The following is a 52,319-nucleotide window of genomic DNA, read 5'->3' on the forward strand; positions in this document are numbered from 1 at the left end:
AACCTGGTCTACGACCGATAATTTAAAGGCTAGCGTGTAATCGCGTTGGCTGCGCCTTTTACCCGAATCCATTAAGTCCTCCTGAGGAAAGGTCAGAAGGTGTAAACCTTATTCAGGACGGGACACACGCATGAAAAAGGCCAATGCTGCGAACATTGGCCTAAGTCATTGAATTATATGGTCGGGACGGAGTGATTCGAACACTCGACCCCTAGCACCCTATGCCGGGGACCATACAACTCTAAGTCATTGAATTGTAAATAAAAAAACACCCTAAAAGCTGCTGCAAAAATCGGCCTTTTTTGTGGTTTCGCACACGTAAACACAAGGCCTACAGCCTCAGTTTTGCGCGTCAAACTCCAGGCTCAGTCAGAGCAAAACGCGACCTTCCCCGCCTCCCCCGGCGTCCTGCCGACAAACACCACTCCCCAAATCCGAAACACTCAACCACTGTATGCCCATACAGAAATTGAGAATCACCCCCATGAACGAGAGCAATAGCTCAGAAGCCTTGGCCGAATGGCACAAGCGGCTCAACGACAGGAGGCAATGGACAAACCCTGCAGTCACCTACCGGTTTCTGGCACGCATGGCCGAAGACATGCAGGCTGGCGGGCTGGTCGATCCACTGGAGCGCTTTGAGCTCTTCGAGCTGGCCAGCGCTGCTTTCTGCCACTTCACCGAGGAAGGCAACCACGAATGGCGGCATCAGGCGTCGGACTATCTGGCCTACAACAAGGGCGGCATTGTAGTTGGAAGCCTGCTGAACTCCCGATACGTGCTTCATGAGGCCGACCAGTCGCTCTATCACGCCGCCCACTTCGCTTTTCTCGATGAGAAAAACGACCTCATCATGAGGGACTACAAGAAGTACGGCGTGCTCGAGGGTCGTTACATCTATACCGAAACCGGGCAGACGCTGACGCTGGTTGAGCAATCCAGGCAGATCAACGGCGTGAGCTATCAACGCCTGAGCGATGAGGATCAATATCGAGCGCTCGTCGACGCCTCAGCGATAGCTCTCGACCAAGGCGACTTCAAGGCTTACGTTTCGCTATGGGAGCGTCATAGCTACTCAATATTTATCAGATGCCTTCACTGCCTGGATGGATTCGCAGTGCGTGACGATTGCACACACTGCGATGGACGAGGCTTTACCGAAGACCCGCAGTGCGCGAATAAGCTGCCACAGTCGCTCAACAGCCAGCGAAGCGCGCCGAAAAAATAGTAGAACGCCCCCCCTCCGACAGGCGATCACGGCTCAGGAAGCCGACAGCGGATGTCTATTGATCTCATAAAAAATAGCCATCCTGAGTCAGCCAGCTATTCACGTCCGTTCGGCTGTGCCAGACTTACCGCCGTTGATGGTAAGGGAGAGATCCTTTGAAAGCACTTATTCTATTCGGTGCTCTGTTGCTGAGCGGGCAGCTTTCCGCGGCTCAACTGGACATGCAGTTGGGGCAGATCAGTCGCACTTGGCAAACAGAAGATTTACTAACTCATCCTCAACTGCAAGTCATTACAGTTAAAAGTGATGTGGCCTACAAGAAGGACATGACTTATTACGCCGTGCCCTTGAGTGCGCTACTGACAGGCATAAAGCCCAGTGACCACCTGCAGGCAGTCGCTCTGGACGGGTTTGCCGCAGAGCTGGCCGCGGCGCCATTACTCAACGACAAAGGCGCACGGGCTTGGTTGGCGATTGAAGATCCTGCCCATCCATGGCCACCGCTGGGCGCTGGCAAACCCAGTGCAGGGCCTTTCTACCTAGTATGGACAGACCCTCAGGTTGGAAATATCAGCCCAGAGCAATGGCCTTTTCAAGTGGCCAGCATTAAGAGCACGACTTCGGTTGCCGAGCGTTTTCCCGCTCTGCTACCAGACCCTGCGCTCAAGACTGATGACCCTGTCAATAAAGGCTTCGCGGTATTTCAGAAAAACTGTGTGGCTTGTCATCGATTGAACGGGGCGGGCGATGCGCAGTTTGGGCCGGATCTAAACATTCCCTACAACCCGACCGAATATTTGGGAATGGATTTACTCAAGCTCTACATTCGAAACCCTCAGGATTTGCGTCAGTGGCCTCAGGCGAAGATGCCCGGGTTTTCGGAAGCGGTATTGCCGGAAGCTGACTTGCAGATGCTGATGGCGTATTTGCACCATATGGCTGGGCGCAAGATAAAGCCTTGATCCTATTCAACGGTGGCGCGACAGCACGAGCTGAAATACCTTTTGATAAATGTAGTGCGTATCAGGCAGAGCAGATGCCACCCTTCACACCTTGCGTCCTGCCGACGAGCACCACTCACAAATCTGATACGCCTCGACTACTGTATGCACATACATAACTTGAGCGCATCACCCTGAACATCGATGAAGGCACTTACAACTACCCATTGAGCGACGCCGAGGCGCAATTGATTCTGCTGGGGCTTGCCCCCCACGGACGCGATTGACGCCCAACAAAAATCCGCGACAGGGCGCGGCTTGATGTGCGTTTTTCGATCCTACCTTAGAACTTCCAACTGACAGACGCAGTAAAGTTACGCGGGTCGCCATAATTGCTCTGGCCATACCGCACAGCTTGCAGGTACTTCTGGTTGGTAAGGTTGTCGAGATTGAACTGGGTGCTCCAGTGTGGGTCTATATCATAGTGCGCCATCAAGCCCACTAGCGCGTAACCACTCTGGTTCGCGGCTGGCGTATCGTCGTTCTGGATCTCGCTTTGCCATTTAACCGTGCCGCCGACCTTGACCTTCGGTGCCATCGGCAGTTTGTAGCTCATGGAGGAGGTTAAGGCATGGCGCGGGATGAATTTGCGTCCACGGTCGTTATCCGCATCCGTGATGTACACGTAGGTGTAACCGCCACTGACTTGCAGACCCGGAGCCAGCTCACCAGAGGCTTCCAGTTCTATACCGTTACTCTTGTAGGACATGCCCTCATACAAGTAACCGCCTAGGCTGGCGTCGTATCCTGAGTAAGTGGCGACGTTGTCCTGCTTGGTATGGAACACAGCAGCCGAGACGTCCAGCTTGTTGTCCAGCAGATGCCCTTTAATCCCGGCCTCGTAGCTCTTGCCTTCCAGCGGGTCGAGCACCTTGCCCTGAGGGTCTAGGTAGTACTGCGGATTGAAGATCTCGGTATAGCTGGCATACAGCGAGTACTGCGGCGTCAGATCGTAGACCAGGCCGGCATAAGGCGTCACCTTGCCGTGGACACGCACATCCCGGCCTGACCCGTAGTTTTCTCCATCGCTGTCGGCACTGAGCATGCGCGCCCCGGTGATCAAGTGCAGATCGTCGGTGAGGCTGAAGCGCGCCCCGGCATACACACTCTTCTGCCGGTCGGTATAGCTGGAGGTATCGGCAGCGTTGGCGATGTCGTAAGTAGTGGGCTTGGCAATGGAGCCATTGAGTGCATCCTGCAACGCTACCGATGTGTAGTACGACGACGTTCCGTATAGCGAGGATTCGTTGTTGCGCGAGCGGGCCACGTTGGCGCCCACCGTCAATTGGTGTTCACGTCCCCCTAGGGAAAAAGGCCCACTGAAGGACAGATCACCGTCCAGTTCACGGTTCTTGTCCTTGTACTTGGAAGCCAGGCCGGTATAGCCCGTAGAAGAAGTGCTGTCAGCGTAGATGTAGAACATCTCGGTGTCTTCCCTATGCTCCATGGCGGTAAGGGTCAGGCGCGACTTCCAGTCGTTGGCAAAACTGTGCTCCCACTCCGCAAAAGCACGAGTGGTGTGAACATCCCAATACACCCAAGGCTGGGCGATGTTGGCGCTTGTACTGCTGTAATGCAGCGACTTGCCACTGGCGTCGGTCAGCGGCAACGCGCCCCAACTGGCACCGTTGGAGTTGCTCTTCTGGTCTTCGTAACCAACAGTCAAGGTATCGCTGTCCGTCAGGTCGAATGCCAGCATGCCGCTGAAAATGTTCTTTTCCCGGGAGTAACGATCCAAGTAGGAGTTACCCACCTCGTTGGCATAGATCAACCTCCCACGAACATTGCCCGTTTCGGTCAACGGGCCCGACAAGTCGATATCGACCCGACGCTTGTCCCAGGAACCAGCGCTTAGATCAACCTTGGCCTGAGTCTCGTAAGTCGGACGCTTGCGCACGAAGTTGACCGTTGCCGAGGGGTTGCCGCTGCCTGTCATCAGGCCATTGGCCCCGTGCAGGATATCCACCTGCTCGTAGGTAGCCATGTCGACATCGCCCACCAGCAGCCCGCCGGTCATCTGCATTCCCACGCCGTCATACTGAAAATTGGTGATATCGAAGCCACGGGCCGTGAAGTAGGTGCGGTCGGTTTCTACTTTCTGGACGTTCACACCCGGCGTGCTGTCGAGCACATCGCGGACACTGTCGAGTTTGAAATCGTCCATTTGCTCGCGCTTTATGCTGGTCACGCCTTGCGGGGTTTCCCGGGCCGTGAGGTTCAACCGTGTGGTGCTACTGTCGGGCTTGGCCTGATAGCCCGGCGGCGCGCTTTCCTGATCTTCGGCTGAAGTGCTGATGGTAGTGGACGGCAGATTCAGAGTGCTGTCATCCGCAAAGGCACTGTTAAGAATACCCAAGGCGATCAAAGTGAGGGCTGACGTGGGCAAGGAGGACATTTTGCGCATGAATGGTTGAAACTCCGAAAAGCAATAATGCGAATGATGTTTATTTACAATTCTCACATTCAGAGATAACGAAAATCAATGCCATTTAGGTATCAGCTTTGTAGCGAGCAGGATGACGACTCTGCCATCATCTAGTAATGGCCCTAACGTAAGTCTGGCAGGCCCGCAGCGCGATCAGTCCTTGGTCGCCGGCGTCGGTGATGGCGATAATTCTTTGAGCATGCGCTGGGTCAAGCTGGGCTCGACGGGTTGCATGAACCACGCCGACGGTGCCGGGGGCGGAAGGCACGTTGCAGTCACTGGCTGGATCCTCGAGGAGGACTGACAGCCGGACATCAGCAGTAGCAAGCTGGTCACGCAGGCGAGCCTGGTTGCGCTGGGCATCGGATAATTCCTTGGTGCGTTGTTGGTCCTGGCCGGCGAGCTTTTGCTCCAGGGTCAGCCGTTTGTCTTGCTCGGCACGGGCCTGGGCGGAGGCGGCATTGCTGATCGCCGCCAAATCATCCTTGTACAGCCCGGCCTGCTCGGCGAGCTTCTTTCCCATTCGCCAGTCCTGCACCTGCCAGGTGACGCCTGATGCCGTAGCCATCAGCACCAGGATCAGCACCACCAGACCGGCCAGCTTCTGCACCGGCGTCATGCCAGCACCTTCAGCGCCTTCAGCGCCTTTTCGTACAGCGCCTGGCGGTCGGCCAACCCGTTAAAGCCGCCGTTGATGCGCCGGGTGATGGTCACGAACTCGCTCTTGTCTGCCAGCGTGTTGAGCGCGGCCCGGTGCCAGAACCACCCCGCCGACATCGCGGCGTGCTGCGCCAGCTCGAGCAATTCGGGATGGTTGATCAGATCCAGGCCCAGCGCTTCGGCGCACTCGGCATAGTTCGCCCGACCAGTGATCTGGATCAGGCCACGCCCACGGTATTTGGAGCCATCGCCCGGCACGGTATTGCCCAGGTCTTTGCGCCCCTCGTACCCCAACTGCTGCGGAGTCGGCCCCCATATCTCGCGGACATAACGCAGCTGACCGGACTCATGGCCGACCTGGGCGATGAACGCCGCGATGCGCAGCGGGGTCACGATCTGGTACTTGCTCATCGCCGTATTGAGGACGGGTGCAAAAACGCCGGCTTTCTGGCCGGCGTTCGGGAGTATCTGCAGTAGTTGCTGCGTGGTGATCGGCATCGGTGTTTCTCCAGGCAAAGAAATACCCGCTCGATGGCGGGGTGCGGGTGTCGCTGTTCAGGTTTTACGCGGCGGCAGGTTCGGCTGCTGGCTGTGCAGCAGCCTTGAGCGCGGCCAGTTCGGCACGCAGCTCTACCGATTCTGAATGCAGCTCTTTGACAGCGCCCATCAGATCGGTGATCAAGGCCATCGGGTCCAACTGCTGAATGCGTGCGTTGCCGTTTTCGTCGACGCCGTCCTTCTCGCCAGTCACGGCCAGGGGATTTACCTCCTGCGCCTCATGTGCAATCAGGCCTTGATAGGTGGTGCCGTCGCCACGAAACACTGCGCCGAACACCTTGCGCTGGTAGGTGACGATTCTGTAAGCGTTGATGCGATCACGGTACGACGGCACTTTCGCATCGGTGATGTACTTCTTGAACCGGTAGTCAGACCCGAACAGCGTCATGGTCCCGACATAGGTGTTGTCGATCCAGACGTCAACGTTCGATCCGGTCCAGTTGTAGTTGTATACCGTGCCGCCACGGCCTGCGTTCAGGCCTGCCCTGCACCAGATGCCTGCTGACTCAAGCCTCCCTGTGATCTGCATCGCCCCCTGCAAGGTCAATATGCCTCCGGCAGAGTTTATAAGCCTGACGTCATAGTCCGCTGCGGTGTTGTTGTAATGGAAGTCGATATAGGGGGCGTTGTTGCTGAGTTCCAAACCTGCAAAAGTAGGAGCAGAGGCAGGGCCGATACCTAGAGAATTCCGCGCTATAGTCTGGCTGTTGCCGCCAGTGCCGCCTGATGCGATGCCGATCGGGGCAGCAGTCACAGAAAGCGACGACACCGTAAGCAACCCTTCGTAGCTGTAAGTCATCGAAGGGCCGGTAGCATTATTGGCGGCGTTGACAGATCGCCAGGTGAAACCGCCAGCGCCGCCGCCACGATTTACAACGAAGTGGCCCTCACCCTGTGAGCCAGAGTTCCAGCCCATGTACATGCCTTGCACGTTGTAGAGTGCAGCCGCCTGCTGAACCCCAAGCTCCGAGAAGACAATGCGCCCATCGGTTCGGCCCGTACCGCCCTTCGCGACCGGAACTGTGCTCTCTACGGCCACCGAGCCCAAGCCTAGCCCAGTACGCGCCTCCGCTTGGTTAACTCCGCCAGTGCCGCCCTTGGCCACCGGAAGCGTGTCATAGTTGCCGGTGGTGCCGAGCGCGGCCATCTTGTCGCCAAACTGTACCCGCAGCTGGTTGAAAGCGTCGCGCAGCATTTTATCGTAGCCTTGCACAGGCATGATTGCGTATGCGGCTCCGCTGACTGTCGCGCCCTTGTAGGGTGGCAGAATGGAGATAACCGTGGGACTGGCCACGTTGGCGATCTCGTAATTAAGTCCGTCCGGACCTACGAATGCATCACCCACTCGCGAGTTAGCGTCAAACGCTACGTTTACGCCAGTTACAGCTGTTGATCCGTTTGTCACGGATACAGTACCGTTTCTAAGCCAAGGCATATTTGTTACTCACTAAATGAATTTCAGACATTCGTCTTTGCGAAGACTGCTGGGAGGAAGAATGCTGTTGGGTTGGCGGACGCAATAGTGATCGCGTAAAGCTTGCTGTTCGGAAAGTCCCACCAGCAATACAGTGCCCGAGATATGGCACTACCCGAGTTCAGTCCCATGCCGAACGAGTTAATCAATAGATATTCGTTCTCAGGAAAGTTAAACGGTACTGAGTAATAACACCTAACAAGATTCTGGCTGGTGTAATCAAACCTCTCATAGGTCCACGATTGGAACGAGCGAGTGAAGTTTGCACTTGAAGTACCAGAATCAAACAGCAAGTTGGTTGCGCCATCCCATAGCCGCATCCCAAAATCAGCCACCGGTTGAGCGGCAAATTGAGCGACGAAATAGCGGCCGTTGGGTTGAGCGGTGTTCGCGTCATACGCCCTTACGTAGAAACCTGTCCAGTTACCGGCCGACCCCACAAGGCGCATCATGCAAAGCCCCGCAACCGCATTCACAGTGTCGGGCCGCACAAACACCAAGGGCGGCTCCTGTGATGTAACAGGCCGAGGAAAGTAGGTGGTTGAGCCAAGCCCGCTTTCCTCCGTGGGCTGATAGCGCCCCGAAGCAATCACCATCAGACGCGCATATTGCGAATCGAGAACTACCACATTGCTATTGTTGGAAAACTCCAGGCCATAAGCTTCCGCCATTATGAAAACCTCATGACAAGCAGCCGCATGGTGCCGGTTGAAACCGTGCTTGAGCCGTAAGTTCTGGTGTGGTTGTAAACCCTTGCTATACCGTCAACGAGTTCCGTTTCGTGCTGCCTCTGATTGCTGTCGTAAGCGCCAGCCGGTATCACGATTGCAACACCGTTACCCGGACCGACACCCGGCACAGCAAAGTCCTGGCTGGTCTTTGTTGTGCCGGAGAAGGTAACGAGCGTCGACAACACAACCCGGATCGTGAACGAATTCTCGTCCAGCTGAAGCGCAGCATCTGCGCCCCATACCCTCATCCCGTTGCTCATTCGCTGAGGTCTCCGAGCTGCACTCTCTTAACGCCGTTCTGGTCATACACGCGGACAGAGCGGTTTGTAATAACCAATCTTCCGCCCCCTGCGACCAGACCGTTGATTTCGAGCGTGCCGTTTTTGTTGAGAATCCAGCCGCTCTGCCCGGCCAAGTAATTGGTCGAACTGATGTAGCTACCAATTTTTGCGTTGGTAATTGTTCCGTCTTGAATGAACGCCGACTGAATGAATGTCTGCCCGCCAGTAATGCCGAAAAACGACTGCGGCGATTGCGAGCTGGTATTCATCACCAAGAACGTGTCGGCCCTCACTACGAACTGCGAGGTCGTGCCTGCCGCCCCGCTTTCAAGTCCAAGACCGAACCCGGCCGCGTAAGGGATGTTGTTTTGCGTGAGCTCCATTCTCACCGACCAGATTCCGGCCAGCTTGTTGTTGGTGGTGGCCAAGGCGCTGGTTGTCTGCTGAACCGCAACAGTCGCGTCGTTTGCCTTGGCCTGCGCCGTCTCAATCCGGGTAGACAACGCACCGTCAGCGTTAGACCTCGTGACCGCTTCGGACTGAAGGGCCGCCTGAACCGTTGTTTGGTTCGTGGTAACCGTCGCCGTCAGGTTCGTAATTTGCTGGGTGGTAGCCTCCCTGTCCGTAGCTTGAGCAGTTTCAACGATGCTGATTTTCGACTCGGTGCCTCCCACCCGAGCATCCAGCAACGTAGTGCGCTGCGCCTGGGCAAAGTCCTGCTCTGTCCTGACCTTTACTTCCTGCGCGTAACTGGCCGTGCTGTCCCACCCTTTCAATGCTTCGAGCAGATCGCCTTCCACGCTGTCTGATCGGTACTGAGCTTGAACCGCTTGCAGCTGGGTAGCTGTCGCGGTGGTCTTGCCGTCAACCGTCGAGATATCGGCGGTGTTCTTGCTGACCTGCGCCGCTTGGGCATTGGCCGAGCGAATCGACTGCCCGGTATTGACCCAGTACGCCGGGTTCGGCGGACCGTTGGACCCATCAGACGCCGCTGGCACCGCCGCAATGGCCGTCCAGAGGTTGTCACCCACGCGCACGGTGTTGTCCCGCACATAGGCATCAGTGGGCACATAGACCAGCGCGTCGGTGATTTCCCCGATATTGGCTTTGAGCTCTTCCAGTCGCTCGTTCACCGAGCCAGGGCCGTCGCCGTCGATGAGGTCGAGCCTGCCAAGCAGGTGTTCACCGAACTGGCTTTCGGTCAGCTGCTTGTCCAGCAGACCCAGAACAGGTCCTGCGTCACTGCTGGTCTGCCCCATCACGCCAACGCCGGTCGGGTACCACGGCCCGATATTCCCTGTCCGGTCCACTAGTCGCGCCCAGAAGAAGAACGTCACGCCTGCTTTCAAGTGCTGCATGACGTGTTCAGACTGCGGGTAGGCCAGGTCGCTGAGCTTCGTGGCCTTGGCCAGGTCAGTCGTCGGCCCGTACCAGATTTCCGTGCGCTGCGTATCCTCTGCACCCGGTGGGAAAGTCCACTTGAGCGCGATCCCGAATATCAGCGACGCGGCAGTAAGCGACGTAACGGCAGGTGGCAAGCTGGTCTTGCCCTGCAAGTTCGTCAGCAGCGACGTGGCCGGCAAGGACGAGACGTTCAAGGCGCTGACAGCGCGCACCCTGGCCATGTACTGACCGGAGTAGATACCCGGCACATCCACCGACTGCTCGCCAGTGCGCGGCACCTTGACCCACTCGCGCGAGCCCCAGCGCCATTCCACGTCGTATGCAACCGCGCCTGGCGCAGCGTCCCAGCTGATGGTCATGTTGGTAACCGCGATGCCCTGCTCAATCACAACGTGCTGGGTCACGAACACTGCGCCCGGCGCAGCTTGCACGCCCACTGGAATGCCGCTGATTGGGCGGATGTCCACGACGGCACCGAAGTCGATAGCGTCAAACTTGCTCGGTTCGTGCTGGATGCACTCAAGCTGGTACTGGTGCCATTCCGGGCGCGTGATGTTGCGCACCAGAAACTGCATGGTTTTCAGGTCGTCGTATTCGAGTATCCAACCACATTCGGCTTCTGGCACTTCGCTGAAGCTGGCTGCAACAGTCACCCGCCGACCGGTAAGCGAGGTGATAACCCGTGCCTCCGTCTTCCCGCTCGGCAAGTTCACCCGCAGCTTGGCACCGGTGGAAAGATCGATGTCGCGATCAACGGTGATGACGCGCCCCGCCACCGCGCTGATCCGACCGCCGTTAGCACGACCGGCCAGCATGGGGTCAGCCACGGCAATGATCTGCCCTGTCTTCGGAATGCCGCCGTCCAGGCCGACGCGGAAGGTCGCGGGCCTTGTCTGCGTCTGTTCGGTGATCAGCGCGTACTGGCCAGCGCGCTGCGCCTGCCCGAGTGAAGTGCAGCCGTAAGCGTCCACCGACAGTTCGTTGACCGATCCAGATTCGGCCATCGCCACGTCATCAAAAACGGGCTCTTTGTCCGTCGCAAAACTCTGGTCCGGGTTGTCCCACGTCACCATTGCCAGGTTGTGTCGGTCGCGCGCCCGGGTGCCCGAATACTGGATTTCACCATTGTTCAGGATCTGCGACGGGTTGTAGGTGTAGACCGGGTCGCCTGGCATGTCGGCGTTGAACGTGATCTGGCTGCCATCCCAGGTGCTCATGCCGTGGAAGATGGCCGACAGGTCCTGCAGCACCGCGTAAGCATCCGCCTGCTTTTGCAGGTAAATGTTGCAAGTCATCCGGGGGTGCATACCGCCCATGCCGTTTGGCACCATCTGGTCGCAATACTGCGCAATGCGGTACAGGTTCCAGCGGTCCACCATCGTGGCATCGATCCGGTGCCCGAGGCCGTAGTAAGGGTTTAGCGCCAGGTCGTAGCAAACCCAGGCCGGGTTGTTTGTGTAGGCCTCTTTGAACGTACCGTCCCAAATCCCGTTGCTGGTACCCGCGCCGGACGTTGCATAGGTCCGCGTCTCCGTGTCGTAGTTGGTCGGCACGCGCACGATGCGCCCACGCATCAACACCGCGATCTTGGCGATATCGCCGCCGAACTGCTGGGCGTCATATTCCACGCAGCCCACGGCGGTGAGCGGAAACTCCTGATCGCTATCTACGACCTCGGCGACCGCCTCGATAAACATGCTGTCCTGAATCAGCGAGCTGTTGGCCTCGGCTGTGATCCGGCGCACGCGCATAGTCCAGCGGCTGCCCGCAGGCAGGTTGATGCGGTGACTGCGTTCGTACTTGGTGACGTTCTTGCGGTCTACGTAGTCCGCCAGGATCTGAACGAACGGCCCGCCATCAGTGGCCAGGTCGATCGCGTAATCGATTCGCACGCCGTTGATGTTGCCGCTCTGGTCCTGCGACTGGAGTTGTGGCCAGCTGAGCCGGATGCGCAGCGCATCCAGCACCGGGTTATTCACGGTGCGCAGGTAGGGCGTGGTGCTGAGCAGCTGCTGGTTTACGTCGACTTCGTTGCTGGACTCGGCAATGCCCTCAAGACGCTGCTGGTTCAGCTCGCCATTGCGGAACTGCCATTTCACGCCTGGGAAGTTGACCGTCCCGTCCTCGGCCACCAACGGAGTACCGTCGAGCTTCACCGAGCGCAGGCCGTCCACTGGGCCAACGATCGGCCCCCAGCTCCACAGGTAGACGATGCGCGCGGTGGCAATGGAAGCTGTGCTGTTTAACGCAATCGTCGGCTGCTTCTGCGTGGCCTCGCCGCCCTTGCTCCCGCGAATGCTTCGCGCTGCTACCGCACTTCCCATACCGCCCCCAGAAAAAAGAAAACCCGCCGAAGCGGGTCTGGTGTTACCTGATGATCAAATCTGATCTTGTGTGTAAATCCCGCCCGACTCGACGGCCCCGCCGATCTCTCGTTCGCCGTAGAGCACGGGATAGGGGTTGCCTTGGGCAACGGTGGTCACCGCGCCGCCAAAGCCATAGCTGGGGTTGTTTCCGTCGTCGTTGTTGCTGCCGACGCTGGCAGTGGTCGTGGGGGAAAGCATCTGCACCACGCCGCCAAGACCTGTCGCCGCACCCGCACCGAGCAGGCCCAGGCCGAGCGCTGTACTCGTACCGCCGGAGACAAGGCCGCCCACAACCAGCGCGACGCCCAGCACCACCTGGAACAGGCCAGCCTGCTTGCTGCCTTGGATCAGCGGCACGATGCGGATATCGGTGTTGTCGCTGCCCTGCATATCGAACTCGGCCTCGCCGGCGTTGCGCTTGCCGCAGAAGACGCTGAACACCAAGCCACGCTCTTCGCCGGTCCGCAGAAACTTCTCGAAGCCAGGCTTCATCGCGCAAAGGGCATTCACGGCATCGCGCACGCTGTGTACATCGATGCGGTACTCCCGGCCGAAATGCTTGCGCAGAACGCCGTAGAGCACGATGGTGCGCATGGTCATGGGGTGTATTCCTTGTGGCGCAGGATCAGTTTCACGCGGTTAGCCATCGACCAGCCGTAGACCTCACGGGCAGCCAGGCGACCGGGCATGTGGTGGTAAATGAACGGACCAGACCCGCCGAGTGCCGGCGCGTCCTCGCTGTGCAGGCTGGCATCGGCGCCGAGGTAGATCGCGGCGTGGTTCGGGAAGTGGCAAGGCCTGCCCACTGTCGGGATCTGGAACACCAGCAGGTCGCCGCGTTGAGCCTGCTCAACCCGAACGAAGCCACAGGCCTCGAAGTTCTCTTCGTAATGGCTCGGGCTTTCCGGATCCTCCCACCACAGTTCCTTTCGCTCGAAGTTCGGCAGCGGCAGTAAGGCCTCGCGGGCGTACCAGTCGCGGCAGGCCGACCAGCAATCGAGCAGGCCATGCGAGAAGTCCCGGCCCAGCAAGGGTGCCTGGAAGCCGCTCGGCTTGAACCACTGAATGTCACCGCCAGGCCAGCCCACGATCGCCCAGGGCAATTCATGCAGCTCACAGCTGACCAGATCGGTCATGCTCGGCGTTGCGGCGCGGTCCGGATGGCTGTGCACGATGGCCAGCACCTCGCCCCTGTCTTCTGCCGCCGCAGCGTCGTGCTTGTCGATCAGGAAGTGCTGCAGCGGGTTGGTGGCCACGTTGCCGCACGGCACGTACTCACGCCCTGCCTCGGTCTTGATCAGCAGCCCGCAGGCCTCGGCCGGGTGTGACTGCTCGGCGTGCGCCCGCATGGCGTCCTGAAGCTTTTGATTGATTCGCATGGTTACCCCTTGGCGATCAGGCTTGCGCCCATTGAGCCGCCGAACCGGCGGGTATTGCCGCGCAACTTGCAACTGCTCCACCAGCCCCCGCAGCGGTCAAGCGCAGGGTTGTCGGTGGGTTCGTTCTTCTTGTCGAAATAGGCGGTGCCTGTGTAGGCGCAGGCCTCCTGCCGGTACTGGCCGCGCATCGCCCAGCGGCATAACTTGGTGATCTGCTGGGACGGCAACTGCTGGCCTTCCATGTCGATTGGGCTGGAAAGCTCAAAGCCGATCGCCGAAAAGTTCTCTTCGGTCTTCTGCTCGATACTCCAAAGGCTGGTGCGGCTTTGATCTGCGGCATCTGGGTTGCCCCCGTCGAAGTTCGCGGCATCCAGGAAGTGCTTGAACGTTTCGATCACCTTGAAGCTCGCGCCCGCTAGGTCCTTGAACTGAAGGCAAAGCGCTGACACTGCTCGCGGAATACCTGACAGCTCGTTGGCCAGCCTGAGCTTGGGCGTGGCTGGGCGGCCATCACCACGGATGTCTAAGCCGGTGACCTCGATCTGAATAGGCGAATACAGCTGGCCCTGCCAGATAATGTCGCCCTCATGCTCGTGCCCGTGGAAGCGCCAGAGCGTTGCCCCAAGTCGCGTGGCGTCCAGTTCGTACAGGCGAATCTGGTTCCCGGGCTCCAACTTCTGGATGTCCGCGCTGTAAATCATGGTAATTACCTACAAAAAACCCCGTACTTGGCGGGTGATTAGGGTCAAAAAAAATCCCACACCCACTGTCTATATAACCACATATGGATGGAAATCCAGTGGCGACGGCATGGTGCATGCGGTAGCGTCAAAGTTTTAACGGACGATAGGAATCAAATGGCTCTCGTGACGGAGGAGACAGTAATACATCTGTCCAAGGCCAGAGCGTCACTTCTGGGCGATGTCGAATGGAACAGGCTTCATATGCCTGGAGACAGTGCTCTGGCATCTGGGATTTATCGTTGTGAAGGATGTGGGGATGAAACTATTTCACTAAGAGGGGCACACCTTCCCCTACCTGATGAACACAAGCATAGAGACGCGCGTAAAGTTCAATGGCGATTGATAGTTAAAGCAGAAGCGAAGTTTTAAATAGTTCCTAGGAGGTCAAGATGTCTGATGTAGAAAAGAGCGCGTTTGAGGCAGGCGTAATGTCTGCTCTTGCGGCGATCGCCGCCGCTCTGAAGTCGTCACCCGAGTTCAACAATGAGGCGCTGGTGAATATCGCACAACACATTCTGGATGCCGGGACACCGCACTCGTTTGAGGGCCTTGAGGCAAAGCAAGCTTTTGCACGCCCCTTACGCGTCTTGGTCAGCGATCAAGCTGCCTTGACACAATGGCTACAAACAGGCAGCTCAAAGCATTAACTATATTCTTTCATCGGCAGCATCGTCCTCAAGAGTTAACCGGATGAATTGCTGCCGCTCCTCTGCATGCTCGGCATACTTTCTACGTAATACTGCTTACACTCGGATACTTGAGCACGCATTACTCTTTTACCCTTGTTCCCTAAGCTCAACTAAATTCTCAAGTTATCACGGGTTAAAGGCTTGTTTGAAGCTCACGGACAGTGAGTGTAATCCACCTCCCAAGGTAGCTGGCTTGTAACCTTTCGCTCTATAACGACCTTGGGAGCCACCAGGGGGCGTCCAGTAAAACGACTTGTAGCCTTCATGTCGGTCGAGAAAGTCCCGCACCTGTTGCAGCTTCTGCCCAGGCCCGTACCTTCCTGTGACGGTTACGTCCCAAGCTTCAGATCGGTTGTTAATGCCCACTCCACCGGATTGGCTGTAACCGTCACCGAAGTCGTTCTCCCAAGCGCGCTGTGAAACATCGCCCGAGGCGCCTACCTGCACATCAAAATCAAATGTCTCAGCCATTACGCGCGCCTCCAGAGCAAACCGCCCTGCCTCATCTCCTGCTGGAGAACCTGACGGACCTGTGCAGCAGCACTGTCGCCTATTGCTTTACCCTGACTTGCCGCTTCAGCAGCGCTCATGCCGGGCTCAGCCTTGACGGTGACAGGTACGCTGATACTGATCGGCGTAGACCCGCCGCTACCAACAGACTTGTCAGCTAGGTACTTGGTCAGGTCGCGGTTCTGGTTCGGGTTGAGCACGCGCTCACCGCCATCGAGCAGCCAGGTGCCTTCCTTCGGGATGTTGTCCATACCGTTGTGAGCCATACCGGCGAGGGCTGATGCGGATACAGCGGCGACCATTGGTGTGGTTGCCGCAGTAGCAGCGAGGGCTGCGGCAGGCGCAAGCTCCGGGCCGATCAATGGAATGCCAGCAGTAGAAGCGTAAGCGTTCAGCGCTGCCTGCGCCGATGCGGCTTGTGCGTTGGCGATCAATCCGGTAGCAGCCGCCGATTGGCCGCTTTTACCAACGAGCAATTGAATACCCTGATAGATCAACCATTGAGCAGCCATGTCAGAAAGAGCATTTATCGCAGACTTGGCCATGCCGGCGAACAGGTCTGTTACCGCGTCTCCCGCATCCTTCGTTTTCGTGGCAATGTCCGCAAACATATCGCCCAACCCATTGGTAGCGTCACCCAAAGTCCCTGAGACGAAGTCGGCAGCCTGAGCTGTATAGTTTTGCGCGTAGTCGACATAGTTCTGCCAAGCCCTCCCGACACCATCCATCCATTTGGCCTGATCTACGTCTACTTGAGCGTAAAAACCCTGCTGTTTAGCCAAACGCTCGGCCAGCGCATCTGTGAGAATCTGGGTTTCCTTCTTGTACAGACCCTCGCTTATATCGCCGCTGTTGCGCTGAAGGACTAGATCACGCTGCTGCTTATTAAAGTCTTCTTGAATGCCGAGCATTTCCTGAAGCCGCTCACGCTGCTTGTCACCCATTCCAGCGCCAGCAAGCTGTTGGTCAAATCCTTCGCTTATGGCACGATTGCTTTCGCTAACACTGGCCTGAAATGCCGCGAGCTTATTCGTTTCCTCGGTGGCGATTTTCCTCAGTCCGTTTTCTTTTTCGAGTGCCGCGTTACGCTTCAGGTCGGCGGTAATCGAATCCTGTTTAGCCAACAGAGACTTCTGCTCGGCGGTCAGGATTTTCTTTGACTTTATATCCGCGAGCTCCTGCTCCCACTTGATCAACTCGCGAGAGGCAGCTCCGATTTTGTCGATATCGCCCTTCTGAGCGCCGAGCAGCAAGGATTGTTCTTTCAAAACCGCGTATTGCTGACGCGCCTGATCGAGAACCTTCTGCGCGGCATCTTCTCTGTATTTCGATTGGCCTTTGTTTGGATCTGTAGTTTCGGTGATCCGGGCAATTGCTTCGTTTGCCCGCTGGACAGCATCCTTTCTCGGGTCTTTCCCAACGCTTGGCGTATCAGCGCCAGGCAGCACCATGCTGCGACCAGTCACATCCATCTGAGCCGGAGCCGTCAGCAGCATGTTACGGCCACTGAGGAAGCTCGAGTTTTTGGAAATATTTGCAGCAGCATCGATAACCCGCTGCATTTCCTTGATTTGCTTGGTCGCGCTTTCCGTGGCGGCTTTCGCAGATGAGTTATGTGCGCTTGTGGCCGCAGCGGCGGCGTCTTGAGCAGCCTGTTCAGCCGTGTAAAGGCCGATCAATTGCCGTCTAAGCGCATCCTGCTGCACCTTGTCGTTCGATTTGACCGCGTCTTTATACTTCTCCAGAACGTCCTTTTGCTGGGAAATTACTTTCGCCTGCTCACGTTGCTGAGAGGTAAGTCCCATCTGATCAGCAGCATAAGCGGCCTGCGCCTCTGCGTTTGCTCCGAACAGGTCGCGGCTTTCGATCAACTTCGCGATGTACTTTTCCCACTCCGCAAGCTGAGCCTTGGTCTGTCCACCAGAACCTGCCAAGGCCGTCGTGAGCCCCTTCGTCTGCGCGGTCAGGCCAGTCGTCTCTTGGGTCGCACCAGCGAGAAGCAACCGATATTTCTCTGCCTGCTCGCCACTCCTTTCATTTGCCGCCGCCGATTGCTCAAGAGAAGAAATGTAGGCCGGCATAATGTTGCCGTTTTCCTTCACAGAAGCGGTAACGCTCGCAAGCGTCCGTGAACCATCGCGAACCTGGCTGAGCATCTGCTCAAAGGCCTTGCCGCCTTCAATACCGGCGACACCCAAGCTCTGATACGCATTCCGACCGCGAATCGAGAAATCATCAAACGCTTTAGCCGCGGCCTCGGACGCTTCGGTTTGTTTTTCCGTCCAGGTCGAAAACTGCAGCATTTTCTGGGCCTGGCCCAGTTCTTTAAATTTCGTGATCGACTCTTCCAGCGTCAGGTTCTGGTCGATGAGTGCAGCGGTCGCGCTGTTTGCGCCGCCGCCGAAATCGATGAACGAGGCCGCTACCAAAGCCGTCATCGCAATCAGGCCCACCGGCCCCGTCAGAAGCCCGAGCACCCCTCGGCCGGCCGCTGACGCCGCCACCATTGCGGTGCTACTTCTGGAAGCGGCCGCAGTAGCTGCATCAGATGCCCGGGAAGCGGCATCGACAGCGAGCTTAGTCTCTCCAGCCGCTGCCACTGCGGCACTTCTGGCGGCATAGGACGCCTGAATCTCTGCAGAGGTCGCGACCGTGGTGGCTGCAAGGCTCGTCTCGGCAGCCTGTATCTGCCTGATAATGGCCACTTCATCCAAGCGCGCCAAAGCCATACGATTGCGAGCGGCAGCTCGGCCTTGCTCACTGATTTGCGCGGCAAGGCGCTGCTCTTCGAGTACCCGCTCAGCAGCAAGTGCTGCCTGGACACTTTTCAGGTTATTGATTTCGGACTGTTGACGTAGTCGATCTGATGAAACCTTTTGACCTGCTGCCGCGATTTCAGCATTTGCCCTCGCCAAGCTGGCGTTGGCATCTGCATATTTCGACTCTGCATTTAGAAGCGACTGCTTCGCCGCTGCGGCCTCGGCAGCGGTATTTTGTATGCTCTGCGTAGTTGAGAGCGCCAGGGCCCCGGCCTGCATGATTGAGGCCTTCGTGGCCATCGCGAAACCTGCCGCACCCTGGGCAGCGGCAATAGCCATGCGGGTGCCTATGATGTAAGCCAGTGTCTCAGCCGCGTTCGATATCTGTTCGAAGGTTTTCGAGGTAGCACCGAAATCCTTGGTAAGCCCATCAATGGACTGAGAAAACTTGACGATATTTCCCGACATTGCAGCGCTGACACCGCTTGCCTGATCCATCCTGCCGATGAATTGCGTCAGTGAGTTGGTGGTAGCAGTAATGCTATTGCCGATCGTTACCGCAGTTTTGTTGAAGAGGTCGGAAACAGCTTTTTCCTGAGCCTGCAACGCTTTCACGACCGAATCGGCTGTCAGTTTGCCTTCAGCTCCCAAAGCACGCAGTTCGCCAACCGTCTTGCCCATGCCTGCCGCAATGGCTTGAGCGAGAGCCGGCGCTTGTTCCATTACGCTGTTCAGTTCCTCACCGCGCAGTACGCCAGATGCGAAGGCCTGGCCGAGCTGCACCAATGCAGCGTTCGCCGAATCTGCGGAAGCTCCAGATATCGCCAACGTTTTACTGATGGTCCCCACTACACCAGCAACACCCTCGCCGGTGAGCTTGAGTTCCTTTTGGTTGGTCGCAATACGCTGGTAAAGCTCGGCTGTTGCGCTGAGAGGCTGATAGGCACTCTGCGCAATGGAGAAAACTGCATTCTGAGCCTTTGCAAGCTCTGCAGATCCATCGGTAACGAGCTTGAGACGGCTGGTCAGGGACGTGTAAGCCTCGGACGCGCGGTAAATAGCGGTCACGCTGAAAGCAGCAGAAAGCGGGCCAGCTAGACTTGCAGCCATGTTGGATAACGACAGCATCTGCCCCTGCATGGCGGCGACTCTGGCCGAGGCAGCGTCGGCTGCAGATCCCGTGCGTGTAACCGACTGCGATGCGCGATCCATGTTTTGCTGAAATCCGCCGATTCGAGCAATAAGATCAAGCGTCAATGTGCCAAGCGATCTTGACGCCATAGGTTTATCTCCAGGCAATAAAAAACCCGCCGAAGCGGGCTAAATCGTAAACGTGACACGGGCGGACAAATCGGAGTCAGGTCAAACCCACTCATTCATCGCCTGCTCAAGCGATACCTCTACAACGCGCTCCGCATTTGGCATGAAGTCGATTAGCTCGGCTGTTCCGCCATTGCCACGGTTGATCTGAAAGGCAATCAGCGCACTAGATAGCTCACTTCTGCGCATAGGGTTGAGCGATCCATACTTGTCCCTATACGCCGACCAGGCCTGAACCTCAGACCAACTGATGTTGGCCTTGGCCTCGGCGATAGTGCATCCCCCTATACCGTTGAGCACCAGCTCATGCATCAGCTCATCAGCAGGGGTCAGCTTTTTGCTGCGTGGTTCACCTCGTTAACGGCCTTCATGAGCGCAAAGCCCAGCTCCGGATCAAGGTTCATCGCGTCATCGTAAGGCAGTGGCTCGTCGCCGTTCTGCCCGAGCAGGATGGTGGCAGCCAGATAGCTCGCGTTTCTGGATTTTTCAGCATCATCACCTGCGAACAGCACTTCCATCTTGCCGTAGGTGTGCCGGCGGACATGGACTGTGAACTTATCGGTCACATTTTTACCCTTCGAATCAGAATGCGTCCACTGCACCTCTTTCTTCACTAGGGTTTCAGCGACGATTGCACCTTTCTTTTTCAACTCAGCCAAATTCATGATTTTTCCTTACGCTGCAGGTGGCGTGACTTTGGGAAGCCAAGCGGAGCCCCCGGAACGCTGAATGGTTGCGGCGGTGCTCACAACGGCGTTTGCAGCGAAGTCAAACGGGAAGTCAGAGACATAGCCACGGAAAGTGAACCAGGTACGCGTGTCTGGTAGGTCAAAGCCACCGGTGTCAGCGTCCAGCGTCGGTGCCGCGGTTCCGTCGGACCAGCCCACTGCCCAGTCAATGGTCGTGTCGCCATTCGCTTCAGAAAGCTGATGAAGACGGATATGGCTTGCGTTGTTCGGGTCAGCATTGACCGTCAACGATGCCTGGCCAGGCGTGCGCAAGCCTTTCTTGTAACTGCGCTCGTTATCTTCGAGGCAAGTATCTTCAATCTGGTCGGCCGGAGAGCCCCCTGGACTGAATGCAGTGGCGCACTCAATGGCCAGCACAGTTTTGGGACCGGTTCCTGACACCGGCGGGACGAGTGCGTAAATCTTGGTACCTTGCGAAAGGATCGACATGGCGTTCTCCAAATGTCGGGCAATAAAAAACCCGCGCATGGCGGGCTGCTGTGTTTAAAACGGTTTAACGACGAACTATCCAATCTACGTCGAAACTACTGCGGTATGACTTAGTGACCGGGTCGCGTGATTCCGCTCCCCAGCGGGTGATGTAAGCGGTTAGTTCGATGGCGTCTCGTATAGCTTCAGTTACTGATCGAGCTGACGAGGCGCTGTCACCGTAGATATCTACCTGCAAGCTGTAGCCGTCTACGTCAGGACGGCCTGCGAGGTAGTTCTCTGGGCTGCCGCCGATGACCTGCCAGACCGCATATGGCTTGGCCACTCCCTCGGGCGCTTCACCGAACGGGTAAAGCCTTGTGGGTGAGACCCCGAGCAGCGCCTGCACAGCCGGATCGGCGGCGCATACTGCAAATATCGGTGCGGCCATCAGATTCCACCCAGCGCGATGTCGATCTCTTTCATCAACTCGCTCGCAAACTTATCGGTGACGTTCTGAACGTTCGACTGGAATGCTGGGCGCATGAAAGGTGCTGCAGGATTGTGCTCGGTGCCAAACTCTATGTACCGCCAGTGGCGAGTGTCGCCGCCGGGATTGCCCGCCGCTTCTTTACTGTGTTGGTTGCTGCCAGCTCCACCGCGAACGCCAACGCGCATGACCACACCGCCCTCTTGCCTGGATCGCTTCGCCGATTCCTGCGTGACGATGTTTTTCCAAACCTTTTCGGCAGTCGCCGGATCATCCAGCGCCTTGGCATTGGCCTTGGCTGCATCACGCACAATGTTCATTGCGCGGCGGGCGGCTTTGCGAAGGCCCGAGCGCTGTAGCTTGCCGGGCAGCTCCCTCATCTTCTGCACAACGCCATCCAAGCGACGCATGTCGACACTTGTCTGGTTAGCCATCGAGCACCCCCTTCGAGACCAGTAGGGTCAGATATTCCAGCCCCGAAACCGTATCAGGCAGCGGCTGGCCCTTGATGCTGTACACATCTCCCCGGAACAGAATCCTCATCGTCGGCAGCACCCCTTTGCGGTAACGAATGACGATGCGCGCCGAAGCATCAGACTGCGCAGCTTTGGCAGCGATAAAAGCGCTGGTGCTCAGCGGCTCAACTGAAGCCCGCACCTTGTCCCACACGGTTATCCAGCCCTTGACCTCTTCACCGGTTTTCGGGTCCTGAGTGGTGCCGAGAGCTTGGAAAACGATTCGATGGCGCAGGCGACCTGCATTAAGGCTCATGCGAGCGCCGGCATGCGTAGTGAATAAAGCAGCGCGGTCACGGGTTTCGGCAGGTCGCCTTTCTCGAAAGCGCCGTTCGAATTTTCATCGCGATCCTTGTACAGATACCCAAGCATGAGCATGGTTGCGGCTTGGACTTCGTAAGGGATTGAGGCTGTGATGACCTCCCCATTCGCATCAAAGTAGATATCCGCTGCCGACTTCAGGTAATTGCGAACTGCACCGCTGGCAGCGTGAGTCTTCAACTTGATGTCATTGTCTTCAGCATCATCATCTACACGAAGGTGTTCTTTCGCCTCTTCCAGAGTGATGAACATCATTTGATGGATACCCCTTTGACCAGGTCTTTGCCGTTGTTGCCATCCTTGCCGTCTCGGCCCTTTTTAACGGCCAGTCGCCAACCCTTGCTGTTGAGCTCGCCAGGCTTGTCGCTGGTGGCTTCATCGCAGTGCCAGAGACTGCCGCCCCACGTCACTGTGTCGCCTGGAACATGGGGGGCACCGCTGAACACTCCACGGTAAATCATCACCGGTAACGTAAGCGCTTTTTCCTCGGTCTTGCCGCTGGACAGCTGAGCAACGGCCTTGAAGCCCCGTTCACCATCCTGTTCGACGCTCAGGCTCGCAACACCATCAACAATGCATTCCCAGCCCCGCATACCTGACGTGGTCTCAAAGCTTCGCCATAAGCCGCCCAAGTGCTTGGCATATGAACCGCGCGGATAGCTTTTTTCAGGATCGATGCCCGGGCCGATTTCAATATGCGCTGCATCTCGCCCAGGTTCGCCGTCCTTTGGCGGATCGATACCAGCCAAAGCTGATGCGACAGCTTTATCAACGAGCACCTGCACTTGCTCAATGGAGACGCTCTCACCATCTCTTGGCAAAGGTATCGCGGCAACTGCAGCGCTGACCTGCTGCTCTATCAGAGGCAAGACATCATCGACGGTGACGGACACGCCATCCGCAGGCTTGGGAATCTTGGCCACCTCTTCAGCGATCGTCCTGTGAATCTGTTCCTGATCTGCATCCTTGCCGTCCTTCGGTACCGGCATCGAGGCGAGAGCCGTTTTTACCTGCTCCTCAATCAGGGGCAAGACATCATCGACGGTGACGGACACGCCGTCCGCAGGCCTGGGAATCTTGGCTACCTCTTCAGCGATGGTCTTGTGAATCTGTTCCTGATCGGCGTCCTTACCGTCCTTCGGTACCGGCATCGAGGCGAGAGCCGTTTTTACCTGCTCCTCAATCAGGGGCAAGACATCATCGACGGTTACGGACACGCCATCTGCAGGCCTGGGAATCTTGGCTACCTCTTCAGCGATGGTCCTTTGAATCTGTTCCTGATCTGCATCCTTGCCGTCCTTCGGCGGAGTGATCAGAGCAGCAGCAGCCTGGGCGATCTCATCGACATCAGTGGGAAGCCCCTCTAACGACTCCGAAATACTATCGCGCAGCTTTTTATCACGCTCATCCAGATCCTTCGTGAGCGAGCCGCGAAACGCATCAATAGCCCGATCAACAACGCCTTTAAGCATGGGGGCGAACGCTTTCGCCTGGGCTTCCAGTTCACGAAGGTTCAATGGTCAATTCCTTCTCTATCAGTAGCGCGAGCATGCGCGCCTGGTCAGCAAGATCATCTTCAGATTCAGGGGCTGGTGGTGTTGAGGCGGGAACCGCCGGCGAGACTGCATCAGATCCTTTAGCGAACGGATCGGCTTTTGAATCGCGCTTGGCCAGCGCTGCCAGGGAGTAATTCTGCTGTTGAGCCAACGGCGAATCACCGCCCTGCACCGGGGCCAGTCCAGCTCGGCGCCGAGCTTCGTTCGGCTTCATCCAGCCACCACCGACTGCGTCGTTGTTTGCCTTGTAGAGAGTGGCCGTATCCATACGCAAAAGGCCGTCGAGATCAAACTCGGTCCCGTACGGAGCTGGCAGCTCAAGTCCCTCATCGAGGCACAGTTCCGCTGCCTCGATCAACGATTGAAGGCAGTCAGAGTAGTAAATCTGGTTGGATATCTCTGCACTGGTGTTGGTTGGCTGGGCCCCAACACCGACTTTGTATCCTGGCACGTGAAACGCCGAACAAACCGTTTCCGCAGACCACCGCAGCTGCTCGATCAGCTGCGAATCAGCCGCGGAGATCGCCATAGCCTCGTATTTCAGGTTGTCGCCCAAGACCGCTACCCGTCCAGCATTCTCTCCAGAAAAGTTGTTGTCCCAGTGCTCTTTCAGTCGCTTCGCGGTGTCGTCTGCAATAGCGCCAGGAGCAGTTAGAACTCCCCCCGGCTTTGACCCGTTGCGGAAGAAGTTCGCGGAGTTGTTCTGAATAGCATTGCCCTGCATAGCGGCAAGGCCGCATGCATAGATGGGTGACACGCCTACCAGAGGATGAAAAAGGCAGTTCATCCGGTCGTGAATGATCTCGCTGGCTGGCACCACCACGCCATCTTCCAGCGTCGAAAGGTTGTCCGCGAGCAAGCGGTAATAAACGCTGCCATCATCTGCCACAAGCGGCGTCACCCTGCGCGGATCCAGTACGTACAGCTTGATCACCACACCACGCCCGTCGCGCAGTTTCATCGCGTAGGTGTTGCCCTGAGTAAGCTTGGACAAAAACCATGTTTCAAAAAACTGGATTCGGTTTTGAAAATGATTTGGTCTTTTGATCACCGGGGAAAACGAAGGGCTTGTGGTCTCCTCCCATATCCGGTCATCAGTCAGCTGGACCAGCTTGAGCCGTAGTTTTGCGATATCCGATGCGATCAACGTGATGCAGGCAAATACAGCAGAAAAGGCAAGGACCGTATCCTGATTGACCTCGACGTTCTTCTGCCACGCGCCGGCGAATGCCTCTCGCACCACGCCGATCCAACCGCCGCGATTATCAGCCGGCCGAAGCGACTTTTCCTCAGTGCCACGGCCAAATTTGAAAAATTTCATCGCGGCTCCACGTTTTATTCTGCCGTCATGTCCCGGCGTTTGTAGACCCGCTTTTTCGATGCGGATTTGTCCTCAGTCAAATCCTGAGTCGAATCGGCCGGCAGGAACTCTTCGGTGTGCATTCGCGCGTTTTTTATCGCGCGAAGCACCTTCACATCTTTATCTACTGCATCGAACGAATCGCCTGCAGCAAGTTGCTTTCCGGCATACCGAAATTCCTTCAGCGCTACCATTCTCACTTTGATACCTCCTTTCCTTGCGGTAGGCCGGGGGTAAACCCCGGCCCTAGGTGATCAGGATTCGTAGTTAGCCGAGTCGATGTAGCCGACCGCCGATGGACGACGGCGCTTCCAGTTGATGAAGCGTTCGGCGCGCAACGCCACCATGTTGTTCTGCCAGAGGCTGACCAGCTCCTGAGAACCAGAGCCTGGTGCGCTATCCATCTGCAGGGAGGCTTCGCGGCTCACGTCGATGGTCACTCCACCGTCGTCGGCGAGCAGAATTTCTGAGGCCTTGGCCAGAATCAGGCGCTGCCCTGCACCGGCTGCCGTATCACCCGTCCCAAGGTTGGACGGCACGCTCTCCGACACTACGACCGGCAGTCCCACGAAAATGCCGCCATTCATGTCGATGTCAGGGAACTCGGACTGACCGAGGGCGTTGGTCATCATGCTGATCGTGAGCGCCATGGTCGGAGTCATGATCCAAACAGCGCCAGCTGGGGTCACTTTGGCGGCCAGGAAGCTGGCGAACAGGCGCTTCACGTCTGCTTTCAAAGCTTCGGCGGTGTTGCCGCTTGCAACAATCGGAGTAATGCCGTTAGTGATCGAGGCTGGCGACACATCAGCTACTGCTGCAATTGCAGGGTCAACAAACGCAACGTCCAGGAACTCAGCCATCGACGCAGTCAAGTCGGTTTGTACCAGAGCCTCCGCGCTAGGGTTGCTGAAGCGCACCAGCTCGTCGGTCAGCACCACGATACCGGCCGCTTTAGTGAAGCGCAGGGTGGTTGTGTCAAACGCCAGAGACGATACCGGCTTTGGCTTGCCCTCACCCACCCAGCCCACGCTGGAACCAGACGTCTGGCCGGGCATCTTGATGTTGAACGGAACCATACGCAGACCTTGAATCTTGCCGAGAATGGTCTGAGGGCGCAGCAGTTCGATGAACTCACTGGACATGTTCTGGTATTCAACCAGCGGAGCTGCCCAGGCAGGGTCGGTGGTGGTGCCTGCCGCAACGGCTGCTTTCAGAACAGTGAGCACCTCCGGCGTGGAATCTTCCCAGCTTTTTGCGATCTCCTGCGCCTGCATCAGGTTGCCCTTGGATCGAGCCAGAGCAATTGCGTAGCGGGTGAACGCGGTGCCTTTAGGCAGCGAGCGCTCCACACGAATGACAGCGTTATCACGGAACTCATTTCCTTTTTGTACGCTGTTCACGCGGTTTGGCTCGACAGGCTTTGCCTTGGAAACCATGGACTTTTCGAGACCGCGCAGCCGACCCAGGTGGCTGTCCACCGATTTGAGCTCACCTTCAAGGCCGTCGTACTCCTCCGACTCAGATGCATCCAGCGTGCGACCTTCGTCGGCAGCGTTAGACATGATCTCTTCCAGGCGAGCCGCCTTGGCAGCGCGAGAGGATTCGAAAGATTTGATTTGTTCCTGAATGTTCATGTTGCCCTCCTCGGGCTTCGGTATTTCGAAAGTTTTGATAACGGGTGCCGAAGCGCCGGCGGGTTTAGCGAGATGCACAACAGGAAGCACCGACTGGCCAGACGCGGCCCGCTGCTTCAAGTCGATTGATTTGATGGTCTGAATGGTCGCCTCGGCGTTTGCGGCGACCGTAACGGCCGAAAGCTCAAGCCACTCCCACTTAAGGAAACGCCGGCCCCAACTCCCGTCGATGTTTGCCGATTCGATGGGCGAGAAACCGATAGACAAGCCTCGAACAAGCCCGGCCTTGATCGATTGCCAAGCCTCATCGAGCCTGTCTTTCAAAGTGCCTGGCTCCTCGATCTTCGCCAGCTGAACGGTGACTTCGATACCCTTTGCGTTGACAACGGCTTTCGTCACATTGCCGACCGGCGCGTCATGGCGGTGCTGCCAGAGGAACGGGATCGGCAACTTGAATTGAGCACCCTTTGGCTCGACCACGTCGTCCATGCGGTCTGTGGCCGGGGTTGTGGCTATGCCGGTGATAATCCTGGCTTCTTCATCTACCGCCTTGATCTCAAGGACGCTGTAGGCTCTGTTCATTTTCGGTATCCCAGAAAAGCAAAAACCCGCTCAAGGCGGGTTGGTTACGTAGCCATGGGCTACACGAAAAACATCTGAAATCTCTTTTTCATCGGCTCAGGGTTGAGCGCCATCATTGTCACGGCATCAAAGGTCGCCATCAGCGGATCAATCTTTGCCGAGCCGCTCACCTGTTTGTTGATCGTCACGGCGTTGCCGACCGCTACAACTCTGGCATTGCCTACGCTCCAGTTCATCAGGGGCGCGCCGCAATGAACCATTTCCCCTCCTGCGATCTTCCGCTCAGTGGTTTTGATTGCGCCGTTGAGTTTCCAGCCTTGAGACACCGCGTTGATTTGCTCTTCAACAATTCCCCGTCCTGGGGCCTGAAGTTCGTTGACGATATCGCCGATGCCTGCGGCGTCAGCGCCGATGGCATGCTCAGGAGGTAGTAGTTGAAGATCGTTGATGCGACAGATCACATCAGCGACCTGCTGAACATCATCACCTGGCTTATCGACAATGGTCAGGCTGCCTTGCCGCTCGAAATCCAACAGCGCCGGCGCGATGTCCTTACGGCGCTCGAGCACTATCTTGTGCGCCCAAGCATGGGCCCAGTGCAGCCAGCGCCTAGTGCCGATTTCACGACCGATGAGGCTCAACCCGAGCAAGTCATCAAGCCCGCCGCCGTCAATGCCTACCACGATCACTTCTGACCTTTCAATCAGACTCTCAAGTGTCAGTCCCGGCTCGGCTGCTGCCAGCCAGAAGTCTGCGCCCGCCCAGCGGTCATTTCTAAGTGCCAGGCCGATCTGGACGTTGAGGTGTTTGGCAAGAAACTTGTTTCTGGCCCCTGCGTCCTTATCCAATGTTTTTCGGATCTGATCTTCAAGCCACTCCCGACTGACCGACCTCCCCATATTCGGGTTGGGAACGTGAAAGTTTTCCGGCTTCAGATGAGCACCCGATTCGATCATCGCCTTGGGGTACTCGTAGATCACACCCAACGATTTGTTGTCGACGACTATTCCGTCTCGGACGTTTCTGAAGTAGTCGACCTTCTCCTTAAACACTCCGGCTGGAGGCTCGTCGCTTTGTGTGGAAAGGAAAATAACCCAACCTTCGTCACGCGATACCTGGCCTCCGGTCGCCTCCATCAACATAGCGTCCGCGTTCGGCCGTTTCCCGAACACCCAGAGCTCATCAATCAGAATTTTCCCGGATTTCTTACCCGACACGGTGTCGGAGTCAGCGGCAACGACCTTTAGGGCCGCTTTTGTCACCCTATGAGTGATTGTCCGAATGTGGTCCTGAACATGCAGCAACTCGTTGAGCTCTTCATCGGCTCGCACCATTGCAGCGGCAGGCTTATAGCTGTTTTGCGCGACCTCAATCGTAGGGGCCAGAATCAGCAGCTCTTCGTTGTCCCGCCAATTCAGCACAAGGGCGGTAACCATGATCCCGGCCGCAATCGTGGACTTAGCGTTTTTCTTGCTGATCAGCAGGAAAAACTCTCGAATTTTTTGATTGCCTGTCTCGGCGTCGTAGGCGCCAAAGATGGCAGCTACGAAATCGAAAACCCAAGGCTCACAGCACTCACCAAAGGTGGGTTGACCAGGTACATCGACAACCCGTAGCGATTTAAAGATATCGAGCGCCGCTTCGGCTTCACTCGGATAGAGGGGAGCGAACGGAATCAGAGACTCGCCCGCCACGATCCGCCTTTCCCAATCCAGGCAGGCCGTGGACCATTCCATTTATTTCACCGATCGAAGGGGTGGCGCGCTGGTTTTGAATCTGCCGGACGCAACCCGCTGGGCGGCATCTGCTTTTTGCTCTTTCTTGCCCGACTCGCCTGGCTTTGGAACCGTGAATGCGGCTAACGCTTTGGCGGCCTCCAAGCGCAGCTTCGGGTGTGCCACCAGATCGTTCATCATCGATTTGAAGAAAACGAGCGGGTCGTCTGCTGCTTTGGGAATGTAGGGGTCAGGGTCACCAGTGGGTAACTCGACCTTGGGCGCGGAGTTAACAAAGGTTGCCCGCCCCATCGCTGCTTGGACCTCGGGGTCTTTTTCAAGTCTGGATGCAGCTTGAGAGGCAGTCTTTACGGGGCACCCAGCGCTGATAGCCGCCTGCTTTTTGCCTTCACCGGACAGCCGCGCTTCGGCGTACCGGCGCTTTTGTTCGGTTAACGCCATAGTTAACGGATCCTGTTAAGGGGAATTAAATCTCTCGATGGGAGGGTGAGTGGTCTTTAGCAAAAAGCCGCCCATTATTTTGATACCCCCCCGGTTCTCGGGAATGGGCACGCACCGAAAGAGCGCGCAAGCATAGATGAGAACTATTACCAACTATAAAAGCGGTCCGCCAGCCACTTACGACCGACGAACGGCACTACATAATTCTTGACTTAGCCTCTTCAACCTGCTTCGCCGATGAGTGGCAAGGGGTGCAAAGAGACATCCAATTTGACCTGTCCCAGAAGAGCACCATGTCGCCTCTGTGGGCGATCACGTGGTCAACCACTGTAGCTGCTACCACCCTACCGTTACGCTCGCAGTAGACGCACAGAGGGTGTGCGTTGAGGTGTGTCAGGCGAGCCTTCTGCCACTTCGAGTCGTACCCACGCTGAGCCGCCGTGGTCTTGCCAGCTCGCCATGAGTCGGGGTTAACCGACTTGAGCTGCCGACCCTGCACCTCTTTGAGTTTAGGCTTGATAGCTTTCAATGCCATCAGCCACGACCTGGGATGATCGTGCCGTCCATATAGCGAGTGGGCTCGGCGTCGGGGTCTTCTGCCTCGCTGCCTGCTAGGGTCTCAATCAGCATCAGTTGCTGCTCTGTCATCAGCCGAAGCAGTTCAGTCTGCTTGCGCATCTCTTCAAGGATCGCAGCACCGTTCGGCTGCAGAACCACCTGAATGCCAGCTTGACTTACCAGCAGGTTGCACCCAATCCGCTGAGCAAATGGCTCAAGGCTCTTGGTCACTCGTTCGTGCTGGAGGACTGTCATAGGTTTCTCTGGGTAGATCACCAGTAGATCGCCCTTGCTCGGTGTCAGCGTTTGTATCTGGCTTAGCAATGAGTTGCTGTGCTCGTTCATATGCCACCTTGCTCCACTTCTTGAACTACTAACGCCGAAAGGCATACCCAATGCATCTCGCCACCAAACCCCGCAAGAAAACTGTTTGCGGTCAGATTGATACCGTTCGGCGGGATTCCTTGACAACCGCTCAAGCCGAGAAAGTCTGTGCCGATATAAGATATTTGAAGCTTGGCAAGATAGCTCAGGAGGAGCCATGCCCGACTTGGACCAAATAATTAATAACCATCAATTACTCTCAGACACAGTCCTAAAGCTGAAGGCAATATACGCTTCAGAAGACCCGGTAGTTGTTGGGCTTTTGGAAAAACTTAATGACTCATTAGTTGCGCAGCACGAATGCATGAGCCGTTTATATGAGCTATCCATTCTGAACGCTAATTTGGCCGAAAATTCGCAGCCCGTATTATGCTTGGTAAACTCGAATAGCCGTTCGATTTTTTAAGCGTTTGCTTCCTTGGAATATCACTTTGATTTGCTACGTTGTATCTGCGCATCCACTTGGTCAGCACAGGTATCCAGCAGGTTGATGGCGCGATTTTTCAACGTCCAAAGATCGCCATTCAGGGCTAGCTCGTCGTCGCTTTCACTTACCCGCTCACACGGGACCATTTCCGGCGCTTCCAGTCTTACAGATGTCGTCTTAACCGCCACTGGCTGCGGACTTGCCGCGCAGGCCGTTAGGCAGAGGCTGAGGAGTCCAGGCAAAATCAGTCTTTCTGTTGACTCTGAGCGTATCAACGGTCTTTTGTGGCTAAAAAAACGGCCCTTCAGCCCCCGAGCAATCCGATGGAACAAAGGGCGCCGCAAAGGCTGCGAAACTAGGGAAGGGCTGCGACCTTTAAAGGTGTTTGTCATGGATTGCCCCTCAAGTTTAAGCCCATCTGGCAGATACATTCGTAAAGCCCAACTCACAGTACATTACACAGGGATGACTTCATGAAATTTAGATCCTTACGCATAGCTCCCAGGGCAGCTATTGCCTTTTCTATTATTACGGTTTTCGTACTGTTGCTGGGCGCCTTTGCCTTCGAGCAAATACGCGAACTTAGATCGACTCAACAGACCCTCGAGAACGACTGGTTACCTAGTATTCAAAAGGCAGACGATATTCAGATAGCATTGCTTCATACTCGACTGGAAGGTATCCGCCTACTTGCCTCCACAGACTCCGAAGTGTTCGGCACCACAGCAGAGGCAATAAAAAGAAATCGTGATGAACTCAATACGCTCACAGATTACTACAGACGATATTTAATTTCTGGAGAACAAGAAAAAGCACGATTTGAAGAAGCGTCCACACTGATGAAGCAATACCTTGACGGGTTAGACCATTTGGTTGGACTCGCCCAAGCAGATCGGGATGCTGCTATTGAGTACGCCAATGGTCCTCAAGCAGATAACGCCAAAAACTACCAGATTAAACTTACAGCCCTGCGCGATGTAAACTCCGAAGGAGTGAAAGAATCTGGTGAGCACTCTGCTGCCGTATACGAGCACAGCCTTAAAGTCATGTTTTTTATAGTCATCATTTCCCTTCTGGTCACAGTTTTACTTGCTTGGAGACTTACAAAAAGCATGTCTAGCCCCATAGGAGATTGCCTGAGTGTCGCTGAGGCCATAGCTAGAGGTGAATTGAATCGCTCCATCAACGTGTCTGGAAAAGATGAAGCCGCCGGTTTGATGCAAGCCCTCAAACAAATGCAAGAAAATCTTAGGCAGACGATTCAGGGTATCGTGAATTCTTCTGCTGAACTGACATCGTCAGCCACGCAGATGCAAACAGTCACCGACAAAGCTGGTTTAACTCAAGAACAGCAAAACGGCCAAATCGATCAAGCAGCCACGGCCGTTACCCAGATGAGCGCCGCCGTTGAAGAGGTGGCACGGAATGCAACGTCCACATCTGAGTCGGCACGCGAATCGAGTCACGCGGCAAAACTTGGAAATAGTAAAGTGACTCAGACACTGGACGCTATGAAGCAACTCACTTCTCAGGTGGAAATTACCTCAGAACAAGTACAAGATGTTGCGGACCAGGCCCAGAATATTGCTGAAGTCGTCAGCGTAATTCAAGCGATCGCCGGTCAAACCAACCTGCTTGCATTGAACGCTGCCATTGAGGCAGCACGAGCTGGAGAGCAAGGCAGAGGCTTTGCTGTTGTAGCTGATGAGGTTCGTGCGCTAGCCCAACGCACGCAGGAATCGACTAAAAAAATCGAAAGCATGATCATTGCTATCCAAGAAGGTACTAAGGGCGCTGTGAGCTCGATGCAAACAAGTACATCTCAGGCGCATGCTACGTACGACATAGCTCAGGAAGCGGGTAAAGCATTACAAGAAATTATGGACGCCGTACAACTTATTGAGGAACGCAACATGCAAATTGCTACAGCCTCAGAAGAACAGGCCTATGTAGCAAGGGAGGTGGACCGCAACTTAATAAGCATTCGAGACCTATCTGGCGAAACTGAAAAAGGTACACACCACATAATGAGCGCAAGTAAGAAAATGTCAGGTTTGGCCGTTGCCCTCGACGGTATGGTGAGAAAGTTTACACTTTAAGCTTGACTAAAAAATCATGTAGCCTGACCTAATCGAGTTGAATTAGGTCAGGTGCCAAGACGGTATTAGCATCCTTGGCACTCATGTCTTTACCACCACTGGTCGCGGGCTTGCCACGCAGACCGTCAGGCAAAGGCTGATCAGCCCACTTACGAACAGCCGGGCTCTTACGCTTGAGGTCTTCAAAGTCTTTCCTCGCCTGTCGAGCCTTGTCTTCACTGGCCTTGAGGCGCTGCTGTAGATCGGCCAGGTAGTTGGCATTACGCTTGGCCTCAGCCTGGAGCGTGGTGATTATCTTCTGGCTTTCGGTGTTGGCGTCGGTTGCATCCTTGGCGGACCTCGTTTGCAGCGTTACCTGCCCTTCCAGCGCGATGACGCGATACTGCTGGATACTAACGAGCAGCAGGGCAACAAGGCCGATGATGATTGCAGCGGCAATAGCCTTCATACGGAATCCACCTTGCGGCCAATGAATCGGGTCACCAACTCGCGTATGGCCGTAACGCCGAGAAAGCCGATGGTTCCACCAGCGGCAACAGACAGACTGGGCGGCCATGTCATCCACTCTATCAAGCTTGAAGCAACCAAGCTGAGGGCGCCGCAGATCAACGCTTCAAAGAAAATCCGGCGTTTGCTGGTTTCTTTGGCGTCATAGAGGATGCGAAGTAGAGAGACGACGATGGCCATAATCATGCCCTGCCACAGTGGGTTTGAAATGGCCGCCACGATCCTGGCCCACGTATCTGGTTTGTCAGGCATGGTGCGCATCCGGTCTCAACCCTTTCGGGATCTACAAAACAAAAAAACCCAGCAATCGCTGGGGCTAACGATGAAAGTTATGCCGTGAATAAACTCACCAAAAGGCCATTACCTCGTTGCACTAGGGGCCTTAGCGATCGCTCGATTAAACATTTCATCAAACAAAGGATGCATATCATAAATACCGACGTCGAAAGATGTTTCATCGTCGAGAAAAACTGTAACACCCGTTTCTGATCGCTCCATATGGAGCTGAAACAAGAGGATGCCCTGCTCAAGACCAATAGAGTCTGGGTCGAAGTTTAGACGAATGACAAATTGGATTTGTGAACTGGATACTCGAGGAAAAGCCGCGCGCGTAACACTTTTAAATCTGCCTTGCTCATCGAGCAAACCAATCGCCATAGCGGGCTGATTCTGTTCATCGATTAGATTGGAATTGGTTTCGGACAAACCAAGGTACTTCGCAAACTCTTTGCGCAAAGTCAAAGCGGTACCACGTAAGCTTTTAGGATCCTGGACATCATCTTCCAAGGACTTTCGATATGCGTTGGCGATTTCTGAAAATTTCGTCATCGTCTTGCTCCGCGATTTGAGCAACTGCAATGCCACACATGCGCACCACATCCAACAAAAAGCCCAGCGTTTGGCCGGACTAAATCATGAGTGGTGCCGCGCTGGTACAGCTGAACACCGTGCAATGAAAACAGGTGTTTATCAGGCCTGAAAGAACTTTCTACGCAGCTGCGCAAAAATCTCCCAAAGCACCGTCAACCCATGCCACCCCTTGGCGGATTATTTCGCGCGCGGACCGCTCCGACATCTTGTGAGACTCAGCGATTCGGACCATCGTCCACTTGAAGCCGAAGTACCACCAGATGAAATCGCCCATCTGCTGGTTGCGCGCGATCAGCCTTGAGATAGCTGCATCAACAAGCATTGCAGTGTCGTCGGTGATGACATAACTCGTTGCAGTTGGCTCTGGTGCGCACTGGTTCATCAACGCTGCCAGCGGAGAGACATAGCGCGGTACGCCCATGCCAGACATACGCCAGGAGCCCCAGTTTTCCAGCAGGTATTCGGTATCGCCCAACGGCTTGTCGACATATGTACGTTTTTTCACGGTCAATCCCCTGTGTAATTCGATCCACCGGCACCGCGGCGGTTGTTCTGTTCGTACTGTTGGTGCGCACCGCCAATCTGTCTGTTAGCACCTGCGATTTCGGCCAACGCTTCTTTGAGTCTTTGATTGAGCACCGGAACGATGTCGCTGAGTGGCAACGCCTGAAGCGTGTGGCCGCAGATCCAGCCAGAGCCGTGGCACTGGGGACACTCCAATTGGTGAAAAAGCCCGGTGTAAAAGCCCTTCCCGCCGCAGATGTTGCATTCCACGATGAACTTCAGCTCTCGACGGAGCGATGGGCCGTGTGCCTTCTTCATTGGCGGCCTCGACCTTGGTATGCGTGAATAACGCCTTCAAATGCCGCGCCGATTACCAGCACAGCGATGGCGACGATCCCACCCGTCACTGAGTTCATCCAGCAAGCCAGGCCAACAGCCACGATGGTGATGTAGTGCTGCCAGAGGCTGATGCTCGACTTGAAAAGGTCTTGATTCGCCATTTTTAAACCTCGCCTATGGTGGTGTCGGCATCTGCGCTGCAAGCCACGTCATCCGTGGCCTGTAGGCGATTATCAGAATCTTCGAATCTAAAGCCGGTCAATGTGTGAATGCGGCCGAAGCCCTTTCCGTCTAGATGGGCGTTCCACTTCTCCAATGCATCCCGCTTGCGCGCCATCACGCCCGACTGAACGTAAACCTTCACGTTGTGGCCCATGGCGTGGTTGATCAGCAGCTCACCGATCAGGTGGTCGATACCGATGTCTGCCCAGCAGGTGCGAGCCAGTTTGCGCAGATCGTGGCTGGTCCAATCGCCCTTCCCTATCCGAGCAAATACCGCACTGGCCCGGCCCTCGCTGAGTCCTTCACCTGCGCGACCTGGGAACAGGAACTGTCCGTCGTACCCGGCAGCCTGTTGCCTGTCGCGATACCAGATCAGCAACTGCCGCACCTGATCTGTGAGAGGCAGATGATGCTCGACGCCTGTCTTGGTGTTCTCGCCTGGAATGAACCACTCGCGCTCTGCCAGGCTGATGTGCGACCAGCGCGCTTGCCGCGTCTCGCCAATGCGGGTGCCGTGGCAGAGCATCATCACGGCCAACATGCCGTCGAGCGGATTGCACTCTATGACCTCGGCCAAATGGTGGAGCAGGTCCTGCAACTGAGTGCCGCGCAGCCTGGACGCCTTGATGCCGACCTTGGCTTTTGAGAAGTCTTTGAACTTGATGTCTTGCATCGGGTTGGCCGATATCAGCCGCAGTTTGAATGCCTGCCGGAACGCCAAGGCGAGTAGCTGGAAGGTGGATCGAACGTAGTCAATTTTAACGGTTCGCTGCATTGGCCAAATCAATTGGCGGTCCAGCGTGGCTTTGTCGATGCTTGCCAGCGCAATATCGCCCAAGCATGGCATGAGGTGACACCTGAGCATCGACGCACTGGTGTCCTGGCGTTTCTTCGACAGGCTTCGGTCGAGCGAATACCGCTCGGCGAACCAGCCCAGCAGCTCGCCTGTCGTTGCCCATTTGGATAGCGTGGAGTTGTCACCGGCATCAATGCGAAGGCGAATGCCAGGAAGAGCCGCAACGACCTGTTTCGCTGACAGATCGGGAAAGCGGCCGACTAGGTTCCATTTGCCCTTGCTGACCAAGTACCACGACGCCCGCGCACGGTCCCGGGTGAAGCGCAGGTACAGGCCACGGTTCTCCACGTCGCGCAGGTCACGCTCCGTCCCTGCGGCCTGGCGCTTGATTTCAGCGTCGGTGATGCGTACGGCGGCGGTCATGCAGGCTGCTCCTCCTTGGCTTCCTGATGGTCTGGAGCGAACTCGCCACGGAGAGGTATCAGCTCATTTTCACCGTAGGCAGTTCGCGCTCCCGAACTGTTTTGGATCACGTACCAGCCAGGCGTAGGAGCCTTGAATGCATAGCCTTTGCCGCGAATCAGAGTTCCTTTTTCTATGTGCTCAGTGAGCTCTACCAAGCTTCCTGCAGGAATATCCACGTCAAAAACCTTGGTCAGTGCAAGGTCGCCCTGCTTGAATTGATTGCTCATGCGGCCACCACAGTCTGAGGAAGTCGGAGGTATGCGCGGATTTGCTCCATCGCGTCGAAGTGACCACGGCAGACGATCGCCAGATAGCCTTGCTCGCCCAGCTTACGTATCCACTCGTACTGGCTGCCCGAGACAGCGGCATCGTGCGGCGGCGTGGCCTTGAATTCGATGTACAGGCCGAAGTACCCGCCACGGGCCATAGGCAGAAACAGATCGGGCACACCGGCACGTACACCCTGCTCTTTCAGCTTGATCGCAACCAGCTTGTGCCGGTGGCCACCGTTGGGAACGTGATAGATCAGAGCGGCCACCAGAGGCATACGCTGCGCAAGTTCGCGCAGCAGTGCGGCCTGTTCCAGCCCTTCACGGTCGATGGACTTGGCGCGGGTGCGCTTCGGCTTGAACAACGTCATTTCGGCAGGCTTCACGGTGACACCTTCCCTTCACGAATGAGCGCGTCCTGGGTACGCATGACGCCCTCGGCGTGGAACAGGCGCACTTCGTTACGGCTCAGCACCGCCGGAGCGCGCAGGCGGCCATCTGCGATGTCGTGGCAGTACGCGCACGCCCAGGCGGCCTGCAGGTCGTTTGGCTTGATGCCAATGCCGCAAGTACCTGCGAGCCGGTAATGGGCCAGCACGGTGGTCGAGGATTCGCTCGAGCAGCCTGGGTAACGGATCTGGCATTCGCGGTCGCGCGCGGCCTTGGTGAGTTTGCTCATTGCACGTCTCCGCTGCGCTTGGCACGGAGTTCGGCCAACGCCTTGTTACCCACTTCGGGAGTGATTGATTTGCCCGGTGCTGCGAGCTGCGCTACCGGCACGGGCGGCAACTCTTCGCCGCGCCAGATCTTGCGGCACTGCTCGAGGTATTTCTGCTCAAAGCGGGTCATACCCAAGTCGCGAGGAAGCGTTTGCAGACTCAGGAATCCAGCGGCGGCAGTGGCGTGGTATATCGCTGGGTGAAACCACTTACCGCGCCCTTCCATGCCTGGGTGTGAGTTACGCAGAGCCTGGGAATACGCGACCTCGACGCTGGGCAAGCCAAGACCCTCTGGCGCAAAACACCAGCTCACGAACACGCCAGGCGCGGGCACGAATGCCGATTTGCTCGCGCTGACCATGCGCATACCGTGGCGCAGTTGATCCATTGAGTTGATCCCCGAGCGCATGAATTCCGCCAGCCACTCCAGCTTTGCGGCGTTCATCACCTCCTCGGTCGGCCAAGACTGCCTCCATGCGCCGCAAGCTCCGCGCAGCCGCAGAAACAATTCGTCGATCACTTGGCGGGTGGCCGGGTCGATCTCGACAGAGACCGCAGGCGATGGGGTGTAGGTCGGATCGGTTCGCCGATTCTGGACCAGATAACCAGCTCGAACAGGCCCATTCACAGGATCACCCCCTTGGACGCCCAGTCGCCGCCGACTGCCGCTTCCTCATCGGCTGAGAGCGAGCCTTTTGCACGCTCTTTCACGTACCAAACCACCAAGCGGTTACACCAACCGGCGGATGTATCTACCGTGTTTTGCTTGGCCACGAACCAGCCGATGAAGCTGCGGATCAACGCGTCAGGGATATCGGCGGGCTTGACGCCAGCAATCTGAGCCTGGGCGATCAGGTAGCGGCTGTCCGGTGCCCAGTCGGCGAACATTGCGAAGCGCTGGCGATCATCGGTCGATTCAAGGGCCTTCTTGTCCTGGTCAGCGATCACGTCCGAAATCTCGCGCGGCTGCTGCTGTTCGGTTAATTGATGGTTAAGTGACGGATTGGGTGCAGATTTCGCACCCCGTTCGGTCGAATTCTGCACCCCGTTCTGCTGTGGTTTGCACCCCGTGCCGTCATCTGCACCCCGTTCAGTGCGGGGTGCAGTATTTGCACCCCGCTTTATCGGCAAGTCATAGACGACTGGGCGTCGGTCATGACGTTCGATGTACACGGCGGCCAGCGCTTGATTGCCTGGAACGATCAGTTCAGACGCCCGCAATAGCTCAAGCTTGGATCGGACGGTGCGCTCGGAAAGGCCAGTGTCTTCACTCAGGGTGGTGGCCGAAGGGAACGCCCCGCGTCCGTCAGTACCGGCGTAGTTGGCCAGGCACAGCAGAACGTGCCTGGCGCTGGAATCGGAAAGGGTCACGCGCGGGATCTGTAGCGCCCACGACATTGCTTGAACGCTCACAGTGCTACTCCAATCGTTCTGCCTGTGTTGCCTTGCTCAGGTCTGATGTGCATAATCTGTCTCGTAAAGTTGTTGAAGAAGCCGGTCTAGCCACCGGCTTTTTTTTGCCTGAAACTCAGGTGTTTTAGGTGTCCGGCGCATCTGTGGTAGCTTTCTGATTCCACTCGAAAAGGCCTAGGAGGCCGGACATGAAAGTCGTTGACTTGATAGACGCGGTAAAAGGAACTGGCGATATCGACAAAAAGTTTGAATATGTCGTTACAACTCTCGCCACCGCCGCAACAGCAAATACAAATGGCATGCTGATGCTCTTGGATGTACTGAACAAAAGCCCTTCATTCGATAAGGCCGCGCTCAAGAAAAGCTTGGAAATGCTTCGCGACGAACCGCCAGTTTCTGGGGATATCAATGGCGGCTTGCACTCGCAAATGATCGACATGTTCATTTCGAGCCTCAGCTAGTCACTGTTACGAGAAAGCCAGCTGCGTAAAGCTTTCCGTCGGGCTTATGCTTGTGCGATACGGAAACATTGCAGTGGATCTCAGTGCATGCGGCGGTCCGCGAGGAAGCTGAGATCTTTTTGGCGAGGCAGTCGAGCTTCTCGATTGCCCCGCCCTTTTCTTGATATTCGTTGTGGCTCATCGCCTTTCTCCTGGCCTGCTCTGGGCCATGAACGTTGCTTAATTCGGTACTGGATGAATCAACAGCCTATCCGCTGTACTACCTGCCCTTCCCGCCTGAGCGGATAATTCCCATCACGCCACTGACGTACGCGGCGGATGAATGGGTTTAAGCACCTGATTTCTTGCTGGGATTGGTTTGATCTCATAGGCCGAGAGCGAACCGTCATCCATCAATGTGATGTTGATGTTTCGCCCAGATCTGTGCATTTGGGATACGGCGCTCTGCTGAATGTCCAGAGCCTTGGCGAGGTCACTCTGAGTGCCATGAGTTGCCAGATACTCCCCAAGGGTTACGGTCTTCATTGGCGAATCTCTGATGGTTTTGCGTAAATATTAGCACTGCTGTTTTATAAAAAACAAGGAAAGGATTAGCAGTGCTGTTTGATTAAATATCAGCCCTGCTACTTAATCGCGCACATGAACAAACCGACAAGAACTCCGCTGGCCGACTGGCAACTCGCCGATGCAGAGCGGCTGCGGGCCGTTTACAAAAAGCGAGTAGCAGAGTCAAAGCACCTCCCTCACGCGCGCCCGCTCAATCAAACAGAGGTTGGGGAGCGATGCGGATGGAACTCCCCTCAAAGCGCTTTCAGTCAGTACGCGAACGGCAAGGTCGCCCTGAACCTTGACGCCCTTATAAGGCTGTCCAAGGCGCTCGACTTTGAGCCTGCGGAGGTGAGTCCCACCCTGGCGGATGGAATAGCTCGAGCGTCCGACGACTCCCTTGATTTTGGCGCCCAATCAGTGCGCGCACCGGCCAACACACCAATGCCCACAGATGTTGAGCCTGAGATTGATCTCGACAGCAGCTACTCATTCATTCCCCAGTACACAGCGATGGCGGCAGCTGGCACAGGCCATGACAACCCACACGTCGAGATTCGCAGCACCCTGGCGTTTAAGAAGGAATGGCTGAGAGCTAAGGGACTGCAAGCTCGGAATCTTCGCGTCATTTACGCCGACGGGGAAAGTATGTGGCCAACGATCAGTGATCAGGATGTGCTGCTCATCGACAGCTCGCAGGTTGAGCCGGTAGATAATGGTGTCTTCGTGATACAGAGCGTATCGGATGGCACCATGGTAAAGCGCCTGGTTAAGGCACCGCTTGATCTGTGGATTCTGCGCAGCGACAACGTAGACAAACAGGCGTATGCGGATCGGTCGTTCACACGCAGCGAACAGAATCAGCACCAGATCATCGGCAAGGTCATCTGGCGCGGCGGGGATTTGTAGGAGTACCAGTCATGGGATTGACAAAGCCGAACCAAGAACTCGCGCGAGACCTTCAGGGCCTCGCTGCCGACTTCAAATGGTCAGCCGTGGAGCTGATGCGGATCGCCGAGCGGTTGAGCCTGGTGGGCAATGAGGCTGACGCCCAGGCCATTTTCAAGATGATCACGGTGTTCCATGCCGGCGAGGACAAATTGGCAGGGTATGTAGGTGAGGTTAGGCAAGGAAGGATTGTGCGGGAACGATCTGAGTAGCCGGGTCATCTGGCGCGGCGGGGATTTGTGGCAAATAGGGATTATTTATGGCTGAAGATCTAGTACACCGCAGATCATCCAATTTTCAGGATGAATATGTAGACACATTTACGCCAATAGCTATGAGCTGGAATGGCTCGGAGCGCATGCATGTGACATTTGGTCGAAACTCCCTAGAGGTCACAAAGGAGCAAATAGTCCCGGACCCAGAAGATAATCAGCGAGCTATCCTCGCCAACCCTCACGTAGCAGGGTATCGAAATGACGTGGTTGCCCTTACGATGCCACTAGAGGTGGCAGAGAAATTGGCCCACGAGCTTCTCAAGATGGTCGGCCAAGCGAAGAAACGAAAAGAATCTGGCGGTGCCCAGTGAGCAGCAAGTTCGGCATGGGGTATATTTCCCCCGGTGATAATGACGACGGCAGCGATGAATACGTGATAGCCAACTACAATTCGGCTGGCTACCGAGAAAATGAATCCTACGTTTTTTCTCTGGATCAAAATGAAGATATTCATCAAGATCACAATACTAAGCTGCGTGACAAAGCTACGGACGAAGACGATACTCAGCGCATGAGCGGACCACACGATTATCGACATGAGCTTTCCCTTCGCGACGAGCAGATCCGTCGGGAGATGGACCTGCGTCAGGAATCATTCCGGGCAGAGCAGGCAGCTCGCGATGCGGCATGGAATGAGCGGTTTTCGGGGTTTCTATCAACCCAGGCTGAGCACGACAAAGTTATTGATGCAAAGCTCGATAGCATAACTACAAAGGTCGATGGTATAGCTGCAAACGTTGGCAGCTTTGAGTCAAAAATAGATCATGCTTTAACAAATGTGAGGAAATCTAATCGCGCAACCTTGGGAGGCCTGATCACCGTCGGCATAGCCATTGTGCTCGGTGTGTGGGGCGTAAACTCCACGATCATCAGCAGCGCGTCTAGTATTTTCACAGCTGGACAGGATTCGCAAAAGTCGCAACAGGCCAGCGAACAAATATTTAAGGATACCCAAGATCTTCTTCGACAGCTTAAGCAATCCCCCGCCCCGCCAACGCAATCATCCTCGAAATAGTTACAGCCCGGCCCAGCGCCGGGCTTTTCCGTTGTAGCGCCAGGCATCAAGACGAGCCCCAACCCCGCTCAGGCATCGGCCTGCTCCACCTGCATATTTTGCGTTGACCTGCTGATCTCCAGGTGACCTGCAACCCACCCTTTCCGATCTGACCTGACCCGCCACCGGACGGGCTATGCGATCAGATCAACCCTTCATCCGCCTCTCCTCATCATCGATCTCAATCATGAGCTGCAAAGCTTCTATGTCTGACTCCAGATAGTGCACCGTGCCATCTGAGCTCTCGACTTTGAAAATTATGTCTAGCCCTGGTCTGCGCAAGGCAGCAGGTATTTCTTCTCCCACCAGCGTGTTCATGCGGACTGTCATTGGCTGCATGTCCTAAGTATCTGTCGACCCTTTTCAGCATAAATGCAAATACGATCCCGTCCAGCGGCAAACGCTTTATTCAAGTTGACTGAGCGTTTCGGTTAAGGCTTCATCTGCCCAAGCCGCCCACCCTGGTTGCCTTTGTCATCGCTACCCCATACTGGAAAAGCCCATGCCCTCAATCGGAGATCGGCTGAAAAGCGAGCGCAAGCGATTCGGACTATCGCAGGACGCTTTCGCAGAAATTGGCGGTGTCAAACTGAACGCCCAAGGTAACTACGAGGCCGGGCGAAGGATTCCCAAGGCAGACTATCTGGCACGGCTAGACAGTGCTGGAATTGATGTTCTGTACGTGCTGACTGGTCGCAGGTCAAAGCAAGTGAACACTCATAGGATGACAAGACGCCACACAGCCGACCGTTCAGCAGAGCCGGCCAAGATCCGACCAACTGCGAGTTATGCGACAGATGTGCCTGCTACGATTTCCGCCCCACTAGGAGGAATAGCCATGCCATCTGACCCGATGATTGCTCTTCTCTACCGCCTTAACGAAAACTCCAACGCCATCGCCAGTGCCGTCGAGGAAATTGGTCAATGGATTGATCAGCGAGGCTCTACGGATGTATCCGGACGTGTCGAGCAGTATCTAGGAGTGCTGGAGGAAAATTCCGAAATGGTTACCGAGTGCTTAGCTGAGCTGCTGTTTCGATCGCAGAGCTGACCCTCACGCATAAAGCGAGCCCGCCACTGAGCGGGCTTTTTTGCCCTTCATCCAGTGATGGCGGACGGCTCGCGTGGTAAGGTCTCGGCCCAACTCTATGGAAGGATGAAAGATGCGCACATCGAAAATCTTGGTATTGCTGCCTGTCACAATTTGCATGGGCGGCTGTGCTGCCCCGCAGCAAAATCAGTCCCAAAGCGTGACGCGAGAAGCTCACATCTTCAAGCCGATTGAATTCAAGTACGACGAAAAAAGACCAGCGGCTGCCAATTTCGCCCAACAGCTCGATATCCCGACTTTTCAGTGCGCTCTAGAAGCAAGCAATGGGAGCTATGCCGTTAGATATAGAAATCCACAAGGGATCACTGAGTACACCCGATCACTACTCGACTGCAATAACAATGCGAGATCTGAAGGCGATGCCGCGGTTGCGATGCTTAAAGCCGCAAAAGTGAGCCTAAAGCAGGCTGATTTGGCAAAAGACCTTTACGCCAAATGGTCGGCGTATCTCTCGACCATGAGTATCTACAGCAGGCCAGACATACGGGCCAAAATTCAGTACATTGCCGCCAAAGAAGCATTGGCGGCTGAGGTCAAACTCGCGCAGTAACCAATCAACCAAACCGATCTGAAGCCCGCCTCCAAGCGGGCTTTTTCGTACCCACCCCAGATTTTCGATCTGGCCCCGCCCGCCACTGGCGGTTCTGGCGCGCCAAATATATTAGCACTGCTGTTGACATACAATTATCAGCAGTGCTAATTTTAATCCATCGAGACGCAGCAACCCTTCAATGGGCCCAGCGGATTGAACCGCTCTTTAACATCGCCAAAGACAACCCCTGACGCCAGATGGCCGTTGAGTTCAGGGAACAGCACGAAACACAGTCTGCTACCGCGCACGATTACCCGGCGCGAAAGGTTTGCTGGAAAGACAGAAAAAAACGGAAAGCATCACTGAAGCACCTGGCTTGCCGGGTGCTTTGGGATGACAACCACCGAGTAAAACGTAATGGATACCACCATCGTATGTGGGGCATGGAGAGGCCACCTCGGCCGTGGTCTTGCGCCGCGAGAGTTGCAGTATTTGTTGTCAGCCGCCCAGGGCTGCACAGCCAAGGAAATCGCCCGAACGTTCGGCATCGCGCCGGGCACGGTCGTTAAGCGGCTGTCGGTCGCTATGTTCAAGCTGGGTGTGAATCGCCAGACAGCGATGATCGCCGAGGCCATGCGCCGCCAGATCATTTCTCCACTCTGCCTCATGTTCATGTCGGTCATCGTGCTGCACGCAGTGCTGGGCGACGAATCGATGAGGCGCGAGCGCAGAGCACCCGAGTCACGCCGGGGCGGGTACGAACAGAAGTTCAGCCGTAAGGGCTCGGACAAGCTGAGGCCAGTTGCTGCGATCTGCTGAGCAACGATTTCGCTGGCTGGCCTTGGCGACAGGGCCAGACGGGAAATCAACCGAAGGAACAGAAGATGACCACTGAACAGAGAGCTCCCTACCCGCGCTCAGCCGACAACGCGGACAAGATGAACCTGCCGGAAGGTATGACCTGCGGCGACTGCGTGCACTGCCGACGCTGCACGATGATGTTCGGCCACATACCGGAGGACGAGGCGTGTGACTGGAGCCCGTCGCGCTTCACGCCGGTGAAGCTGGTCGCCTGACGATTTACTGATGCCGCTTCTATGAGGCGGCATTGGAAATCAACCGAGGACAACACCATGTTCAAATTCTTCGCCTGGCTCCTCCGCCGCAAGGCCTCCGCAACACCAGCGCAACCGCCCCGCGACGCACCGGCAAGAACGTCACCCACCAAAACAGCGAGAACAGCGCCGAGTGCGGCACCTATGTCTCCCGCCCCGATACGGCGCGGAAGCTCACCCAGACCGACAACAGCAACCGAACGCCGCACTACTGAAGACCCAATCAGCTCACCTCTGCATCCGCTGAACCCAATCAACTCTACGATCTACAGCCACAGCGATACGCCGTCGCGCTCTCACTGCAGCGGCCAGAGCAGCAGTGACAGTTACAGCAGCTCATCCAGCTCCAGCAGCGACTGAGCAACCAGCGTCAGCCTGACGAAAACTGCCCGATCCCTGTCATAGCGCCAGGCTGCATCGGAGATTGATCGGAGCGTGCCCAAGCGGGCTGCAGCGCTAGGATCGCAAAGCCCCGGAAAAGTCCTGAGCCGAATCTGTCGGCCAATACCTGAAACGCGGCGGGAATCAAGCAGGGGTAGCGCCCTGGTGTTCCGATCAATCTCCGATGCGGATGAGTTCAAACCGTTAAATCGGCCCCCTGCATCACCGCAACAAAGCAGATGAATGCGCAGGCTGATGCGTAAACCTAGTTCCGTTGATGGCTACTGGAACCTAATAGAGTTAGGCCATCAAGCCGGAGATCAGCACCGGCCATCTGCATCACCCTCCCCCAAATCAAAACGACCGCATCGGCAGGTGCCAGGCCAGTCTCACGGCTGGGTTTGGTCACCCGCGCCTGTCATCTGGCCAATGCGGTCAAGGAGCCTCACATGCATCAGACAATCAGCCAGCGTCGTGCAATCCTCGAAGGCCTGCGCCAACGCTGCACCCTTTCCACTGCCGAGTTTTACGACAAGGTCGGCCGCAAGAACCCGGCAGCTCTGCCGCGCTTCAAGGTCGTGCCGAACGGCAATAACGAGTTCGGCATCGTCGAGCGTTCGACCGGTACGGTGCGCGGCGTGCATCGCGGCCACAGCGCGGCGTGTAAAGCCGCTGATCAACTGGAAGCCCAGCCTGTACATCAGTGGTCGTTCGCCACTCACATGCTGCGCTGGACTGCTGCCATCGCCACCGGCCTGGCACTGTTCGCCCTGTACGGTGCCAGCTGATGATCAGTCCAGAGCTGAGCACGATTCAGCGCAACAAAGAGCGGTCCGCCATCCTTGAGGCTGAGGTGGCTGCGTTCCTCAAGCGCGGCGGCGTGATCGGGACGCTCAAAGGCTTCCCGGTCAGACCGGAGCCGAAGCCATACGGCCGCATGATCGCGCCAAGTGCTCCCCAGCCCGCACCACGACGCCGCACAAAGGAGGCTATGCGCGCCGCCGCCCCTCGAGACGCCATCCAAGACCGCTGCCACGCTCGGACTGAACAGGTGGAAGTCGTCCGCAAGCTGGCCGAGACGATGACGATCACCGATGTCATGCGCGAAACCAGCCTGAGCATCTACAGGCTTCGGAAAATGGCCCGCGTGCACGGCTTCGAATACAAAGCGTTCAGCCCGGCTTCGAACCTCATTCCGTACCAACACGATCCGGTGGCCGACGCATTGAACGTGGGCCGGATCAAAGCCGCCCGCGACCGCGGTATATCGCGGAAGGCAGCCGTCGTTGAGCTGGGACTGAGTAACACGATGATCAATCGGCTGATCCGTGATTTCAAAATCGATTACCCGCTGAAAGGACCAAGCCGAAAGTTAGGCGCGTGCTCTGACGCTCCAATCCTGAAGAATATCTAATATTCAGCGTATCACGGGATAATAGCTGCCTTTTTTATCAGGCCCTTTAAAAAAGCGAGTTTTGACGTTAAACATCAAATCCACAGTATCGATTTCAGACGGCTCAATTACTCGATTAGCGACAATTTTAAAAGCGTGAGGGACGTTCTCTGCTTGTATGCTGGTAACTCTTGTTACTCCGGGTATCAGTGACAAGAAATTTTGAATCTCCGAAGGCTTTTCATAAGTATCCTTTACATATATAAGATACCCAATAGACTCCGTGACATTGACTATATCGCTTGAATTATTAATTGGAGACCCAAATCCCCTAACCTTGAGATCACTGATGAATGATTCAATGTAATCCAGCTTCTTAATCAGAAAGGTCTGAGCATCATCGGGCTCTACCGACTCTCTTAACACCCTGGTTTTTGTGACTCTGTAGACCGGATTATCAGGCTCTCCATTCAGCATGGCCGCGCTTATAGCAGCTTCTAGCTTAGGGGCAAGGTCAACCGCACCGAACATGTCATTTTGGAAGAATACTGTTCTCTCATCTGATATATCAAACGGCAGCCTAGTACCTGCCTCAGCTAAAACCACTATAGGTAGCCCTACACAATGCCGCACCGCTAGCTCATACATGACATTCGGGTTTAGCTCACTGAGATTAGCAATCACCAACTCGTCATATACAACGTGCTCTATAACCTGACGCGTTATTGAGCCGGGGCTGGCAATCTCATGAGCTACAAATGTCTGAAAGCCTAGCTTATCTAGAACCGGTCGCATTACAGCGCTGATCAGGCCGTCAGCGGCTCGCCGTGTCGTTGATGTGTCCGAACCTATGGGGGTGACAATGAAACATCTTTTAGGAGCGCTGTCCTTCAGAGCTTCAACCTCTTCCTTCGCTGCCTGTGTTGCATTCTGTCTAGCCACGCGACATCTCCTAGCCCAAGAGCTTTCCCTATTCGCGGTAGAAAACACGAAAATCGAGCGTATTACCAGAGCGAATTTGAAGATTACGTTTGGACATTGCGTACCTGTTCTAGGGCAATGTCTAACAAAAGTGGAGCTTTGCTACAGCCAAGAGCCGATTAACGCCGCAGCTACCCTCAAATACATCCGCCAATTGAAATCAAGTCCCCGGAGAAATATTCATGTCGAAGCCTACAGACACCAGTGAATTCCTCAACGAACTGAATGGCGGGGCTTTCGCCAGCCAGATCGGCCACGCCCTTTCCGAAGTTGCCGCCGGTGTCGTCGACCACGGCAAAGCCGGGAAGGTGGTCATCACCCTGGACTTCTCCCAGATCGGCGAATCCAGCCAGGTGAAGATCAAACACAAGCTCGACTACAAGGTGCCGACCAAGCGAGGCACCCGTAGTGAGAACACCAGCCTCGACACGCCAATGCACGTTGGCTCCGGCGGCAACATCACGCTGTTCGCCGAAAAGCACGACCAGCTGTTCACGCGTGACGATGCACCTATCCCACGCCGCGACTGATCACCCTCCCACCAAGCGAGACCGGAAATATGTCACTCACGAAAGAAGCAATCCAGCTGATCACCGACACCGCGCTGATCGCAAATGGCAAAGACCTGGGCACAGTCATGCCCACCATCGTGCTGCCGGAAGGCGCGAAGGTCGTGAACCTTGAGCAATTCGGCGCAGGCCGCAGTCGCTTCCGTGGCACGTTCTCCACCAACTCCCTGGCGGACTTCGCCAAGTACGTGTCCGACCGCGCAGTCGCCGACGCAAAAGGCTTCATCAATCAGGACGAAATGACCTGTTCGGTGCTGTTCAACCTGGGCAACGAGGAAGTTCCAGGCCACGCTGATGACCGCGCCGTACTGAAGCTCAAGCCCACCGCTGCCTATCAGGCCGTGCAGGCGATCAGTGGCCGGGCGATGTCGCAGAAGGATATGAGCGACTGGATTGAAGACTGGCACAGTACCCTATCGGCGGTCGGCGATGAGCTGCAGAACATCCCGTTGGCCAAAGCCATCGCCGCCGTGCGCACGATCACGGTCAAGGCGTCGTCGGAAAGCGATCACACCGTCAGCGAGACCCGCGCCAGCCGCAGCGCAATGGATGCCATCGAGGCGACCAGCAAAGAAACCTTGCCCACGTCGCTGATCTTCTCGGCAGTGCCGTTTGAAGGCCTGCAGCAGCGCGAAATCATCCTGCGCATTTCGGTCATCACCAGCGGCGCACAGCCAGTGCTGAAGCTGCGTTGGGTAGGCGAGGACGTGCAGCGCGAAGAAATCGCGCAAGAGTTCAAGTCGGTGCTTGAAGCGAAGGTGGGCGATGCTGCTCAGCTAGCGTTGGGAAGTTTCGTGTCCTAATGTATGAACCCGCACCACGAGCCCCCTACTTTAAGAGTCGTGGCGCGGGCATTTCCTTATTAGAGCATTCTGGTAATTTCTGGAGTATCCAGGAGGACTAGCTGCCTACGTATTATGAGATGCCGCTTGCGACATCAGAGATAAAAGGCCGGTACCGTTATCATCTGGGGTCATCCGCGATTCCTTAAATAGCTCGTCCGCAGTTATTCCGAGGCTTTCGTCGTCAATGTCCAGGCCAAGAGTAATTAGGTATATGCACAGACGAAGCAAGGATTCAGTGGATAGCTGATGCTGCAGCATCTCTTCTGCCGTGAGAGTATCTACGTCGGCGTGCGCAAAATACTTGTTTCGATAACCGTCTATCTGCAGCTCATCAAATAATAAGATCGCCTGCCGGGCTGCGCCGCTTCCATTTTCAGAAATGGCATCGGCGTACGTTTTCTGAAGATAAGCGACGCTGAGATTTTTGTTTCCTCGGCGATCGCCGGCTGGATCAAAAAATGAGCAAACGTTAAGAACAATATTCTTTAACAACGAATATTGAAGGATCTTAAATGTCTCAGGATATATCTTAATGAATACGTCTGACTGAGGCGACGCGAACAACCTCGCATAAAGCTCTATCTCCCGGCTGGTCGAAACCGCCGATGATATGAAGATTTCCACATCTTTTCGAATCACAGGACGCTACCTCAGAAATTTCGGCTCCATGCCGGTGATCATCTATAGCTCACCCCCAACCTATTTGCCACCACCGGACACGGAGGGCGGCGCCTGACTGGAGATAATCCATGGATAAGAACACGAAGATCCTGATCCCGGAAATCCCCGGTGAATGGACACAGCGCCTTCGTTCAGGAAATACAAACATCTGGAACGAAGCCAGACATGGCAGGCCGCACGCCAATGGTTCTCCGGAGGTGAGGCTTGACCCTCCAGAGCCAGGGCTTTATGCCGAGCGTATCGATGGATCTTGGTACTGGGTATCTGGCTGCGCCAAGTGCAACGGAACAGGCGAGAAGTACAGCTACTCGGTGTGCGACAAGCACAATGTTTGCCGACTGTGCAGCACTCACCGATCGAAGCTTACGGAAACACCATGGGGCCATCCTGACGGCTTCACATGCAAGCCTTGCCAGGACGCAGAAGACGCTGTTGCGAAGGCCGAAGCGCTGGCAAAGGTCGCCGAAGCTGAGTACGACGAGTGGGACTACCGCGATCAAAGCGAGTGCAAGTGCCCTCACTGCGCAACGGTGATCCACATCGAGACTGAAGACTACAGAGATAAAAACATGGACTGCGACACCTGCGGCGGCGCTTTCAGCCTCCAGCTCGAATATAGCGTCACCTTCACCACTACAGTGATCGGCGAACGCATCACAGCTTAAGCACAAAGCACACCCTCACCTACTACGCTGAAAGCACACAAGTGCACTTTACGGTAACTGCGGATCGGGCGGATATGGGCCAAGGACCTTACGAATATTTGGCCACACCATGTAAGCCTGCCAGTGCTTGTTGTCTCGCGAACAGTAAACCAAGAACTCAGTTTTGCTTTTACGGCTTACGCGGTAACGGTATATGCCACACGCTTTTATATCTGCGGCAACGAGAGTCCGGGTGATTTCTGTGTTGAATTCATGCAGCCATGGCCCCGGATACGTCTGACTTATCTGCTCGGGTTTGAAAGCGTCCGAGTCAGATGCACTGGTTACTGAAGCATCGCGTTTGCCGGGGCTGTTCGCAGCGCCAATGACCACGACAGTCGCAATTACACATGCGAGCACGATCCCCACAGTCCGTTGGCTCAAAACCTCACTCCCTTAAGTCTAAACGGATCTTCGCAGTCAACCTGCGAAAACGTCCGGTCGCAATCGATACCCCACTTCAACGACTCATGCCACCCCGGCGAGGATGAACCATGTCCGAAAAACAGATCGATCCGAAAAAACTCGAGCGTGCTATCCGCAAGATCAAGCATTGCCTGGCGCTTTCGCAAAGCTCGAACGAGAACGAGGCGGCCACAGCGATGCGCCAGGCGCAGGCGCTTATGCGTGAATACCATCTCAGCGAAACGGACGTGAAGGTCAGCGACGTTGGCGAGGCTCAATCCTCGATGTCCCGCGCTGCACGTCGCCCGTTATGGGACCAACAGCTGAGCGCCGTCGTGGCCAAGGTGTTCAACGTCAAGGCCCTGCGTTACACCCATTGGTGCGAGACCAAGAAGAATCGCGTCGAGCGTCCCAAGTTTGTGGGCGTGAGCCCTGCCCAGCACATCGCTCTCTACGCCTACGAAACTCTTCTTGCGAAGCTGACCAAGGCTCGAAACGCTTACATCGCTGGGGTGCGCGCCGGGAAGTTCAGGAGCAGCTATTCCGCCCCCACTGCCGGTGATCACTTCGCCATAGCCTGGGTTTTCGCGGTTGAGAGCAAGTTGCAAGAGCTTGTGCCGCGTGGTGAAGACCCGACAATGCCAGGACACCAAAGCGCAGGACAGGGGCTGGTAGCAGTAGAAGCCCAGCACCAAGCGCTGATTGATAGCTACCTCGCAGATAAGCAGATCGGCAAGGCCAGGAAGGTCAGAGAGGCAGAGCTCGACCTCAACGCCCAGATCGCCGGAATGCTGGCCGGCGCAAAGGTCGACCTGCATGCAGGCCTAGCCAATGGTGCCGAGCATGCACAAGCCATATGCTCATAGCAGAAGTCATTGAAGGTCGCTTTGATCAGCATACAGTGAGTTGCAATATTTCTTCATAGGTCTAGGCATCAGCCATGTGGAGCGTGAATATGGCTGCTCCACGCCTCAAAGGCGCTAATCTGGAGTTTTGCGGCATCATCCCATTGCGCTCCGCAAACCTCTTTAGCAACAACCAGCATCATCATTTTGGCGGTAGTTGCGTCAACTTGGAGGAGAAGTTCGTGACACCTAAATCGGTACTCATCAGAATCGCGCATGAAATCTACCCAACGACGCGCGTGACCAGGAGCTCCGGACTTCTCGTTCGCGTCTGGCTAACAGACTGCCCTTATGCTGAATAATTCCGCCAACGATCCGATTTCAGTCTAGGAAGACGCTATTTTTTGAGTGACAAATTGATTTTTCCGACAGACAAAGGCTCAGCGGGGCGTGACTTGACCTTGCCCCTGAAAAACGTATCCCTTGCCAGGTGCCTCAATAGCCGCAAGGATACGACATGACTAAGCTCAAGACAGACCGCGTTAAATACACCCTCGAGTTCAAGCTTGAGGCCGTGCGAC

65 protein-coding genes and 1 pseudogene are annotated in these 52,319 nt (G+C 56.0%); 21 read left to right on the forward strand and 45 right to left on the reverse strand.

Going from position 1 to position 52,319, the window contains the following annotated elements:
- Positions 1-589 precede the first annotated feature (589 nt).
- Complete coding sequence (locus tag RGM3321_RS02155; protein WP_347880961.1) at positions 590-1,228, forward strand: hypothetical protein; 639 nt, start codon at positions 590-592, stop codon at positions 1,226-1,228.
- A 155-nt stretch (positions 1,229-1,383) separates the two neighbouring features.
- On the forward strand, positions 1,384-2,190 hold the full coding sequence (locus RGM3321_RS02160) for a cytochrome c (protein WP_244391359.1): 807 nt from the start codon (positions 1,384-1,386) through the stop codon (positions 2,188-2,190).
- A 322-nt stretch (positions 2,191-2,512) separates the two neighbouring features.
- Here RGM3321_RS02160 and RGM3321_RS02165 read toward each other — a convergent pair whose 3' ends face one another.
- The 10 genes from RGM3321_RS02165 to RGM3321_RS02210 form a co-directional block, all read right to left on the reverse strand.
- Positions 2,513-4,633: a TonB-dependent siderophore receptor gene (locus tag RGM3321_RS02165; protein ID WP_244391360.1), complete on the reverse strand. Its 2,121-nt coding sequence runs from the start codon at positions 4,631-4,633 to the stop codon at positions 2,513-2,515.
- A gap of 127 nt (positions 4,634-4,760) precedes the next feature.
- Positions 4,761-5,273, reverse strand: a complete 513-nt coding sequence (locus RGM3321_RS02170; protein ID WP_103695403.1) for a lysis system i-spanin subunit Rz — start codon at positions 5,271-5,273, stop codon at positions 4,761-4,763.
- Positions 5,270-5,812 (reverse strand): glycoside hydrolase family 19 protein, encoded by a 543-nt coding sequence (locus tag RGM3321_RS02175; RefSeq protein WP_103695402.1) that lies wholly within the window; start codon positions 5,810-5,812, stop codon positions 5,270-5,272. Before RGM3321_RS02175 ends, RGM3321_RS02170 begins: the two co-directional genes overlap by 4 nt.
- A 64-nt stretch (positions 5,813-5,876) precedes the next feature.
- Complete coding sequence (locus RGM3321_RS02180) at positions 5,877-7,307, reverse strand: tail fiber domain-containing protein (RefSeq protein ID WP_244391362.1); 1,431 nt, start codon at positions 7,305-7,307, stop codon at positions 5,877-5,879.
- Positions 7,308-7,330: 23 nt separating this feature from the next.
- Positions 7,331-8,017 (reverse strand): hypothetical protein, encoded by a 687-nt coding sequence (locus tag RGM3321_RS02185; protein WP_103695400.1) that lies wholly within the window; start codon positions 8,015-8,017, stop codon positions 7,331-7,333.
- The gene (locus RGM3321_RS02190) at positions 8,017-8,325 is read right to left on the reverse strand and encodes a hypothetical protein (RefSeq protein ID WP_244391439.1); all 309 of its coding nucleotides are present in this window, start codon (positions 8,323-8,325) and stop codon (positions 8,017-8,019) included. Before RGM3321_RS02190 ends, RGM3321_RS02185 begins: the two co-directional genes overlap by 1 nt.
- Positions 8,326-8,333: 8 nt before the next feature.
- Positions 8,334-12,086: a phage tail protein gene (locus RGM3321_RS02195; protein WP_244391364.1), complete on the reverse strand. Its 3,753-nt coding sequence runs from the start codon at positions 12,084-12,086 to the stop codon at positions 8,334-8,336.
- A gap of 54 nt (positions 12,087-12,140) precedes the next feature.
- Positions 12,141-12,728, reverse strand: a complete 588-nt coding sequence (locus tag RGM3321_RS02200) for a tail assembly protein (RefSeq protein WP_024639076.1) — start codon at positions 12,726-12,728, stop codon at positions 12,141-12,143.
- Entirely contained in the window at positions 12,725-13,507 is a 783-nt protein-coding gene (locus RGM3321_RS02205) for a Mov34/MPN/PAD-1 family protein (RefSeq protein WP_244391366.1), read from the reverse strand. The genes RGM3321_RS02200 and RGM3321_RS02205 overlap by 4 nt, the downstream gene beginning before the upstream one ends.
- 2 nt (positions 13,508-13,509) lie before the next feature.
- Entirely contained in the window at positions 13,510-14,208 is a 699-nt protein-coding gene (locus RGM3321_RS02210) for a phage minor tail protein L (RefSeq protein WP_244391367.1), read from the reverse strand.
- Between the two features lie 431 nt (positions 14,209-14,639).
- Here RGM3321_RS02210 and RGM3321_RS02215 point away from each other — a divergent pair, with 431 nt between their 5' ends.
- Positions 14,640-14,897, forward strand: a complete 258-nt coding sequence (locus tag RGM3321_RS02215) for a hypothetical protein (RefSeq protein WP_103695399.1) — start codon at positions 14,640-14,642, stop codon at positions 14,895-14,897.
- A 168-nt stretch (positions 14,898-15,065) separates the two neighbouring features.
- Here RGM3321_RS02215 and RGM3321_RS02220 read toward each other — a convergent pair whose 3' ends face one another.
- From RGM3321_RS02220 to RGM3321_RS02300, 17 genes are all read right to left on the reverse strand, one after another.
- A complete protein-coding gene (locus RGM3321_RS02220) occupies positions 15,066-15,410 on the reverse strand; it encodes a phage tail protein (protein WP_244391369.1) in 345 nt (114 codons plus the stop codon).
- Positions 15,410-19,489, reverse strand: coding sequence for a phage tail tape measure protein (locus tag RGM3321_RS02225; protein ID WP_244391371.1), 4,080 nt, complete (start codon positions 19,487-19,489; stop codon positions 15,410-15,412). The genes RGM3321_RS02220 and RGM3321_RS02225 overlap by 1 nt, the downstream gene beginning before the upstream one ends.
- An 81-nt stretch (positions 19,490-19,570) precedes the next feature.
- Positions 19,571-19,840, reverse strand: a complete 270-nt coding sequence (locus RGM3321_RS02230) for a hypothetical protein (RefSeq protein ID WP_244391372.1) — start codon at positions 19,838-19,840, stop codon at positions 19,571-19,573.
- Positions 19,841-19,857: 17 nt separating this feature from the next.
- Positions 19,858-20,193, reverse strand: a complete 336-nt coding sequence (locus RGM3321_RS02235) for a phage tail assembly chaperone family protein, TAC (protein ID WP_244391374.1) — start codon at positions 20,191-20,193, stop codon at positions 19,858-19,860.
- A gap of 9 nt (positions 20,194-20,202) precedes the next feature.
- Positions 20,203-20,706, reverse strand: coding sequence for a phage tail tube protein (locus tag RGM3321_RS02240; RefSeq protein ID WP_244391376.1), 504 nt, complete (start codon positions 20,704-20,706; stop codon positions 20,203-20,205).
- Between the two features lie 64 nt (positions 20,707-20,770).
- Positions 20,771-21,136 carry a DUF3168 domain-containing protein gene (locus tag RGM3321_RS02245; protein WP_244391377.1) on the reverse strand — a complete coding sequence of 122 codons (366 nt, stop codon included), beginning with the start codon at positions 21,134-21,136 and terminating at the stop codon, positions 20,771-20,773.
- The gene (locus RGM3321_RS02250) at positions 21,136-21,609 is read right to left on the reverse strand and encodes an HK97-gp10 family putative phage morphogenesis protein (protein ID WP_244391379.1); all 474 of its coding nucleotides are present in this window, start codon (positions 21,607-21,609) and stop codon (positions 21,136-21,138) included. Before RGM3321_RS02250 ends, RGM3321_RS02245 begins: the two co-directional genes overlap by 1 nt.
- Complete coding sequence (locus RGM3321_RS02255; protein ID WP_244391381.1) at positions 21,602-21,946, reverse strand: phage head closure protein; 345 nt, start codon at positions 21,944-21,946, stop codon at positions 21,602-21,604. Before RGM3321_RS02255 ends, RGM3321_RS02250 begins: the two co-directional genes overlap by 8 nt.
- Complete coding sequence (locus RGM3321_RS02260; RefSeq protein WP_244391382.1) at positions 21,943-22,266, reverse strand: head-tail connector protein; 324 nt, start codon at positions 22,264-22,266, stop codon at positions 21,943-21,945. The genes RGM3321_RS02255 and RGM3321_RS02260 overlap by 4 nt, the downstream gene beginning before the upstream one ends.
- Positions 22,263-23,528: a phage portal protein gene (locus RGM3321_RS02265; protein WP_244391384.1), complete on the reverse strand. Its 1,266-nt coding sequence runs from the start codon at positions 23,526-23,528 to the stop codon at positions 22,263-22,265. Before RGM3321_RS02265 ends, RGM3321_RS02260 begins: the two co-directional genes overlap by 4 nt.
- Positions 23,515-24,888 (reverse strand): phage portal protein, encoded by a 1,374-nt coding sequence (locus tag RGM3321_RS02270; protein ID WP_004412490.1) that lies wholly within the window; start codon positions 24,886-24,888, stop codon positions 23,515-23,517. The genes RGM3321_RS02265 and RGM3321_RS02270 overlap by 14 nt, the downstream gene beginning before the upstream one ends.
- Before the next feature lie 14 nt (positions 24,889-24,902).
- Positions 24,903-25,121 (reverse strand): hypothetical protein, encoded by a 219-nt coding sequence (locus RGM3321_RS02275; RefSeq protein ID WP_244391441.1) that lies wholly within the window; start codon positions 25,119-25,121, stop codon positions 24,903-24,905.
- Positions 25,122-25,181: 60 nt separating this feature from the next.
- Complete coding sequence (locus RGM3321_RS02280; RefSeq protein ID WP_347880960.1) at positions 25,182-27,143, reverse strand: phage major capsid protein; 1,962 nt, start codon at positions 27,141-27,143, stop codon at positions 25,182-25,184.
- A 59-nt stretch (positions 27,144-27,202) separates the two neighbouring features.
- A complete protein-coding gene (locus tag RGM3321_RS02285; RefSeq protein WP_244391388.1) occupies positions 27,203-28,879 on the reverse strand; it encodes a terminase large subunit in 1,677 nt (558 codons plus the stop codon).
- Complete coding sequence (locus tag RGM3321_RS02290; protein ID WP_244391389.1) at positions 28,880-29,320, reverse strand: terminase small subunit; 441 nt, start codon at positions 29,318-29,320, stop codon at positions 28,880-28,882.
- A gap of 196 nt (positions 29,321-29,516) precedes the next feature.
- Entirely contained in the window at positions 29,517-29,855 is a 339-nt protein-coding gene (locus tag RGM3321_RS02295; protein WP_103695398.1) for an HNH endonuclease, read from the reverse strand.
- Complete coding sequence (locus tag RGM3321_RS02300; RefSeq protein ID WP_244391390.1) at positions 29,855-30,223, reverse strand: hypothetical protein; 369 nt, start codon at positions 30,221-30,223, stop codon at positions 29,855-29,857. Before RGM3321_RS02300 ends, RGM3321_RS02295 begins: the two co-directional genes overlap by 1 nt.
- Positions 30,224-31,162: 939 nt before the next feature.
- Between RGM3321_RS02300 and RGM3321_RS02305 the strand changes: the two genes are divergently transcribed.
- Positions 31,163-32,788, forward strand: a complete 1,626-nt coding sequence (locus RGM3321_RS02305) for a methyl-accepting chemotaxis protein (protein WP_103695395.1) — start codon at positions 31,163-31,165, stop codon at positions 32,786-32,788.
- 28 nt (positions 32,789-32,816) lie between these two features.
- On the opposite strand, the gene RGM3321_RS02310 is transcribed toward RGM3321_RS02305, so the two are convergent.
- The 12 genes from RGM3321_RS02310 to RGM3321_RS02365 form a co-directional block, all read right to left on the reverse strand.
- A complete protein-coding gene (locus RGM3321_RS02310; RefSeq protein ID WP_244391391.1) occupies positions 32,817-33,236 on the reverse strand; it encodes a hypothetical protein in 420 nt (139 codons plus the stop codon).
- Complete coding sequence (locus RGM3321_RS02315) at positions 33,233-33,556, reverse strand: phage holin, lambda family (RefSeq protein ID WP_024639051.1); 324 nt, start codon at positions 33,554-33,556, stop codon at positions 33,233-33,235. Before RGM3321_RS02315 ends, RGM3321_RS02310 begins: the two co-directional genes overlap by 4 nt.
- 99 nt (positions 33,557-33,655) lie before the next feature.
- Positions 33,656-34,123, reverse strand: a complete 468-nt coding sequence (locus tag RGM3321_RS02320) for a hypothetical protein (protein WP_244391392.1) — start codon at positions 34,121-34,123, stop codon at positions 33,656-33,658.
- Positions 34,124-34,283: 160 nt separating this feature from the next.
- Complete coding sequence (locus tag RGM3321_RS02325; protein WP_244391394.1) at positions 34,284-34,670, reverse strand: antiterminator Q family protein; 387 nt, start codon at positions 34,668-34,670, stop codon at positions 34,284-34,286.
- A gap of 2 nt (positions 34,671-34,672) precedes the next feature.
- Positions 34,673-34,987, reverse strand: coding sequence for a hypothetical protein (locus RGM3321_RS02330; protein ID WP_213590169.1), 315 nt, complete (start codon positions 34,985-34,987; stop codon positions 34,673-34,675).
- The gene (locus tag RGM3321_RS02335; protein ID WP_213590170.1) at positions 34,984-35,169 is read right to left on the reverse strand and encodes a hypothetical protein; all 186 of its coding nucleotides are present in this window, start codon (positions 35,167-35,169) and stop codon (positions 34,984-34,986) included. The genes RGM3321_RS02330 and RGM3321_RS02335 overlap by 4 nt, the downstream gene beginning before the upstream one ends.
- 2 nt (positions 35,170-35,171) lie before the next feature.
- Entirely contained in the window at positions 35,172-36,449 is a 1,278-nt protein-coding gene (locus RGM3321_RS02340) for a tyrosine-type recombinase/integrase (RefSeq protein ID WP_244391396.1), read from the reverse strand.
- On the reverse strand, positions 36,446-36,718 hold the full coding sequence (locus RGM3321_RS02345) for a hypothetical protein (protein ID WP_244391398.1): 273 nt from the start codon (positions 36,716-36,718) through the stop codon (positions 36,446-36,448). The genes RGM3321_RS02340 and RGM3321_RS02345 overlap by 4 nt, the downstream gene beginning before the upstream one ends.
- Positions 36,715-37,146 (reverse strand): VRR-NUC domain-containing protein, encoded by a 432-nt coding sequence (locus RGM3321_RS02350; RefSeq protein ID WP_244391399.1) that lies wholly within the window; start codon positions 37,144-37,146, stop codon positions 36,715-36,717. Before RGM3321_RS02350 ends, RGM3321_RS02345 begins: the two co-directional genes overlap by 4 nt.
- The gene (locus RGM3321_RS02355; RefSeq protein WP_244391401.1) at positions 37,143-37,439 is read right to left on the reverse strand and encodes a DUF1364 domain-containing protein; all 297 of its coding nucleotides are present in this window, start codon (positions 37,437-37,439) and stop codon (positions 37,143-37,145) included. Before RGM3321_RS02355 ends, RGM3321_RS02350 begins: the two co-directional genes overlap by 4 nt.
- Positions 37,436-38,107: a replication protein P gene (locus RGM3321_RS02360; protein WP_244391402.1), complete on the reverse strand. Its 672-nt coding sequence runs from the start codon at positions 38,105-38,107 to the stop codon at positions 37,436-37,438. The genes RGM3321_RS02355 and RGM3321_RS02360 overlap by 4 nt, the downstream gene beginning before the upstream one ends.
- Positions 38,104-38,877: a helix-turn-helix domain-containing protein gene (locus RGM3321_RS02365; protein ID WP_244391443.1), complete on the reverse strand. Its 774-nt coding sequence runs from the start codon at positions 38,875-38,877 to the stop codon at positions 38,104-38,106. Before RGM3321_RS02365 ends, RGM3321_RS02360 begins: the two co-directional genes overlap by 4 nt.
- A gap of 203 nt (positions 38,878-39,080) precedes the next feature.
- Here RGM3321_RS02365 and RGM3321_RS02370 point away from each other — a divergent pair, with 203 nt between their 5' ends.
- The gene (locus RGM3321_RS02370; protein WP_244391404.1) at positions 39,081-39,353 is read left to right on the forward strand and encodes a hypothetical protein; all 273 of its coding nucleotides are present in this window, start codon (positions 39,081-39,083) and stop codon (positions 39,351-39,353) included.
- On the opposite strand, the gene RGM3321_RS02375 is transcribed toward RGM3321_RS02370, so the two are convergent.
- Together RGM3321_RS02375 and RGM3321_RS02380 are read right to left on the reverse strand one after the other, a co-directional pair.
- The gene (locus tag RGM3321_RS02375; RefSeq protein WP_244391406.1) at positions 39,346-39,534 is read right to left on the reverse strand and encodes a hypothetical protein; all 189 of its coding nucleotides are present in this window, start codon (positions 39,532-39,534) and stop codon (positions 39,346-39,348) included. The two genes, RGM3321_RS02370 and RGM3321_RS02375, sit on opposite strands and share 8 nt — an antisense overlap.
- A 113-nt stretch (positions 39,535-39,647) precedes the next feature.
- Positions 39,648-39,878: a Cro/CI family transcriptional regulator gene (locus RGM3321_RS02380; protein WP_244391408.1), complete on the reverse strand. Its 231-nt coding sequence runs from the start codon at positions 39,876-39,878 to the stop codon at positions 39,648-39,650.
- A gap of 78 nt (positions 39,879-39,956) precedes the next feature.
- Between RGM3321_RS02380 and RGM3321_RS02385 the strand changes: the two genes are divergently transcribed.
- From RGM3321_RS02385 to RGM3321_RS02400, 4 genes are read left to right on the forward strand one after another with little or no spacing between them, the layout of a single operon-like run.
- Complete coding sequence (locus RGM3321_RS02385; RefSeq protein ID WP_244391410.1) at positions 39,957-40,808, forward strand: LexA family transcriptional regulator; 852 nt, start codon at positions 39,957-39,959, stop codon at positions 40,806-40,808.
- 11 nt (positions 40,809-40,819) lie between these two features.
- Positions 40,820-41,059, forward strand: coding sequence for a hypothetical protein (locus RGM3321_RS02390; RefSeq protein ID WP_244391412.1), 240 nt, complete (start codon positions 40,820-40,822; stop codon positions 41,057-41,059).
- Between the two features lie 47 nt (positions 41,060-41,106).
- The gene (locus RGM3321_RS02395) at positions 41,107-41,433 is read left to right on the forward strand and encodes a hypothetical protein (RefSeq protein ID WP_244391413.1); all 327 of its coding nucleotides are present in this window, start codon (positions 41,107-41,109) and stop codon (positions 41,431-41,433) included.
- Entirely contained in the window at positions 41,430-42,137 is a 708-nt protein-coding gene (locus tag RGM3321_RS02400; RefSeq protein WP_244391415.1) for a hypothetical protein, read from the forward strand. Before RGM3321_RS02395 ends, RGM3321_RS02400 begins: the two co-directional genes overlap by 4 nt.
- Before the next feature lie 186 nt (positions 42,138-42,323).
- Here RGM3321_RS02400 and RGM3321_RS02405 read toward each other — a convergent pair whose 3' ends face one another.
- The gene (locus RGM3321_RS02405; RefSeq protein ID WP_244391417.1) at positions 42,324-42,494 is read right to left on the reverse strand and encodes a hypothetical protein; all 171 of its coding nucleotides are present in this window, start codon (positions 42,492-42,494) and stop codon (positions 42,324-42,326) included.
- 184 nt (positions 42,495-42,678) lie between these two features.
- On the opposite strand from RGM3321_RS02405, the pseudogene RGM3321_RS02410 reads away from it, so the two are divergent.
- The 7 genes and pseudogenes from RGM3321_RS02410 to RGM3321_RS02440 form a co-directional block, all read left to right on the forward strand.
- Positions 42,679-42,870 (forward strand): annotated as a pseudogene (locus RGM3321_RS02410) (helix-turn-helix transcriptional regulator); the annotation flags it as partial.
- 469 nt (positions 42,871-43,339) lie between these two features.
- Positions 43,340-43,837, forward strand: coding sequence for a hypothetical protein (locus RGM3321_RS02415; RefSeq protein WP_244391418.1), 498 nt, complete (start codon positions 43,340-43,342; stop codon positions 43,835-43,837).
- Between the two features lie 399 nt (positions 43,838-44,236).
- Positions 44,237-44,638, forward strand: a complete 402-nt coding sequence (locus RGM3321_RS02420) for a helix-turn-helix transcriptional regulator (RefSeq protein ID WP_244391420.1) — start codon at positions 44,237-44,239, stop codon at positions 44,636-44,638.
- A gap of 65 nt (positions 44,639-44,703) precedes the next feature.
- Positions 44,704-44,895: a hypothetical protein gene (locus tag RGM3321_RS02425; protein WP_244391422.1), complete on the forward strand. Its 192-nt coding sequence runs from the start codon at positions 44,704-44,706 to the stop codon at positions 44,893-44,895.
- A gap of 32 nt (positions 44,896-44,927) precedes the next feature.
- Positions 44,928-45,149, forward strand: coding sequence for a hypothetical protein (locus RGM3321_RS02430; RefSeq protein WP_244391423.1), 222 nt, complete (start codon positions 44,928-44,930; stop codon positions 45,147-45,149).
- Positions 45,150-45,764: 615 nt separating this feature from the next.
- Positions 45,765-46,103 carry a hypothetical protein gene (locus tag RGM3321_RS02435; protein ID WP_244391425.1) on the forward strand — a complete coding sequence of 113 codons (339 nt, stop codon included), beginning with the start codon at positions 45,765-45,767 and terminating at the stop codon, positions 46,101-46,103.
- Positions 46,103-46,729 carry a hypothetical protein gene (locus RGM3321_RS02440; RefSeq protein ID WP_244391427.1) on the forward strand — a complete coding sequence of 209 codons (627 nt, stop codon included), beginning with the start codon at positions 46,103-46,105 and terminating at the stop codon, positions 46,727-46,729. The genes RGM3321_RS02435 and RGM3321_RS02440 overlap by 1 nt, the downstream gene beginning before the upstream one ends.
- A 3-nt stretch (positions 46,730-46,732) precedes the next feature.
- On the opposite strand, the gene RGM3321_RS02445 is transcribed toward RGM3321_RS02440, so the two are convergent.
- Positions 46,733-47,650: a hypothetical protein gene (locus RGM3321_RS02445; RefSeq protein ID WP_244391428.1), complete on the reverse strand. Its 918-nt coding sequence runs from the start codon at positions 47,648-47,650 to the stop codon at positions 46,733-46,735.
- A 221-nt stretch (positions 47,651-47,871) separates the two neighbouring features.
- On the opposite strand from RGM3321_RS02445, the gene RGM3321_RS02450 reads away from it, so the two are divergent.
- Both RGM3321_RS02450 and RGM3321_RS02455 read left to right on the forward strand, forming a co-directional pair.
- Entirely contained in the window at positions 47,872-48,219 is a 348-nt protein-coding gene (locus RGM3321_RS02450) for a hypothetical protein (RefSeq protein ID WP_002553171.1), read from the forward strand.
- A gap of 29 nt (positions 48,220-48,248) precedes the next feature.
- Positions 48,249-49,061 carry a DUF2303 family protein gene (locus RGM3321_RS02455; RefSeq protein WP_244391430.1) on the forward strand — a complete coding sequence of 271 codons (813 nt, stop codon included), beginning with the start codon at positions 48,249-48,251 and terminating at the stop codon, positions 49,059-49,061.
- 105 nt (positions 49,062-49,166) lie between these two features.
- On the opposite strand, the gene RGM3321_RS02460 is transcribed toward RGM3321_RS02455, so the two are convergent.
- A complete protein-coding gene (locus tag RGM3321_RS02460) occupies positions 49,167-49,742 on the reverse strand; it encodes a hypothetical protein (RefSeq protein ID WP_244391432.1) in 576 nt (191 codons plus the stop codon).
- Between the two features lie 110 nt (positions 49,743-49,852).
- Here RGM3321_RS02460 and RGM3321_RS02465 point away from each other — a divergent pair, with 110 nt between their 5' ends.
- The 3 genes from RGM3321_RS02465 (at position 49,853) to RGM3321_RS02475 (ending at position 52,100) form a co-directional block, all read left to right on the forward strand.
- Entirely contained in the window at positions 49,853-50,449 is a 597-nt protein-coding gene (locus RGM3321_RS02465) for a hypothetical protein (RefSeq protein WP_244391434.1), read from the forward strand.
- Positions 50,450-50,982: 533 nt separating this feature from the next.
- Positions 50,983-51,759, forward strand: a complete 777-nt coding sequence (locus tag RGM3321_RS02470; RefSeq protein ID WP_244391435.1) for a DUF2786 domain-containing protein — start codon at positions 50,983-50,985, stop codon at positions 51,757-51,759.
- An 89-nt stretch (positions 51,760-51,848) separates the two neighbouring features.
- Positions 51,849-52,100: a hypothetical protein gene (locus RGM3321_RS02475; RefSeq protein ID WP_244391436.1), complete on the forward strand. Its 252-nt coding sequence runs from the start codon at positions 51,849-51,851 to the stop codon at positions 52,098-52,100.
- 35 nt (positions 52,101-52,135) lie between these two features.
- Here RGM3321_RS02475 and RGM3321_RS02480 read toward each other — a convergent pair.
- Positions 52,136-52,319: hypothetical protein (locus tag RGM3321_RS02480; protein WP_244391437.1), on the reverse strand; the 184-nt coding region annotated here is incomplete at its 5' end.

Source organism: Pseudomonas sp. RGM 3321, assembly GCF_022836805.1.
In the GTDB taxonomy this organism is placed as follows: Bacteria; Pseudomonadota; Gammaproteobacteria; order Pseudomonadales; family Pseudomonadaceae; genus Aquipseudomonas.

Excerpts from the sequence above, each read along its gene's own strand:
- RGM3321_RS02255 (WP_244391381.1), bottom strand. The coding sequence starts at position 21,946 with ATGAGCCTTAATGCAGGTCGCCTGCGCCATCGAATCGTTTTCCAAGCT.
- RGM3321_RS02185 (WP_103695400.1), bottom strand. The coding sequence starts at position 8,017 with ATGGCGGAAGCTTATGGCCTGGAGTTTTCCAACAATAGCAATGTGGTA.
- RGM3321_RS02195 (WP_244391364.1), bottom strand. The coding sequence starts at position 12,086 with ATGGGAAGTGCGGTAGCAGCGCGAAGCATTCGCGGGAGCAAGGGCGGC.
- RGM3321_RS02245 (WP_244391377.1), bottom strand. The coding sequence starts at position 21,136 with ATGGCCGCACCGATATTTGCAGTATGCGCCGCCGATCCGGCTGTGCAG.
- RGM3321_RS02365 (WP_244391443.1), bottom strand. The coding sequence starts at position 38,877 with ATGTCGTGGGCGCTACAGATCCCGCGCGTGACCCTTTCCGATTCCAGC.
- RGM3321_RS02175 (WP_103695402.1), bottom strand. The coding sequence starts at position 5,812 with ATGCCGATCACCACGCAGCAACTACTGCAGATACTCCCGAACGCCGGC.
- RGM3321_RS02470 (WP_244391435.1), top strand. The coding sequence starts at position 50,983 with ATGTCCGAAAAACAGATCGATCCGAAAAAACTCGAGCGTGCTATCCGC.
- RGM3321_RS02260 (WP_244391382.1), bottom strand. The coding sequence starts at position 22,266 with ATGATGTTCATCACTCTGGAAGAGGCGAAAGAACACCTTCGTGTAGAT.
- RGM3321_RS02270 (WP_004412490.1), bottom strand. The coding sequence starts at position 24,888 with ATGAAATTTTTCAAATTTGGCCGTGGCACTGAGGAAAAGTCGCTTCGG.
- RGM3321_RS02170 (WP_103695403.1), bottom strand. The coding sequence starts at position 5,273 with ATGACGCCGGTGCAGAAGCTGGCCGGTCTGGTGGTGCTGATCCTGGTG.
- RGM3321_RS02165 (WP_244391360.1), bottom strand. The coding sequence starts at position 4,633 with ATGCGCAAAATGTCCTCCTTGCCCACGTCAGCCCTCACTTTGATCGCC.
- RGM3321_RS02305 (WP_103695395.1), top strand. The coding sequence starts at position 31,163 with ATGAAATTTAGATCCTTACGCATAGCTCCCAGGGCAGCTATTGCCTTT.
- RGM3321_RS02240 (WP_244391376.1), bottom strand. The coding sequence starts at position 20,706 with ATGTCGATCCTTTCGCAAGGTACCAAGATTTACGCACTCGTCCCGCCG.
- RGM3321_RS02390 (WP_244391412.1), top strand. The coding sequence starts at position 40,820 with ATGGGATTGACAAAGCCGAACCAAGAACTCGCGCGAGACCTTCAGGGC.
- RGM3321_RS02340 (WP_244391396.1), bottom strand. The coding sequence starts at position 36,449 with ATGACCGCCGCCGTACGCATCACCGACGCTGAAATCAAGCGCCAGGCC.
- RGM3321_RS02200 (WP_024639076.1), bottom strand. The coding sequence starts at position 12,728 with ATGACCATGCGCACCATCGTGCTCTACGGCGTTCTGCGCAAGCATTTC.
- RGM3321_RS02300 (WP_244391390.1), bottom strand. The coding sequence starts at position 30,223 with ATGAACGAGCACAGCAACTCATTGCTAAGCCAGATACAAACGCTGACA.
- RGM3321_RS02420 (WP_244391420.1), top strand. The coding sequence starts at position 44,237 with ATGGATACCACCATCGTATGTGGGGCATGGAGAGGCCACCTCGGCCGT.
- RGM3321_RS02330 (WP_213590169.1), bottom strand. The coding sequence starts at position 34,987 with ATGAAGAAGGCACACGGCCCATCGCTCCGTCGAGAGCTGAAGTTCATC.
- RGM3321_RS02225 (WP_244391371.1), bottom strand. The coding sequence starts at position 19,489 with ATGGCGTCAAGATCGCTTGGCACATTGACGCTTGATCTTATTGCTCGA.
- RGM3321_RS02335 (WP_213590170.1), bottom strand. The coding sequence starts at position 35,169 with ATGGCGAATCAAGACCTTTTCAAGTCGAGCATCAGCCTCTGGCAGCAC.
- RGM3321_RS02295 (WP_103695398.1), bottom strand. The coding sequence starts at position 29,855 with ATGGCATTGAAAGCTATCAAGCCTAAACTCAAAGAGGTGCAGGGTCGG.
- RGM3321_RS02455 (WP_244391430.1), top strand. The coding sequence starts at position 48,249 with ATGTCACTCACGAAAGAAGCAATCCAGCTGATCACCGACACCGCGCTG.
- RGM3321_RS02320 (WP_244391392.1), bottom strand. The coding sequence starts at position 34,123 with ATGACGAAATTTTCAGAAATCGCCAACGCATATCGAAAGTCCTTGGAA.
- RGM3321_RS02205 (WP_244391366.1), bottom strand. The coding sequence starts at position 13,507 with ATGCGAATCAATCAAAAGCTTCAGGACGCCATGCGGGCGCACGCCGAG.
- RGM3321_RS02285 (WP_244391388.1), bottom strand. The coding sequence starts at position 28,879 with ATGGAATGGTCCACGGCCTGCCTGGATTGGGAAAGGCGGATCGTGGCG.
- RGM3321_RS02230 (WP_244391372.1), bottom strand. The coding sequence starts at position 19,840 with ATGCATGAGCTGGTGCTCAACGGTATAGGGGGATGCACTATCGCCGAG.
- RGM3321_RS02375 (WP_244391406.1), bottom strand. The coding sequence starts at position 39,534 with ATGAGCCACAACGAATATCAAGAAAAGGGCGGGGCAATCGAGAAGCTC.
- RGM3321_RS02190 (WP_244391439.1), bottom strand. The coding sequence starts at position 8,325 with ATGAGGGTATGGGGCGCAGATGCTGCGCTTCAGCTGGACGAGAATTCG.
- RGM3321_RS02310 (WP_244391391.1), bottom strand. The coding sequence starts at position 33,236 with ATGAAGGCTATTGCCGCTGCAATCATCATCGGCCTTGTTGCCCTGCTG.
- RGM3321_RS02380 (WP_244391408.1), bottom strand. The coding sequence starts at position 39,878 with ATGAAGACCGTAACCCTTGGGGAGTATCTGGCAACTCATGGCACTCAG.
- RGM3321_RS02220 (WP_244391369.1), bottom strand. The coding sequence starts at position 15,410 with ATGGCTGAGACATTTGATTTTGATGTGCAGGTAGGCGCCTCGGGCGAT.
- RGM3321_RS02215 (WP_103695399.1), top strand. The coding sequence starts at position 14,640 with ATGTCTGATGTAGAAAAGAGCGCGTTTGAGGCAGGCGTAATGTCTGCT.
- RGM3321_RS02395 (WP_244391413.1), top strand. The coding sequence starts at position 41,107 with ATGGCTGAAGATCTAGTACACCGCAGATCATCCAATTTTCAGGATGAA.
- RGM3321_RS02235 (WP_244391374.1), bottom strand. The coding sequence starts at position 20,193 with ATGAATTTGGCTGAGTTGAAAAAGAAAGGTGCAATCGTCGCTGAAACC.
- RGM3321_RS02435 (WP_244391425.1), top strand. The coding sequence starts at position 45,765 with ATGCATCAGACAATCAGCCAGCGTCGTGCAATCCTCGAAGGCCTGCGC.
- RGM3321_RS02405 (WP_244391417.1), bottom strand. The coding sequence starts at position 42,494 with ATGAACACGCTGGTGGGAGAAGAAATACCTGCTGCCTTGCGCAGACCA.
- RGM3321_RS02155 (WP_347880961.1), top strand. The coding sequence starts at position 590 with ATGGCCGAAGACATGCAGGCTGGCGGGCTGGTCGATCCACTGGAGCGC.
- RGM3321_RS02345 (WP_244391398.1), bottom strand. The coding sequence starts at position 36,718 with ATGAGCAATCAATTCAAGCAGGGCGACCTTGCACTGACCAAGGTTTTT.
- RGM3321_RS02280 (WP_347880960.1), bottom strand. The coding sequence starts at position 27,143 with ATGAACAGAGCCTACAGCGTCCTTGAGATCAAGGCGGTAGATGAAGAA.
- RGM3321_RS02250 (WP_244391379.1), bottom strand. The coding sequence starts at position 21,609 with ATGGCTAACCAGACAAGTGTCGACATGCGTCGCTTGGATGGCGTTGTG.
- RGM3321_RS02475 (WP_244391436.1), top strand. The coding sequence starts at position 51,849 with ATGGCTGCTCCACGCCTCAAAGGCGCTAATCTGGAGTTTTGCGGCATC.
- RGM3321_RS02465 (WP_244391434.1), top strand. The coding sequence starts at position 49,853 with ATGGATAAGAACACGAAGATCCTGATCCCGGAAATCCCCGGTGAATGG.
- RGM3321_RS02180 (WP_244391362.1), bottom strand. The coding sequence starts at position 7,307 with ATGCCTTGGCTTAGAAACGGTACTGTATCCGTGACAAACGGATCAACA.
- RGM3321_RS02440 (WP_244391427.1), top strand. The coding sequence starts at position 46,103 with ATGATCAGTCCAGAGCTGAGCACGATTCAGCGCAACAAAGAGCGGTCC.
- RGM3321_RS02275 (WP_244391441.1), bottom strand. The coding sequence starts at position 25,121 with ATGGTAGCGCTGAAGGAATTTCGGTATGCCGGAAAGCAACTTGCTGCA.
- RGM3321_RS02425 (WP_244391422.1), top strand. The coding sequence starts at position 44,704 with ATGACCACTGAACAGAGAGCTCCCTACCCGCGCTCAGCCGACAACGCG.
- RGM3321_RS02210 (WP_244391367.1), bottom strand. The coding sequence starts at position 14,208 with ATGATTTACAGCGCGGACATCCAGAAGTTGGAGCCCGGGAACCAGATT.
- RGM3321_RS02450 (WP_002553171.1), top strand. The coding sequence starts at position 47,872 with ATGTCGAAGCCTACAGACACCAGTGAATTCCTCAACGAACTGAATGGC.
- RGM3321_RS02355 (WP_244391401.1), bottom strand. The coding sequence starts at position 37,439 with ATGAGCAAACTCACCAAGGCCGCGCGCGACCGCGAATGCCAGATCCGT.
- RGM3321_RS02290 (WP_244391389.1), bottom strand. The coding sequence starts at position 29,320 with ATGGCGTTAACCGAACAAAAGCGCCGGTACGCCGAAGCGCGGCTGTCC.
- RGM3321_RS02370 (WP_244391404.1), top strand. The coding sequence starts at position 39,081 with ATGAAAGTCGTTGACTTGATAGACGCGGTAAAAGGAACTGGCGATATC.
- RGM3321_RS02315 (WP_024639051.1), bottom strand. The coding sequence starts at position 33,556 with ATGCGCACCATGCCTGACAAACCAGATACGTGGGCCAGGATCGTGGCG.
- RGM3321_RS02415 (WP_244391418.1), top strand. The coding sequence starts at position 43,340 with ATGCGCACATCGAAAATCTTGGTATTGCTGCCTGTCACAATTTGCATG.